51 protein-coding genes and 2 pseudogenes are annotated in these 57,671 nt (G+C 67.0%); 27 read left to right on the forward strand and 26 right to left on the reverse strand.

The window, feature by feature from the left end; genetic code table 11:
• The 3 genes and pseudogenes from MKK75_RS08640 to MKK75_RS08650 all read right to left on the reverse strand — a co-directional run.
• Positions 1-331 (reverse strand): annotated as a pseudogene (locus MKK75_RS08640) (oxidase); the annotation flags it as partial.
• A gap of 65 nt (positions 332-396) precedes the next feature.
• Positions 397-1,755 carry an MFS transporter gene (locus MKK75_RS08645; protein WP_244042180.1) on the reverse strand — a complete coding sequence of 453 codons (1,359 nt, stop codon included), beginning with the start codon at positions 1,753-1,755 and terminating at the stop codon, positions 397-399.
• A gap of 103 nt (positions 1,756-1,858) precedes the next feature.
• On the reverse strand, positions 1,859-3,553 hold the full coding sequence (locus MKK75_RS08650; RefSeq protein ID WP_244042181.1) for a GMC family oxidoreductase: 1,695 nt from the start codon (positions 3,551-3,553) through the stop codon (positions 1,859-1,861).
• Positions 3,554-3,694: 141 nt separating this feature from the next.
• Here MKK75_RS08650 and MKK75_RS08655 point away from each other — a divergent pair, with 141 nt between their 5' ends.
• Positions 3,695-4,711, forward strand: a complete 1,017-nt coding sequence (locus MKK75_RS08655; RefSeq protein ID WP_244042182.1) for a histone deacetylase family protein — start codon at positions 3,695-3,697, stop codon at positions 4,709-4,711.
• An 8-nt stretch (positions 4,712-4,719) separates the two neighbouring features.
• Here MKK75_RS08655 and MKK75_RS08660 read toward each other — a convergent pair whose 3' ends face one another.
• From MKK75_RS08660 to MKK75_RS08675, 4 genes are all read right to left on the reverse strand, one after another.
• Complete coding sequence (locus MKK75_RS08660; RefSeq protein ID WP_244042183.1) at positions 4,720-5,637, reverse strand: succinate--CoA ligase subunit alpha; 918 nt, start codon at positions 5,635-5,637, stop codon at positions 4,720-4,722.
• A complete protein-coding gene (locus tag MKK75_RS08665) occupies positions 5,634-6,761 on the reverse strand; it encodes a succinate--CoA ligase subunit beta (RefSeq protein WP_244042184.1) in 1,128 nt (375 codons plus the stop codon). The genes MKK75_RS08660 and MKK75_RS08665 overlap by 4 nt, the downstream gene beginning before the upstream one ends.
• Positions 6,758-8,191, reverse strand: a complete 1,434-nt coding sequence (gene sauS, locus MKK75_RS08670) for an acylating sulfoacetaldehyde dehydrogenase (protein WP_313901843.1) — start codon at positions 8,189-8,191, stop codon at positions 6,758-6,760. The genes MKK75_RS08665 and sauS overlap by 4 nt, the downstream gene beginning before the upstream one ends.
• An 84-nt stretch (positions 8,192-8,275) precedes the next feature.
• Positions 8,276-9,580 (reverse strand): MFS transporter, encoded by a 1,305-nt coding sequence (locus MKK75_RS08675; protein WP_244042186.1) that lies wholly within the window; start codon positions 9,578-9,580, stop codon positions 8,276-8,278.
• A gap of 274 nt (positions 9,581-9,854) precedes the next feature.
• Between MKK75_RS08675 and MKK75_RS08680 the strand changes: the two genes are divergently transcribed.
• Both MKK75_RS08680 and MKK75_RS08685 read left to right on the forward strand, forming a co-directional pair.
• Entirely contained in the window at positions 9,855-10,679 is an 825-nt protein-coding gene (locus MKK75_RS08680) for a LysR substrate-binding domain-containing protein (RefSeq protein ID WP_244042187.1), read from the forward strand.
• Between the two features lie 76 nt (positions 10,680-10,755).
• Positions 10,756-11,010 (forward strand): hypothetical protein, encoded by a 255-nt coding sequence (locus tag MKK75_RS08685; protein ID WP_244042188.1) that lies wholly within the window; start codon positions 10,756-10,758, stop codon positions 11,008-11,010.
• Between the two features lie 63 nt (positions 11,011-11,073).
• Here MKK75_RS08685 and xsc read toward each other — a convergent pair whose 3' ends face one another.
• Positions 11,074-12,852 (reverse strand): sulfoacetaldehyde acetyltransferase, encoded by a 1,779-nt coding sequence (gene xsc / locus MKK75_RS08690; protein ID WP_244042189.1) that lies wholly within the window; start codon positions 12,850-12,852, stop codon positions 11,074-11,076.
• A gap of 211 nt (positions 12,853-13,063) precedes the next feature.
• On the opposite strand from xsc, the gene MKK75_RS08695 reads away from it, so the two are divergent.
• From MKK75_RS08695 to MKK75_RS08715, 5 genes are all read left to right on the forward strand, one after another.
• Complete coding sequence (locus tag MKK75_RS08695) at positions 13,064-13,825, forward strand: IclR family transcriptional regulator (RefSeq protein ID WP_244042190.1); 762 nt, start codon at positions 13,064-13,066, stop codon at positions 13,823-13,825.
• A 53-nt stretch (positions 13,826-13,878) separates the two neighbouring features.
• Entirely contained in the window at positions 13,879-14,778 is a 900-nt protein-coding gene (locus MKK75_RS08700; RefSeq protein ID WP_244042191.1) for a bifunctional enoyl-CoA hydratase/phosphate acetyltransferase, read from the forward strand.
• 109 nt (positions 14,779-14,887) lie between these two features.
• Positions 14,888-16,375, forward strand: coding sequence for a PLP-dependent aminotransferase family protein (locus MKK75_RS08705; protein WP_244042192.1), 1,488 nt, complete (start codon positions 14,888-14,890; stop codon positions 16,373-16,375).
• Positions 16,376-16,497: 122 nt separating this feature from the next.
• On the forward strand, positions 16,498-16,896 hold the full coding sequence (locus MKK75_RS08710; protein ID WP_244042193.1) for a nuclear transport factor 2 family protein: 399 nt from the start codon (positions 16,498-16,500) through the stop codon (positions 16,894-16,896).
• 22 nt (positions 16,897-16,918) lie between these two features.
• Positions 16,919-18,298 carry an NAD(P)/FAD-dependent oxidoreductase gene (locus MKK75_RS08715; RefSeq protein WP_409567546.1) on the forward strand — a complete coding sequence of 460 codons (1,380 nt, stop codon included), beginning with the start codon at positions 16,919-16,921 and terminating at the stop codon, positions 18,296-18,298.
• 10 nt (positions 18,299-18,308) lie between these two features.
• Here the strand turns inward: MKK75_RS08715 and MKK75_RS08720 are convergent, their stop codons facing one another.
• Complete coding sequence (locus MKK75_RS08720; RefSeq protein WP_409567543.1) at positions 18,309-18,956, reverse strand: oligopeptide/dipeptide ABC transporter ATP-binding protein; 648 nt, start codon at positions 18,954-18,956, stop codon at positions 18,309-18,311.
• A gap of 1,693 nt (positions 18,957-20,649) precedes the next feature.
• Between MKK75_RS08720 and MKK75_RS08725 the strand changes: the two genes are divergently transcribed.
• Positions 20,650-20,874 (forward strand): hypothetical protein, encoded by a 225-nt coding sequence (locus tag MKK75_RS08725; protein WP_244042195.1) that lies wholly within the window; start codon positions 20,650-20,652, stop codon positions 20,872-20,874.
• On the opposite strand, the gene MKK75_RS08730 is transcribed toward MKK75_RS08725, so the two are convergent.
• Both MKK75_RS08730 and MKK75_RS08735 read right to left on the reverse strand, forming a co-directional pair.
• Positions 20,858-21,514 (reverse strand): carboxymuconolactone decarboxylase family protein, encoded by a 657-nt coding sequence (locus MKK75_RS08730; protein WP_244042196.1) that lies wholly within the window; start codon positions 21,512-21,514, stop codon positions 20,858-20,860. The genes MKK75_RS08725 and MKK75_RS08730 overlap by 17 nt on opposite strands.
• A 179-nt stretch (positions 21,515-21,693) precedes the next feature.
• Entirely contained in the window at positions 21,694-22,080 is a 387-nt protein-coding gene (locus MKK75_RS08735) for a flavodoxin domain-containing protein (RefSeq protein ID WP_244042197.1), read from the reverse strand.
• Positions 22,081-22,538: 458 nt separating this feature from the next.
• Here MKK75_RS08735 and MKK75_RS08740 point away from each other — a divergent pair, with 458 nt between their 5' ends.
• On the forward strand, positions 22,539-23,756 hold the full coding sequence (locus MKK75_RS08740) for a tyrosine-type recombinase/integrase (protein ID WP_244042198.1): 1,218 nt from the start codon (positions 22,539-22,541) through the stop codon (positions 23,754-23,756).
• A gap of 288 nt (positions 23,757-24,044) precedes the next feature.
• The gene (locus MKK75_RS08745; protein ID WP_313901841.1) at positions 24,045-24,248 is read left to right on the forward strand and encodes a helix-turn-helix transcriptional regulator; all 204 of its coding nucleotides are present in this window, start codon (positions 24,045-24,047) and stop codon (positions 24,246-24,248) included.
• Positions 24,249-24,603: 355 nt separating this feature from the next.
• Here MKK75_RS08745 and MKK75_RS08750 read toward each other — a convergent pair whose 3' ends face one another.
• The 3 genes from MKK75_RS08750 to MKK75_RS08760 form a co-directional block, all read right to left on the reverse strand.
• Entirely contained in the window at positions 24,604-26,148 is a 1,545-nt protein-coding gene (locus MKK75_RS08750) for an amidase (protein WP_244042200.1), read from the reverse strand.
• Between the two features lie 18 nt (positions 26,149-26,166).
• Entirely contained in the window at positions 26,167-27,015 is an 849-nt protein-coding gene (locus MKK75_RS08755) for a DMT family transporter (RefSeq protein ID WP_244042283.1), read from the reverse strand.
• A gap of 189 nt (positions 27,016-27,204) precedes the next feature.
• Complete coding sequence (locus tag MKK75_RS08760; RefSeq protein WP_244042201.1) at positions 27,205-27,444, reverse strand: hypothetical protein; 240 nt, start codon at positions 27,442-27,444, stop codon at positions 27,205-27,207.
• A gap of 91 nt (positions 27,445-27,535) precedes the next feature.
• On the opposite strand from MKK75_RS08760, the gene MKK75_RS08765 reads away from it, so the two are divergent.
• Complete coding sequence (locus MKK75_RS08765; protein ID WP_244042202.1) at positions 27,536-28,546, forward strand: DNA cytosine methyltransferase; 1,011 nt, start codon at positions 27,536-27,538, stop codon at positions 28,544-28,546.
• Between the two features lie 9 nt (positions 28,547-28,555).
• Here MKK75_RS08765 and MKK75_RS08770 read toward each other — a convergent pair whose 3' ends face one another.
• Together MKK75_RS08770 and MKK75_RS08775 are read right to left on the reverse strand one after the other, a co-directional pair.
• On the reverse strand, positions 28,556-29,227 hold the full coding sequence (locus tag MKK75_RS08770; RefSeq protein WP_244042203.1) for an MAE_28990/MAE_18760 family HEPN-like nuclease: 672 nt from the start codon (positions 29,225-29,227) through the stop codon (positions 28,556-28,558).
• Positions 29,224-30,327, reverse strand: coding sequence for a DUF262 domain-containing protein (locus tag MKK75_RS08775; RefSeq protein WP_244042204.1), 1,104 nt, complete (start codon positions 30,325-30,327; stop codon positions 29,224-29,226). The genes MKK75_RS08770 and MKK75_RS08775 overlap by 4 nt, the downstream gene beginning before the upstream one ends.
• Positions 30,328-30,373: 46 nt before the next feature.
• Between MKK75_RS08775 and MKK75_RS08780 the strand changes: the two genes are divergently transcribed.
• A complete protein-coding gene (locus tag MKK75_RS08780) occupies positions 30,374-30,802 on the forward strand; it encodes a very short patch repair endonuclease (RefSeq protein WP_244042205.1) in 429 nt (142 codons plus the stop codon).
• A gap of 300 nt (positions 30,803-31,102) precedes the next feature.
• Here MKK75_RS08780 and MKK75_RS08785 read toward each other — a convergent pair.
• The 5 genes and pseudogenes from MKK75_RS08785 to MKK75_RS08805 form a co-directional block, all read right to left on the reverse strand.
• Positions 31,103-31,291 (reverse strand): annotated as a pseudogene (locus MKK75_RS08785) (serine O-acetyltransferase); the annotation flags it as partial.
• A gap of 124 nt (positions 31,292-31,415) precedes the next feature.
• Positions 31,416-32,396 carry an aliphatic sulfonate ABC transporter substrate-binding protein gene (locus MKK75_RS08790; RefSeq protein WP_244042206.1) on the reverse strand — a complete coding sequence of 327 codons (981 nt, stop codon included), beginning with the start codon at positions 32,394-32,396 and terminating at the stop codon, positions 31,416-31,418.
• A gap of 69 nt (positions 32,397-32,465) precedes the next feature.
• A complete protein-coding gene (locus MKK75_RS08795; RefSeq protein ID WP_244042207.1) occupies positions 32,466-33,266 on the reverse strand; it encodes an ABC transporter ATP-binding protein in 801 nt (266 codons plus the stop codon).
• Positions 33,260-34,258 carry an ABC transporter permease gene (locus MKK75_RS08800; RefSeq protein WP_244042208.1) on the reverse strand — a complete coding sequence of 333 codons (999 nt, stop codon included), beginning with the start codon at positions 34,256-34,258 and terminating at the stop codon, positions 33,260-33,262. Before MKK75_RS08800 ends, MKK75_RS08795 begins: the two co-directional genes overlap by 7 nt.
• Before the next feature lie 24 nt (positions 34,259-34,282).
• Positions 34,283-35,383: an ABC transporter substrate-binding protein gene (locus tag MKK75_RS08805; RefSeq protein ID WP_244042209.1), complete on the reverse strand. Its 1,101-nt coding sequence runs from the start codon at positions 35,381-35,383 to the stop codon at positions 34,283-34,285.
• A gap of 485 nt (positions 35,384-35,868) precedes the next feature.
• Between MKK75_RS08805 and MKK75_RS08810 the strand changes: the two genes are divergently transcribed.
• The 10 genes from MKK75_RS08810 to MKK75_RS08855 all read left to right on the forward strand — a co-directional run bounded on the left by MKK75_RS08810 (position 35,869) and on the right by MKK75_RS08855 (position 47,268).
• The gene (locus MKK75_RS08810; protein WP_244042210.1) at positions 35,869-37,014 is read left to right on the forward strand and encodes an acyl-CoA dehydrogenase family protein; all 1,146 of its coding nucleotides are present in this window, start codon (positions 35,869-35,871) and stop codon (positions 37,012-37,014) included.
• A 27-nt stretch (positions 37,015-37,041) separates the two neighbouring features.
• Complete coding sequence (locus MKK75_RS08815; protein ID WP_244042211.1) at positions 37,042-38,139, forward strand: LLM class flavin-dependent oxidoreductase; 1,098 nt, start codon at positions 37,042-37,044, stop codon at positions 38,137-38,139.
• Positions 38,139-39,077: an ABC transporter substrate-binding protein gene (locus tag MKK75_RS08820; RefSeq protein ID WP_244042212.1), complete on the forward strand. Its 939-nt coding sequence runs from the start codon at positions 38,139-38,141 to the stop codon at positions 39,075-39,077. Before MKK75_RS08815 ends, MKK75_RS08820 begins: the two co-directional genes overlap by 1 nt.
• 19 nt (positions 39,078-39,096) lie before the next feature.
• Positions 39,097-39,657: a cupin domain-containing protein gene (locus MKK75_RS08825; protein WP_244042213.1), complete on the forward strand. Its 561-nt coding sequence runs from the start codon at positions 39,097-39,099 to the stop codon at positions 39,655-39,657.
• Positions 39,658-39,676: 19 nt separating this feature from the next.
• Positions 39,677-41,002, forward strand: coding sequence for an LLM class flavin-dependent oxidoreductase (locus tag MKK75_RS08830; RefSeq protein WP_244042214.1), 1,326 nt, complete (start codon positions 39,677-39,679; stop codon positions 41,000-41,002).
• A gap of 576 nt (positions 41,003-41,578) precedes the next feature.
• Entirely contained in the window at positions 41,579-42,037 is a 459-nt protein-coding gene (locus MKK75_RS08835; protein ID WP_244042215.1) for an OsmC family protein, read from the forward strand.
• Positions 42,034-42,990, forward strand: coding sequence for an aliphatic sulfonate ABC transporter substrate-binding protein (locus MKK75_RS08840; RefSeq protein ID WP_244042216.1), 957 nt, complete (start codon positions 42,034-42,036; stop codon positions 42,988-42,990). The genes MKK75_RS08835 and MKK75_RS08840 overlap by 4 nt, the downstream gene beginning before the upstream one ends.
• Positions 42,991-43,030: 40 nt before the next feature.
• A complete protein-coding gene (locus MKK75_RS08845) occupies positions 43,031-44,059 on the forward strand; it encodes a sulfate ABC transporter substrate-binding protein (protein WP_244042217.1) in 1,029 nt (342 codons plus the stop codon).
• Positions 44,060-44,065: 6 nt separating this feature from the next.
• Positions 44,066-45,865, forward strand: a complete 1,800-nt coding sequence (locus MKK75_RS08850; protein WP_244042218.1) for a SulP family inorganic anion transporter — start codon at positions 44,066-44,068, stop codon at positions 45,863-45,865.
• A 116-nt stretch (positions 45,866-45,981) separates the two neighbouring features.
• Entirely contained in the window at positions 45,982-47,268 is a 1,287-nt protein-coding gene (locus tag MKK75_RS08855) for a nucleobase:cation symporter-2 family protein (RefSeq protein WP_244042219.1), read from the forward strand.
• A gap of 37 nt (positions 47,269-47,305) precedes the next feature.
• On the opposite strand, the gene MKK75_RS08860 is transcribed toward MKK75_RS08855, so the two are convergent.
• A complete protein-coding gene (locus MKK75_RS08860; protein ID WP_244042220.1) occupies positions 47,306-47,953 on the reverse strand; it encodes a 2-hydroxychromene-2-carboxylate isomerase in 648 nt (215 codons plus the stop codon).
• Positions 47,954-48,736: 783 nt separating this feature from the next.
• Here MKK75_RS08860 and MKK75_RS08865 point away from each other — a divergent pair.
• A complete protein-coding gene (locus MKK75_RS08865; RefSeq protein ID WP_244042221.1) occupies positions 48,737-49,261 on the forward strand; it encodes a transcriptional regulator in 525 nt (174 codons plus the stop codon).
• A gap of 608 nt (positions 49,262-49,869) precedes the next feature.
• Here the strand turns inward: MKK75_RS08865 and MKK75_RS08870 are convergent.
• Both MKK75_RS08870 and MKK75_RS08875 read right to left on the reverse strand, forming a co-directional pair.
• Positions 49,870-50,403 carry an inorganic diphosphatase gene (locus MKK75_RS08870; protein WP_244042222.1) on the reverse strand — a complete coding sequence of 178 codons (534 nt, stop codon included), beginning with the start codon at positions 50,401-50,403 and terminating at the stop codon, positions 49,870-49,872.
• A gap of 419 nt (positions 50,404-50,822) precedes the next feature.
• Entirely contained in the window at positions 50,823-52,031 is a 1,209-nt protein-coding gene (locus MKK75_RS08875) for a DUF2252 family protein (RefSeq protein ID WP_244042223.1), read from the reverse strand.
• Between the two features lie 446 nt (positions 52,032-52,477).
• Here MKK75_RS08875 and MKK75_RS08880 point away from each other — a divergent pair, with 446 nt between their 5' ends.
• Positions 52,478-53,386, forward strand: a complete 909-nt coding sequence (locus tag MKK75_RS08880; protein ID WP_244042224.1) for an alpha/beta hydrolase — start codon at positions 52,478-52,480, stop codon at positions 53,384-53,386.
• 69 nt (positions 53,387-53,455) lie between these two features.
• Entirely contained in the window at positions 53,456-54,397 is a 942-nt protein-coding gene (locus tag MKK75_RS08885; protein WP_244042225.1) for a DUF6328 family protein, read from the forward strand.
• 66 nt (positions 54,398-54,463) lie between these two features.
• Here the strand turns inward: MKK75_RS08885 and MKK75_RS08890 are convergent, their stop codons facing one another.
• Entirely contained in the window at positions 54,464-55,453 is a 990-nt protein-coding gene (locus tag MKK75_RS08890; RefSeq protein ID WP_244042226.1) for an inorganic phosphate transporter, read from the reverse strand.
• Positions 55,454-55,470: 17 nt separating this feature from the next.
• Entirely contained in the window at positions 55,471-56,112 is a 642-nt protein-coding gene (locus MKK75_RS08895; protein WP_244042227.1) for a DUF47 domain-containing protein, read from the reverse strand.
• Between the two features lie 296 nt (positions 56,113-56,408).
• Here MKK75_RS08895 and MKK75_RS08900 point away from each other — a divergent pair, with 296 nt between their 5' ends.
• Positions 56,409-57,650 carry an MFS transporter gene (locus MKK75_RS08900; protein ID WP_244042228.1) on the forward strand — a complete coding sequence of 414 codons (1,242 nt, stop codon included), beginning with the start codon at positions 56,409-56,411 and terminating at the stop codon, positions 57,648-57,650.
• The last annotated feature ends 21 nt before the right edge of the window (positions 57,651-57,671 follow it).

A 57,671-nucleotide genomic window follows, 5' to 3' on the forward strand; every position in this document is an offset into this window, starting at 1 on the left:
GCCGCTCGACATGGCCCGTCACCGCGACCCGGAACGTCTGCGGGTCGATCGCGGTGGGGATGTCGGCGAGGTGGTAGCGGACGAAGAACGCGTCGTTGGGCGTGATCGCGCCCTCGTCGAACACCCCAAACGGCGTCTCCAGCTGCGGCGGGCGCGCGGTCATCTGTAGGAGCGGGCGCTTGCCCGGATAGGCCACCAGCCGACGCGCCCCGTTGCCAAACGGCAGCACCACATCCTCGGCGGCCCGGGCCGAACGCAGGCCGAGAGCCGCCGCCGTCAAAGCCAGTCCGCCGCCCGCCAGGATGTCGCGCCGCTTGGGTACAGAAGCCATCATGCTCTCCTCTCGAACGGGGAGCCGGGTCGCCCGGTCGCCCGGTTCAATCCGCGGGTGTCCCGTCACGCGACCTGCGGGTAGCCTGCCGTCCGGCCCAGCGAGTCCTGAAGCAGACGTCGGCGATGGATCCGGCCGATCCAGATCGCGGAGGCGGCGCTGACCAAGCCGGAGAGGGCGCAGTATCCGCAGACGAGCCAGGGATTGTTCGCGCCCGAATATTCCAGCAGCGCCGTCGCGATGATCGGCGTGAGGCCGCTCGCGAAGATACCGGAGAATTGGTAGACGAATGAGATGCCCGTGTACCGCACCCTGGCCGAGAACAATTCCGAGAACAAGGCCGCTTCGGGGCCGTAGACCGCCGCGTAGAGGATCCCGAACGGGATGATGATCGCGAACCAGATCGCGCGGATACTGTCGGGATAGGATACGAATACCCAGAAGGCTGGAAAGGCCGCGAGCCCCGCGATCACCGAACCCCAGGCATAGACCCGTGTGCGGCCGAGGCGGTCGGAGAGCCAGCCGAAGAAGGGGATCGTGGCGCACATCACCACCGCCGCGGCGGTGATCCCCAGCAAGGCCTCGGTGCGCGGCACCTTCAGGGTCTGTGTCAGGTAGCCAATGGCGAAGACGGCGAAGATGTTGAACACCACGCCATCGACCATGCGCGCGCCCATGCCGGCCATGATCTCGGACGGATAGCCCCGGATCATCGACACGAACGGGATGTCTGCCTCGCGGTTGGTCCGCTTGACCTTGGCGAATTCAGGCGTCTCCATCACGTTCAGGCGGATATAGGCGCCGACCGCCACGAGCATGACGCTGAGCAGGAAGGCGATCCTCCAGCCATACGCGAGGAACTGCTCCTCGTTCAGGCTGTAGGACAAGATGGCGACGACGCCCGAGGCAAGGCACAGGCCGAGCGACAGGCCGATCTGCGGGATGCTGGCATAGAAGCCGCGCTTGTCCTCCGGCGCGTACTCGAACGCCATCAGCACCGCGCCGCCCCACTCGCCGCCGAGGCCGATGCCCTGTACCACCCGCAGCAGCAGCAGCAGGATCGGCGCGGCGATGCCGATCTGAGCATAGGTCGGCGCGAGACCGATGAGGAAGGTGGCCACTCCCATCAGCATCAGGGTGATGACGAGCATGCTCTTGCGGCCGACCTTGTCGCCGAAATGCCCGAAGATCACGCCCCCCAGCGGCCGAGCGATGAAGCCCACCGCGAAGGTCGCGTAGGCCAGGAGCGTCGAGATGAGCGGATCGCTGACGGGAAAGAAAAGCTTGTTGAAGACGATGCCGGCCACGACCCCGTACAGGAAGAAATCGTACCACTCGATCGTCGCTCCGATGAGCGAGGCTGCCACGACCCGACCGATCGTTCCCCTGGCCGGCTGTGCCGGCTCCCGCTCTGGATACGACATCTGACCCTCCTCCCGTCGGTTCTGTGTTGCGGGTTGGTGCGGCGATTTCCTCACATCACGGACGCCTCGTTGGGCGTCCGCTGAAGTCTTGGTCCCCATTCACTCAGGCGTGCGCCGGCTCCGGCGCGGGCACCCCCCGCGGGGAGGCGGTGCGCACCTGCACCGCCTCCCGCGCCTCGGCAAGGATCAGATCGGAGGCCTTCTCGGCAATCATCACCACGGGGGCGCTGGTATTGCCGGAGATCAGCGTCGGCATGATCGAGCAATCGACCACGCGCAGACCCTCCATGCCTCGGACCCGCAGGGCGGGATCGACCACCGCCGCGGCGTCCGTGCCCATCTTGCAGGTGCCGGAGGGGTGGAAGATCGTCGCCCCGACGTTCCGGGCGAAATCGAGCAGCCCGGCATCGTCCGTCACCCCGGGCCCCGGTTTCTCCTCGGAGCGGATGAGCGGGCGCAGGGCCTGCGTCCCGGCAAGCCGCCGGGCGAATTTGATGCCCTCGACGGTGCATCGCCGGTCGGTCTCGGTGGCGAGGTAGTTCGCGCGCATGACCGGCGCCGCGAGCGGGTCGGCGCTGCGCAGGGTGAGGGTGCCACGGGATTCCGGCCGCAACTGGCAGACGGAGAAGGTGCAGCCGGACCAGGGATGCGGTTGCCCGCCCGCCATGTCCGCCGAGAGGGTGGCGAAGTGGAACTGGATGTCAGGCGTGCCCGGTCCGGGCATGACGCGGGTGAACAGGCCGCCCTGGTTGATCCCAACGGCGAGGGGGCCGCTGCGGGTCAACAGCCAGCGCAGGCCGATCCGCGTCTTGCCGACGATGTTGCGCAGGTCGTCGTTCGTGGTGATCGGCTTGGTGAGCCGGTAGATCAGGCGGATCTGCAGGTGGTCCTGCAGGTTCTCGCCGACGCCGGGCAGGTCGTGCCGCACCGGGATGCCGTGCGGTTGGAGGGCCGCCGCCGGACCGATGCCGGATAGCAGGAGCAGCTGAGGGCTCTGCAGGGCGCCCGCCGCGAGGATCACCTCCCGCGCGGCCCGGACCTCGATCTCGCGCCCGTGCTGGCGAATCCGCACGCCGACCGCGCGCTTGCCCTCCAGGATCAGGCCGGTCGCGTGGGCGTCGGTCTCGACGCGCAGGTTCGGGCGTTTCTCAGCCGGGCGCAGATAGGCCACCGCCGTGCTGCAGCGCAGGCCGTTGCGGGTGAAGAGCTGATAGTACCCCACGCCCTCCTGATCGCCGCCGTTGAAGTCGCCCGTGCGGCGGACGCCGAGCTCTCCACCGGCCTCGATGATCCGCTCGATCAGCTCGTGCTTGTGGCGGATGTCGGAGCACCAGAGCGGGCCGTCGCCCCCATGGGTCGCGCTGGCGCCCCGGGTGTTGTGCTCGCTGCGGATGAAGTACGGCAGCACGTCGCGCCAAGACCAGCCCGCGTTCCCGAGCTCGGCCCAATGGTCGTAATCCGCAGCCTGCCCGCGAACGAAGATCAACCCATTGATCGAGCTCGAGCCACCGAGGGTGCGGCCGCGTGGCCAGTAGATCGCCCGGCCGTTCATCGACGGCTCCGGCTCGGTCGAGAAGCCCCAGTTCAGGGTCTTGTGGACCATCGTCTTCCCGTAACCGATGGGAAGGTGAATCCAGGGCGACGAGTCGCGCGGGCCGGCTTCCAGCAGCACGACACTGTGGCGCCCGTCCGCCGAGAGGCGATTGGCGAGCACGCAGCCCGCCGTGCCGCCGCCGACCACGACATAGTCGGACTGGACACGCTCCGGCGCGCCTACGGACTGAATGCGTTTCCTCAAGATTCTCTCCGCCCCGAGGGTTTGTCTCGAAAAACGGTACGTTACGTTCGATTTGATGAGAATGTCGGGCATGTGTCAAGGTGTTGGCCGTGATTTCGGCAAGACGGGCTCGGTCGACACAGACGGACAAGGAGCGGAGCGATGCAGATCTTCCACCACGGCGACAGCCGGCGCCACGATCCCGATCGCTACTTCCGGCGGGGCGCGATCGTCGAGCATCCCGAGCGGGCGGAGCGCTATCTCCTCCTGCTGGAGGCGGCACGGGACGGGGGGCACGCCCTGCATGAGGCCGGCGATGCGGGGCTTGATCCGATCCTCGCCGTCCACGACGCGGGCTACGTCACGTTCCTGCGCGACGTCTGGGAGCGCCGAAGCGCATTGCCCGGCATCGCGGACGAGATTCTCACGGGCCATTTCGCCCGGCCGCAGATGCATCGCCGCCCGGAGGGGCTGCTCGGGTTGATCGGCCTCTACACCGCCGACACGTCAACGCCGGTCCGGGCGGGGACCTGGGCGGCGGTCTACGGCTCGGCCCAGGCGGCGATCGCCGCCGCCGACGCCGCCCTGCGGGGCTCTCCCACCTACGCCCTGTGCCGGCCGCCGGGGCATCATGCCTATGCCGATTCGGCCGGCGGCTTCTGCTACCTCAACAACAGCGCTATCGCCGCCGAACGGCTGCGCGCCGCGACCGGCGGCCGGGTCGCGATCCTCGACATCGACGTCCACCACGGCAACGGCACGCAGGGCCTCTTCTACGCGCGGAGCGACGTGCTCACCGTCTCGATCCATGCAGACCCGGCCGATTACTTCCCCTACTTCGCGGGCTATGCCGACGAGACGGGCGTGGGACCGGGCGAGGGCTTCAACCGCAACCTGCCGCTGGCGCAGGGATCGGGGGATGCGGTGTGGCTCGCGGCGATCCGCGAGGGGCTTTCGGCCATCGCCGCGTCTCGGCCGGCGGCCCTCGTGGTGGCCCTGGGGCTCGACGCATCGGAGGACGACCCGATCGGGGCGCTCAGAGTCACGACGGCGGGTTTCCGTGAGGCCGCTGGGCTGATCGCGGAAGCGGGGCTGCCCACCGCCCTCGTGCAGGAGGGCGGCTACCTGTGCCCCGCCCTCCCGCGCAACCTTGCCGCATTCCTCGACGGGTTCCGATAGACGGGCCTTCACGCCCCCGTGTGGAGCGCGAGTCCTGCCGCCCGCGGCGCCGGTTGCCCCAGGGCGCTGTGGAGCAGGTCCGGGAGTTCGTTCGGCGTGTCAGCGACGGCGATGCCCGCCGCCTCCAGGGCCGCGCGCTTGCCCGCGTAGCTGCCGCGATCCCCGGAGACGATGGCGCCGGCATGACCCATCGTCTTGCCGGGCGGCGAGGCCCGGCCGGCGATGAACGATACGACCGGCTTGCTCATTCCGGCGGCGTATTCGGCCGCCTCCTCCTCCATCGCCCCGCCGATCTCGCCGACGAGGACCACCGCGCGGGTGTGCGCGTCCTGATCGAGGACCATCAGGGCGTCGCGGGTCGTGGTGCCGATCATGGGGTCGCCGCCGATGCCGAGGAAGGCCGACTGGCCGTAGCCCGACCGCGTCAGGTTCAGGCAAACCAGCGTCCCAAGGCTGCCGCTTCGGGAGATCACGCCGATCTCGCCGGGCTGGAAGATATTCGGGTTGTGCCCCGGCATGATCCCGACGAAACCCTCGCCGGGGGTCACCACCCCGGCGGTGTTCGGGCCGACGATCCGCGTGCCGTGGGCCCGCGCCGCATGATGGATGGCGAGCACGTCCCGCATGGGGATGTGCTCGGTCAACACCACGAGGGTCTTCGTCCCCGCTTCGATGGCATCGATGGCCGCCGCCTTGGCCGCCGCGGGCGGGATGAACATCACCGCCCAGTCGAACGGCGTCCCCACCATGGCCTCCCGCGCCGTGGCGTAGACCGGCAGGCCGAGATGCGCCTCGCCCGCCCGCTTCGGGTTGACGCCGGCCACGACCTGCGTCCCGCAGCCGAGCATCTTCTCCGTCCAGAAGCTCCCCTGCTTGCCGGTCAGTCCCTGGACAAGGACGCGTGCATTCTGGCGATAGATCGTCATCGGGCTGCCTCCACCGCGGCCTGCACCGCGTCCTCCATCAAGTCGTAGGGCTCGACCCCAAGGCCCTCGCGCACGAGGCGGACGGCCTCATCCTCGCCGGTGCCGTGGATCGAGAAGAAGACCGGGACATCGGGATCGAGGCGCTTCCAGGCCGTGACGACGCCCTCGGCCATCACGTCGGTGCGGGCGAATGCTCCGCAGAAGTTGACGACAAGGCTTTTCACGCCGGGATTGGCGAGGACGAGCTTCAGCGCGGCCTCGGATTTGGTGTAGGCTTCGCCGCCGATCTCCAGAAAGTTCGCCGGGCGGCCGCCGCAATGGCCGATGACATCCATCGTCGTCATGGTGAGTCCGGCGCCGTTCGCCAGCACGCCGACATTGCCGTCGAGCTGGATGAACTTCAGTCCCTGTGCCGCGCCCTCCCGTTCGAGGTCAGTCATCGGCTCCGGCGAAGCTTCGGCGGCGAGATCCGGGTTCCGGAATGCCGCCGAATCGTCGAGGGTGAGCTTGCAGTCGAGGGCGACGACGCGGCCGTCCTCCAGCAGGGCCAGCGGGTTGATCTCGATCAGTTCCGCATCGACGCTGCCGCCGACCCGGTAGAGGGCCGGCAGGATCGCCTCGATCCGTTCCCGCGCCGGGCCGAGGTCGAGCCCATCCAGAAGCGCGCGGGCTGCCCGCGCGTCGAAGCCCCGGTCGAGATCGACCCGGTGACGGCGGAGCGCGTCGGGCCTTGTGGCCGCGACCTCCTCGACGTCCATGCCGCCCTCGGTCGAGAACAGCACGAGGGGCGTCCGGCTCACCGGGTCGGTGAGGATCGCCGCGTAGAACTCCCGGGCGATGGAAGCGCGCTCCTCCAGAAGCACCGACTCGACGCGATGCCCATCGATCACCATCCCGAGAATGGCGCCCGCCACCTCGCGCGCCTCGTCGGGCGTCCTGGCGGCGCGGATGCCGCCCGCTTTGCCGCGCTTGCCGGTCGGCACCTGCGCCTTGACCATGCAGGGGCCGAGTTCGGCGGCGGCGACCGCCGCGTCCTCCGCGCTCACGCAATGGATCGCTCGCGGCACCGGGATGCCGGCTGGCGCGAGGACGCGGGCCTTGGCGACGTGTTCGAGGAAGTTCATCGCGCGTCCTCCCGGTATCCGATCCGATCCCAGTGCGGCCCGAACAGGTCTGCCTCGCTCGGCTTGTCCTCGGGGATCGGGGTGACGAGGTGGGTGATGTTGAGGAAGTGTCGGTAGCTCAGGTTCTCGGAGATGCTGTTCTTCTGCCAGGAACCGCAGCCCATGCTCAGGGTGAAACCGAGGCCGGAATTGAATCCGCCGCCATTGCCGAAGGTGTGGGCGAAATTTACCAGCACCCGGACCACGTCGAGATCTTCGGCCAGCTCACGGGCGCGGGCCATGTCGGTGGTGTGGATGCCGCAGGAATGGCCCTTGCCCTGGTGGTCGAGGATCGCGGCGATCTTCGTCTTCGCCTCGGCGAAGTCTTTCGCCCGGTACACCGTGAGGACAAGGGCGAGCTTCTCGCCGGAGAACGGCGCCCCGCGCCCGATCCCTTCTTCCTCCACGAGGAAGTACTGCGCGCCGCCCGCCTTCTCCGGGAGCTCGAAGGCTCGGGCGAGCACGTCGGCGTCGCGGGCGATGAGATCGCGGTTGAGCTTGCCGCGCAGCCAAAGCCGATCGGCGATGCGCTGCTTCTCGTTTGCCGTGCAGAGGTAGGCCCCAGCCCGCTCGAGGGCGGCGATGGCTCGGTCATACACCGCGTCGACGATCACCACCGCGTTCTCCGAGGAGCAGGAGGTGGAATTGTCGAAGATCTTCGAGTCGCGAATCCGCGCGGCGGCGGCGTCGAGGTCGGCGGTCTCGTCGATCATCACCGGAACGTTGCCGGCGCCGACGCCGATGGCCGGCGTGCCGCTGGAATAGGCCCGGCGGACATTGTCCTGAGAACCCGTGACCGCAACGAGGTCGCAGGCGCGCATCAATGCCTCCGTCGAGTCCTTCGTGACCGGCGCGGGCAGGATCTGCACGAGGTCGGCGGGCAGGCCGATGGTCTCAAGCTCGGCGCGCATCAGATCCACCACGCGGGCGGTGGTGCGGTAGCCCAGCGGCGAGGGCGCGATGACGATGGCGTTGCGGCCCTTGATCGCCATCATCGCCTTGTTGACCGGCGTGGCGCCGGGATTGGTCGAGGGCGTCACCGCCCCAATCACCCCCATGGGCTTTGCGTATTTCACGAGGCCCCGGGCGACGTCGTGCTCGATGACGCCGACCGACCTGCCGCGGAGCAGGTCGCGCAGGGTGCCGAACGTCTTGCGTTGCTTCTTGACGACCTTGTCCGCGACGTTGCCCAGGCCGGTATCGGCCACGGCCAGTTCGGCGATCTCCCGGGCGTGTTCGGGCTTGTACAGGGCCCAGGCGAGGGCCCGCACCGCGGCGTCGGCGCGATCTTGGTCCACCCCGGCGAAGCGGCGCTGGGCGGCGCGCGCCCGCTCCATCACGGCGGCGACGGGTCCGTGGGTGGCCGGATCGTCCGGCTGGGCGAGGGGCATGACGGCGGCAGGCGACATGGCGCGCTCCTTCGAGTTGGCGAGGGCATTGCGGGTGGCGGGGGGACGGCCAGGGGCCGGATCCGGTCAGGCAGTCGGCCTGACCGGGACGGGACGGCTGAGGACGCGATCGTCCCGGTGCGTGTCCACGAAGGGCTCGTTGGGCCGCATCCGCAGGGCGAGGCCGGCGCCGACGAGCAGCAGTCCGAGGGAGGCCACGAACGGGAGGTCCCATCGACCGGTCATGTCGATGATCAGCCCGAACACCACCGGGGAGATCATCCCCGCGAGGCCGAAGCCGAAGTTCATGAAGCCCGAGGCCGTGCCCGAATACTGGGGCGCGATATCCATCGGCACCGCCCAGATCGGCGCGACGATCAGCTCGGCGAAAAAAAACGCTCCGGAGAGGCACAGGGTGATGGTCAGGAGGTCGGTCGTGAACAGCACCGGCAGCATGAACGCGAAGGCCCCGAGGAAGCCGACCACGATGACGCTGACGCGGGCTCGCGCCACGTCTCCCGTGCGCCGCAGGATCCGGTCGCTGACGATGCCGCCCACCGTGTCCCCGACGACGCCCGCGAAGAACACGCCCGAGGCGAAAATCGCGGATTTCTTGATGTCGAGATGGTGCTGGTGGAGGAAGTACGAGGGGATCCAGTTCAGGAACAGCCAGAGCGTCCAGCCGTAGCAGAAGTCGGTGAGCGTCACCGGCAGCATCCGACGGAGCAGCCGGCCCCACGGCACCGCCCTGCGCTCGCCCGCGATCTTCACCGGCGGCAGGACGGCGATCTCCTCTTCCGTGACGCCCTTATGCTCGCGGGGATCGTCGCGGAAGTAGAACCACCACAGGCCGACCCAGGCGAAGCTGACAAGGCCGACGATGATGAAGCTGTCGCGCCAGGAGAGCGCCACGATCATGAGCGCGATGAGCGGCGGCGTCAGCGCGTTGCCGAGCCGGGCGGCGGCATGGGTGATGCCTTGCGCGAAGCCGCGCCGGTCGGCGGCCATCCAGTTCGCGAGCGCGCGGGTCGCCGTCGGGAAGGCGGAGCCCTCGCCGATGCCGAGCAGGAAGCGGGCCGCGACGAGGGACATCGCCCCCTCCACGAAGCCGATCATCACCGTGGCGAGGGACCAGATCGTCCCGCAGATCAGGAGCGTCTTGCGCGGCCCCAGCCGGTCGCCGAGCCAGCCGCCGGCGATCTGGAAGAAGGCGTATGGATAGGCGAAGGCAGAGAAGGCGAGACCGAGTTCGACATTGGTCAGGCCCAGGTCTTTCTGCATGGCCGGGGCGGCTGTGCCGATATTCACCCGATCGATGTAGGTGATCAGGTACATCAGGCAGATGACGAACAGGACCCTGTCCGTCGCCTTGAAGCGTACGAGCCGTAGCATTCCGCCCTCCTGAAAAGGGGGCGCCTGGGCGTCCTCGACTCGTCCGCATGCGACGGCGTGCGGGTCACGAGAACCCGGCGTCCTTCCTACGTTTCCACCGTGACCGGCGCGAGGGGTGTCGGGTCTGAAGCCCGATTTTTCGGTCCCTCACGGTCCGATGACGGCACGCTAGCCATTGCGTGATGTCAGGAGAAATCTATTCTCTTCATCCCGATCATTCAAAAAATTGATCGATATGATTCCGGATTTTGAGATACCCCTGCTGAGAACCTTCGTGGCGGTTCACGATACCGGGAGCATTACGCTGGCCGGGAAGCAGGTCGGACGGACCCAGCCGGCGATCACGCACCAGATGCACCGGCTCGAGCGGGCCGTCGGGCGCCCTCTCTTCGACGGCGAGCGGCGCCACGGGGCGCTGACCCGCGACGGCGAGGTTCTTCTCGCCTATGCCCGCAAGCTTCTGAGTCTCAACGACGAGATCCGCGATCGCTTCGGCGGCCCTGACGTCTCCGGCCGGGTGCGGCTCGGCGTGCCGGATCTCTACGCGGCCTTCCTGCTGCCCTCAGTGCTCGCCGGCTTCGCGCGGGTCTATCCCCAGGTCGAGATCGAGTTGCGCTGCTTGCGCAGTATCCAGCTCCGCGCCGCCCTCGTTCGTGAGGAGATCGATCTTGCCCTGATGACCAAGCAGCCGGACCAAGAGGGCGGCGTCATCGTGCGGGAGGAGCCCCTGGTCTGGGTCGCGGCGCGCGACTTCGATCTCGATCTGCGGGCGCCCCTGCCGCTGGCGCTCCTGCCGTCCGGCAGCCTCTACCGCCAATGCGCCCTCGACGCCCTGGAACAGGTCGGGCGAAGCTGGACGATCACGGCGGTGAGCGACAGCATCGCCGGGCTGCAGGCGGCGGTCCATGCGGGGCTCGCCGTCTCGGTCTTTCCCCTGTGCGCTGTGGACGGGGCGATCTGCCGCCTCACCACCGCGAGCGGATTGCCGGACCTTCCGGCACTCCGGATCGTGTTGCAGCGCAAATCGAGTGACGTCTCATCGGCCGCTGAACATCTGGCGGAGTATATCCTGTCGGAACTCGGTACTATGGGGGGATGATCGCCCCCGCCTGCTCCGGAAGCAACCCGGCAATGCGGCGGCGCGACGCAATTGTTTTTGCGGTGCAGCAGACAAGATGGTAGGTCGTTTCGGCGACTTAACCACTTCTGCTGCTGTCATGAACCATCTCGAACGCGCGCGCGACATCCTCCCGATCCTCGCCGCGCTCTACGCCATGGTGATGATCGCCAACATCCATGCCGCGGCGCGCCCGGTGCTTCCCGTCAGCACGGGTATCGCCGCAACACGGGTGGTCTCAGGCCTCAAGTGGCATATGCTCGAGATCGCTCGGAACGAGCGCAACGAGGCGATTCTGTTTCCCGGGAACTGAGCGGCCGGCGAAGAGAAAGCCGCACGGAAGCGATCCCCCGCGCGGCCGATAGTCCCGACGGGATCAGGCCGGCGGCCGCTGAGGGCGCATGTCCGACTTCTCGATGCCCGCAATCGGGACAGGCTTCTTCATCGCATCCCGGCGGAAGGGCTCGCCGAGTTCCTGGTTCAGGATCACTTCGATGAAGGTGGTGACCCCGCGCGACTGATCCTCGCCCGCCTGCTGGATGGCCTGGGTCAGGTCGCGGGTGTTGTCCACCCGGACGCCCTTGAAGCCGCAGCCCTCGGCGATTTTCGCGTAGCTGAGCTTCGGGTCGAGTTCGGTGCCGACGAAGTTGTTGTCGTACCAGAGCACCGTGTTCCGCTTCTCCGCCCCCCACTGGTAATTGCGGAAGATCACCATGGTGATCGGCGGCCACTCGTCGCGGCCGATGGAGGTCATCTCGTTCATCGAGATGCCGAAGGCACCGTCCCCCGCGAAGCCGAAGACGGGCGTGTCGGGCTGGCCGATCTTCGCGCCGACGATGGAGGGAAAGGCGTAGCCGCAGGGGCCGAACATGCCGGGCGCGAGATACTTGCGGCTTCGCTCGAAGCTCGGATAGGCGTTGCCGATGGCGCAGTTGTTGCCGATGTCGGTGGACATGATCGCGCCCCGGGGCATCCCGGCCTGGATTGCCCGCCATGCCTGACGGGGCGACATCCGGTCCCTGTCTCGCTCTTGGGCCTCCCGGTTCCAGGTCGTGCCCGGATCGTCGTCCTCGTGATCCAGGGAGGTCAGGGCCTGCGCCCAGGCGGACTTCGTCTGGTGGATCAGCGCCTTGCGCTCCTGGCGGCCGGCATTGCCCGCCTCGGACGAGAGCTGTTCGAGGAGTTGTCGGGCGACCTGCCTCGCATCACCGCAGATACCGACCGTAATCGGCTTCGTCAGGCCGATCCGGTCCGGGTTGATGTCGACCTGGATGACCTTGGCCTGTTTCGGCCAGTAATCGATGCCGTAGCCCGGCAGGGTCGAGAACGGGTTGAGGCGGGTGCCGAGCGCCAGCACCACGTCGGCCTTGGCGATCAGTTCCATGGCGGCCTTCGAGCCGTTGTAGCCGAGTGGTCCTACGGCGAGGGGATGGCTGCCGGGAAAGGAATCGTTGTGCTGATAGCCGGAGCACACCGGCGCATCGAGGCGTTCGGCAATCGCCGCCGTCTCCTGCACGGCGTCGCCGATCACCACGCCGGCGCCCGCGAGGATCACCGGGAACGTCGCCGCCGAAAGGATCTCGGCCGCGTCCGCGATGGCCTGCCGGCCGCCGGCCGGGCGCTCCAGGCGCACGATCTGCGGAAGCTCCACGTCGATGACCTGGGTCCAGAAATCACGCGGGACGTTGATCTGCGCCGGGGCGCAGCCGCGCCATGCCTTCTCGATCACGCGGTTCAGGACCTCGGCGACGCGGGAGGCATCGCGCACCTCCTCCTGGTAGCAGACCATGTCCTTGAACAGGTTCAGCTGTTCCACTTCCTGGAAACCGCCCTGGCCGATGGTCTTGTTGGCCGCCTGCGGCGAGACCAGAAGCATCGGCGTGTGATTCCAGTAGGCGGTCTTCATCGCGGTGACGAAGCCGGTGACGCCCGGGCCGTTCTGGGCGATGGCCATGGCCATCTTGCCCGTCGCGCGGGTGTATCCGTCGCAGATGAGGCCCGCATTCGTCTCGTGGGCGCAGTCCCAGAAGGTGATGCCGGCCTTCGGGAAGAGGTCCGAGACCGGCATCATGGCCGATCCGATGATGCCGAAGGCGTGCTCGATGCCGTGCATCTGCAGCACCTTCACAAAGGCTTCTTCCGTGGACATCCTCATGGCGCACCCTCTTGGTGTTTCCCCGCATCGGCCCCGCCGGGCCACGCGACCGCCCGCTCCGGATGTTCCTCAAGCGGGTTGTGACGCTTGAACCATCTCGATCCGGGAGGCGCTCGCAGGTCATTCATGGACCCGCGGGCGTCTGCTCGCAACAGAAATCTCGTTTTTTTGCTTTTGTCGTTCAACTTTTTGGAATAAGGGTTGTTTCTTGATGGAAGACACGGTCGAATCCTCTCCGGCCCTCAAAGCTTTCGGTCTCTTGGAGGCGATCGCCGCCATGGATCACGCCCCGACGCTCGCGGAACTGACAGAAGTCGCCAACCTTCCGAAGCCGACGCTGCACCGCTGGCTGACGATGCTGGAGGGCGCCGAGCTGCTGCGGCGGCTGCCGGACGGGCGGCGCTACGAATTGGCCGCGCGGTCCACGGCGCTGGCCTTCGCCATCCTGTCGAACAATCCCGGTTCGATCCGCCGGCACCAGATCCTGCAGGGGGTCGTCCGCGAACTCGGGGAGTCGTGCAATCTCACGCTGCTGCAAGGGGGTGAAGTCATGTATCTCGACCGCGTGGAGGCGTCCCTGCCCCTGCGGGTGGCGTTTCAGAAGGGCTCCCGCGTGCCGGTCCATTGCTCGGCGAGCGGCAAGCTCTTCCTCGCGCTCATGCCCCGGGGCCGGCGGGAGCGCCTGCTCGTGAGCCTGCCGCTCGACAAGCACACCGCCAACACGCTGACGGATCCCGCAGCCCTCGACGCTGAGCTGCAGCAGATCAAGCGGCAGGGCTATGCCCTCGACGATGAAGAATTTCTGACCGGCCTGTTCTGCATCGCCGTGCCGATCTTCGACCGGGCGGGCAGAGACTGCATGGCGGCTCTGGCGCTCCAGGCTCCCGTCGTCCGCCTGTGGCGGGAGAACGCGCCCGATCGCTTGCCCGTGCTCCGCAACGCCGCATCGGCGCTGGCCGCGACGCTCATCTGACACCCTGGGAGATCTCCATGGACATGCCGCGAGTGGCGCCTTCGTATCCTAGGATGGACGACCTCGCGCATCGGGCCAAGACTTCCGGGGCCGTTCGCGTTGCTGTCGTCTACCCCTGCGAGACGGGGGCGCTGGCGGCGGCCCTGGAAGCGGCCGACCTCGGCTACATCGATCCGGTCCTGATCGGCCCCACCGCCGTGATCCGCCGGATCGCCGCGGAGGCCGGGCTCGATCTGTCAGACCGGGAGATCGTGGAGGCGGGGGATCCGCTGGCAGCCGCCCGGCGGGGCGTCGCCCTGGCGGGAGAGGGAGCGGTCGGCGCGCTCATGAAGGGATCCCTTCACACCGACGAGCTGCTCGGCGCCGTCGTCGCGCGGGAGAGCCCCCTGCGGATGGGCCGGCGCACCAGCCACGTGTTCTGGTTCGATTGCCCCGCCTACCACAAGCCCCTGATGCTGACCGACGCGGTCGTCAACATCGCCCCCGGTCTGATGGAGAAGGCCGATATCATCCGCAACGCGATCGATCTCGCCCACGACCTCGGCAACGCCAACCCCAAGGTCGCCATCCTGGCCGCGGTCGAGACCGTGAATCCGGCGCTGCCTTCAACCATCGACGCGGCGGCCCTGTGCAAGATGGCCGACCGGGGGCAGATTTCAGGGGCGATCCTTGACGGTCCGCTCGGGTTCGACAACGCCGTGTCCCTTACCTCGGCCCACACGAAGGGCATCGTCTCGCGCGTGGCCGGCGAGCCCGACATCTTGGTCGTTCCCAACCTCGATGCGGGCAACACCCTGTACAAGTCGCTGGTCTATCTCGGCGGCGCTGCCTGCGCGGGGCTGGTGCTCGGCGCCAGGGTGCCGATCATCCTCACGAGCCGCGCCGACTCCGTCAAGGCGCGCATCGCCTCCTGCGCCCTCGCCACCCTCGCCGCCGCGCCCCGGCCGAACTGACACCATGGTTTCGTCGTATCCCGCTCCGGGTGCACAGGGGTCCGGCGTCAGGTCGACGGCATTGTCCGTGCATCGCCTCGGCGCGGAGGGTCGCTGGGATCGGCATCGCATGGCTGCCACGGATCACGCCGTCGCCTGGACGCAATTGTTCGGCGCGCTCGATCGCGCCGGCTTGGCGCTTCACCTACAGATCCGTCGGGCGATCGTCGTCGCCATCGAGCGGCGGGTCCTCACACCGGAGGCGCGGCTCCCCTCCTCCCGCCAGTTGGCGAGCTTGCTCGGCGTGGCGCGCAACACCGTCGTGGCCGCCTATCAGCGATTGATCGACGAGGGGTTCCTCGTCTCGCATGAGCGCAGCGGTATCTTCCTCGCGCCCGGAACGAAGGCCCGCGAGGAGAGCCCACCGCGTCCGAAGCCCTCCCTCGACTGGTCGGGCCGCCTCGCCATCCGGCCATCGCAGCTCCCGCAGATTACGAAGCCCCGCGATTGGTTAAGCTACCCCTATCCGTTCGTCTTCGGCCAGTTCGACCCATCGTTGTTCCCGGCCAACGACTGGCGCGAGAGCGTGCGGGCGGCGTCCAGCGTCGCTGAGATCAACGGCTGGGCCGGAGACCTCATCGACGAGGACGATGCCGACCTCGTGGAGCAGCTGCGCCTTCAGGTTCTGCCGCGCCGGGGCGTCTTCGCGGGGGCCGACGAGGTGATGATCACCATCGGCTCCCAGCAGGCCCTGTCCCTCCTGACGCAGCTCCTGGTCGGGCACGCGACCCCCGCCGGGATCGAGGATCCCTGCTACCCCGACACCCGCAACATGCTCGGGCTCGCGACCTCCGACCTTGTCCCGCTCACCATCGACCGGCACGGGGTGGTGCCGGATGCGGTCTTCGCCGGGCGCGCCATCGCCTTCGTGACGGTGGGGCACCATTGCCCGACCACGGCCGTGATGCCGCTGGAGCGGCGCCGCGCGCTGCTCGACGCGGCCCGGCGCCACGACGTCCTGATCGTCGAGGACGACTACGAAGCCGACCTCGCGGTGGAGGGCGAGATCCCTTCGCTCAAGAGCCTCGATGCGGACGGGCGGGTGATCTATGTCGGCAGCTTCTCGAAGGTGCTCGCGCCCGGCCTGCGCGTCGGCTACGTCGTCGCGCCCCGCGCGGTCATCGCGGAATTGCGCGTGCTCCGGCGGCTGATGCTGCGCCACCCGCCCTCGAACAATCAGCGCGCCACTGCGATGTTCATCGCCCTGGGGCATTACCGCGCGCACCTGCACCGCACCGCCGCCGCCCTGGAGGAACGCGCCGCCTGCATCGGCAGCCTCCTGCCGCGTCTGCTGCCCGGCTTCCGCTGGCGCCGCGACCCTGGCGCAACGAGCTTCTGGATCGAGGGACCGCGGGGGCTCGACGCGCGAGGTCTCACCGAGCGGGCACGGGCACGCGGCGTACTCATCGAGCCGGGCGATATTTTCTTCGCCGATCCGCAGGCCGGGCGTGCCTGTTTCCGGCTGGGCTTCACATCGATCCGTACCGACCGGATCGAGGCGGGCCTCACCATCCTGGCGGAACTCGTGGTGCCTGCCGGACGCACCCCGGCCGCGTGACGTGTCCGCGCGCGTCTGAACAGGAACTGGACGCCTCGATCGCGAGCCTCTGGATCTCCCGGAACGCCCGGCCACCGGCCTAGACCCGTCGGGCCGATGCCCGCGGGCGAGGGACCTGACCGATGACCGAAGCCACCACCGAAGCGGGCCGCCGCACCCTGCTTGAGCACTTGTTCGCAGCCTTCAACCGCCACGACGTGGACGGTGTCATGGCCTGCTTCACCCCCGGCGTGGTGTTCGACACCGCCAGCGGGCCCGAAGCGCACGGGCGCCGGCTCACCGGCCAGGACGCCGTCCGTGCGGCCTTCGTCGGCGTCTGGACCGAGATGCCCGACGTCGCGTGGGCGGTCGCGGACCACACGATCGCGGGGGATCGCGCCACGTCGGAATGGCTGTTCACGGGCACGAGGCCGGATGGCAGGCGGATCGAGGTCGACGGCGTCGACCTATTCACCTTCGAGGGCGACCTGATCGCTCGCAAGAGCGCGTTCCGGAAGGACCGCCCGGTCCCGGCAGCTTGAGAGGAGAGCGGCCGTGACGCTGATCGCCGATCCGCAGTTGCGCCCGACCGGCGCGCCCTACGATCCGACCTACGACCCCCTGACTCACGCCACGCCCGGCACGAACCGGAACTATGCTCCGACCTATTGGGTCGCGACGGCCGGTCCTCCGCCCGCCGATGACGGCCCGATCACCGGCGATACCGATGCCGACGTGGTGATCGTCGGCTCAGGCTTCACCGGCCTGTCCTGCGCCCTGAGCCTCGCCCGCGATCACGGGATCAAGGCCACGGTGCTGGAGGCCAACCGGGTGGCGTGGGGATGCAGCACCCGCAACGGCGGCCAGGGCCAGACCGCCTCCGGGCGCCTCAGCCGCTCGCAATGGATCGCCCGCTACGGGCGCGAGACCGCCCTGAAGCTCCATGCCGAGATCATGGAGGGGTTCGACTACTTCACGGACCTCGTGCGCGAGTTCGACCCCGACCCGCAGGCCGGCGGCCACATCTACGTGGCGCACCGCCCCCGCACCTACGAGAAGCTCGCCTCGGAATCGGCGCTCGCCAACGCGGTGTTCGGCTACCGGACGCGGATGATGGGGGTCGACGAGCTGAAGCGCGACTGGCTCGACGAGGTCGGAGCGGTGGGCGCCCTGCACGAGCCCCTGGGCATCGGCATCCACCCGGCGAAATTCGCCTTCGGTTATCTCCGGGCCGCCCGCGCGGCGGGGGCGAAAGTCCATCCGTCGAGCCCCGTGCTCGGGATCGACCGCGACGGCGCGGGGTTCCGGGTGCGCACGCCCCACGGCACGGTGCGGACGCGGGCGATAGCCATCGCCACCGGCGGTTACACCAGCCAGGGTCTTCACCCGCACCTGCGCAGCCGGGTCATGCCGATCCTGTCCAACGCCCTCGTCACCCGCCCGCTCACGCCGGAAGAAGCGACGGCCACGATCCGCACGACCACCTTCGTCACCGATACCCGCACCCTGCGCTTCTACTATCGCCGCCTGCCGGACAACCGTGTTCAGATCGGCAGCCGCAGCGCGATTACCGGGGCGGACGCCACGCATCCCCGGCACCTGCAATTGCTGGTCGACGGGTTGCACGCGAAGTTTCCGGTGCTGGAGGGGATCCGCGTCGATTACTCGTGGTGGGGCTGGGTCGATGTCAGCCACGACATGATGCCTCGGATCGTCCAGCCGGAATCCGCTGTGCCCCTGTTCTACAGCCTCGGCTACGGTGGCAACGGCGTCTCCTTCTCGGCCCAGGCCGGGCGGCGCCTCGCAGGGCTGGTGGCCGGACGCAAGCCCGCCGGCCTGCCGATCTTCGAAGGCCCACTCCCGGGCCATCCCTTCGCCCCCTTCCGCCGGATCGGCCAGCGGATGCTCTACCGCTGGTACCACCATCGCGACGAGGCGGCGTGACGGGCGCCCCTCACGCCGCCTGCGCCGCGTCGAGGTTCGGGGGCCTGATCTCTCCGACCCTGTGGCAGGCCACGGCATGGCCCGGGCCGACGGGGAGCAGGGGCGGATCCTCGGCGCGGCAGCGATCCACCGCAAACGGGCAGCGTCCGGCGAAGCGGCAGCCTGCGGGGAGATCGATCGGGCTCGGCGGCTCGCCGCGGACGAGGTAGCGGCTCTTCAGGGCGTCGCGGGCCGGGCCGGCCGGTACGGCCGCCGCGATCAGCGACCAGCTATAGGGGTGGCGCGGGGCGGAGAAGTACGCCGCCGTCGGCGCCTGCTCGACGATCCGGCCGAGATACATCACAGCCACCGCGTCGCAGAGGTGCTGCACGACCCCGAGGTCGTGCGAGATGAAGACGTAGGCGAGGCCCCGCTCCGCCTGGAGCCGGACGAGCAGGTTGAGGATCTGCGCCTGGATCGCGACGTCCAGCGCCGAGACCGCCTCGTCGCAGACGATGATGTCGGGTCTCGTCGTCAGCGCCCGCGCGATGCAGAGGCGCTGGCGCTGGCCGCCGGAAAACTGGTGGGGGAACAGGCTCTTGGCGTCCGGCGGAAGGCCGACGCTGGCGAACAGATCATCGAGGCGCGCGGCCGCCTCTCGCCGGGAGAGGCTTTCCAATATCCGGCACGCGACGGCCCACACGATGGTCGGAATCGTCGTCAAAGCGCGCTTGGCGCAGGCTGACACCGACGAAGACGATGGGCCGGATCATCTCCTGATCGTGGGGCCGGTCCGCGACATCCTTGCGCTGGGAGATCCGCGATGAGCCTGCCGCCAAAGCTCTCGCCCGGCGCGATCCGGGATGAAAAGCGCCGCGTGATCAGCGGGAGCGCTCGGCCTGCTGCTACACACGTGGCGGCTCCGCCGGGTGCGCTGGGCTTTCGCCACGCTCAACCGGCGTCTGGTCGCGTACGAGGATTGGCGCGCCGCCGGCCTGACCATCAAGGCCGACTGAACGAGAGATCCCCGGCCGCCTCAGCGGTCCGGGGTTGCCCCAAACACATATTTTTATCAATATCTCATCGAGGGCGTGATAATAATTTTAATAAAACCTATAAAAAGCCGCTATAAATATACACACAGCGACGTAAATGAATATTAAAAGCGCTATTCCACCATTTTATGTAAGTTTAACATAGCTCACGACTGCTAATTCGAAAATTAATCCAAATAAATCTAAAATACCAAGTTATTTCTCCATTCAAGCACCTGCTTATCCTTGGGCTGAATAAGCTGCAACAGCTTTGGGCCCCATTTGTCGGCCCAAAATCTTGCGGCGATCCGCACTTTTCCACATTCCATCCGTTAACCCACAAGTCTGGGTTTTCCTTAATGTCGGTCTTCCATTAATTAAATAGTTGCTCAGCCTAATAGTCGTTGACAACGTCAGACATGTCCGAAAGTAATACTAAAGCGTCAGGCGCACCCAGCTATTTTCTTGGAGACCAAGCTAGGAGGAATGGACCCTGACCTGTGAGATCAGAGCCCACAGACGTTGCTGCATCAATCGCCTTTTGCGATAAAGCTAATCCATAATGAGCTATAGCATCTTCGCAAACTTTCTCTCGACTTCTGGCATTTAGCGATAAAGACAGCTTATCATTTTCGACAGGCCAAACCGTCACCATTTGTGCACTTAAAGGGGCTTTCACGTCACTGATGTGTAAAATGACGCTTGCATATGTTCGGCAGAACATATCAAAACGATTTTTATTTTCAGAAGTAGAACGACTTTTAAACGCTAGGATACCATAGGCTTTGAATTGCTCTGGGGGATACTGGCTGGGGCCGGCAAAGATTCGTGATGGGAAGACTTCGGATGGTGGCTTTACACTAGCTTGTTCAATAACATGGGAATTGTCAGCGATACTCCACCTCGCATAATTAACAATTACGTCAGAATTAGTTGAAATAATACCTATGGCTGCAGAAATCTGGAAAAAGTTAAGCGTAAAAAATGATATGACCCATTTTCTGCTGCTTGGATCCTAACAACTTCAATAACAGAAGATATCAATACAATAACAGCAAACAAATCAATTATTATAGTAATCGCACCTATTTATAGACCTCAAAGAAATTCTTGAATGTGAAGCTACCGCTATCGAGCCGCACGGCAACCGTAGCAGTCACCTCATACTCGAAGAAACAATCCGAAGCTGGCTATGTCAAAGGCTCTAAGCAACGAACTGGATCTCGGTAGGCGGTGATTCGGTCCCGTAGCCTATCTGGGATGAGCAGTCGTCACCATGCCAGACCGCCTGATCACGCTTGGGTAGGCCGCCTCCGCGTTGCGGATCTGGCGGGCCTCGTGGATCGCTTTGCGGGTCAGGCCGAGGTCGGCAACCGTGGCGAGGGTGTTCCCCTGTGGAACACCCTCTTGGTGTTGGTTCGACCCGAGCTTTGCTACATCGCCCCGCTCCTGCGCGGCGTCGTATTCATCCGCGAGCCGGCGCTTGGCCTGCGCCTCGATCTCGAGGGCGTCGGCCTGCGCCCTGTGAGCGGCCGTGATCAGCTCATCAATCTCCCGGTTTGAACGGCGGCTCCTTGCCCGGCGGCACGCTCTCCTCAGCCATGCTCAGCAGCATGGCGACCGTCACATAGGTACCGGTGAGCGTAGTCAGATCGACGACGCCCTGGTCTCCGAGCACTGCCTTGGCGCGTGCGAAGGTCTCGTCCGAAACCGCCTGCTTCGTGGAGAGCTCCATGCAGAAGTCGTACACGGCGGCCTCGTCCGGCTTCATACCCTCCGGTCGTTTGTTGGCCTTCAGATCGGCCGCGACCTGCTCGGAGAGCCCGGCTTTGATCGCCAGCGGGTAGTGAGCGTACCACTCGACCTGCGAGCGCCAGAGGCGCCCCTGAATCAGGATAGCGAATTCGTTCAGCCGGGTCGGGACCGACGTGTGCCAGCGCAGGTAGTCGAGAAGATCGTACATCCGCTGCGCCATTTCGGGGCTGCGGATCATCGGGTTGTACGGGCCGCCGATGCCAACGCTCGACACCTTCATGATCTTCTCGCCGACCGGACGCTGGGCCGGCGTGAGCTGTTCCATCGTCAGCTGAGGGAAGCGCGGTTCGCGACCGACAGCGCTCGTGGATGTCTGGGCCACGGACCATCCTCCGGCGGCCGCCACTACGGCGACAGCAGCGAAGCTTTTGGCTCTGAGCAGGCTCACGGATCCCTCCCTGGCACGGGCGCGCTCAGGCGCGCCTCTGTGTAAGGGGATAGTCTGTCATGCCTCCTCAGAGATCCAGTGTCCCCAACCGAGCTATGTCTTGCGCCCTGTTGGCCGCCGCTCTCACGTTCTCCGGCTACGTCGTGCTGCTCGGATGGCGGTGAGGGGAGGGTACTCAGTCAGAGGGAATTCCCGCCGCACACTCGCTCGACGGCATCACCGCTGTCCTCGGGCCGCGTATTGAAAGCGATCGGCACCGTCGGCACGGTCTCCCGGGCCGTGTTGATCAAGGCCTCGAACACCGGCAGATGCCGCGGCCAGGATCGTACACCGGCGCCGATCACAAGGCAGTCATACGAGCCGGAAGTGAGCATCTGCTTCAGGATGGGTCCAGCCTGATCGTCCGGGCGGATGAAGCACTGCTCGGCCATCCAGCCGCGGTCGCGCATATCCTCCAGCGCGATCTTGATCCCGTGGTGGATCTTCTCGGCGTTCAGCCCCGGCGGGAGAGCAGGGTCCGAGAAGTCGACCGCTTCTGGTTCGTAGCCAACCATCAGAACGCGCATCGGACCCTCCGGCGTCGGGCGGCAGATCGAGGCAGCCGTTCACGCGAGCTAGGGTCGAGGGGCGCGGCCTCAAGCCGCGATCCCATCTCCGCACAGGCGAAAACCGGTGCAGCGCTTTTTGGGTCAAAGTTGGGGTTATTGGGCCGTTGCGCCAGCAAAACCGAGCTAAACTATTGATTTTGTTGGCGCGCCCTACGGGAATCGAACCCGTGTTTTCGCCGTGAAAGAGTGGTAACGAGGCATTTTGCGGCGGTCGGCGAACGTCGACGAACTCCTAATCTGCTCTGTAGACAGAGTCTTTCGTCCTTGCAGGTTCGCTAGCGTCCGCCTACGCCTTTTCCGTACGATTTCCGTACGGAAGCGGAGAGGGCGCCATGGCTCGCACGGTACGCAACGCCAAGCTCGACACGCGTTCTGGGCGCGCCAAGCTCGCCCCTCGGCGCGAGCCATACTGGACGGTGATCTCGACCGGCTGTGCCGTGGGCTACCGGCGCGGCGCCAATGGCGGTACGTGGGTCGCGCGGATGCGTGACGGAGCCAAGCAGCATTACGACGCGCTCGGCGCCGCCGACGATAGCCGGGATGCCGACGGCCTGATCGTGTTCTCGTTCGCTCAGGCTCAAGAGCGGGCGCGTGTCTACTTTGCTCGGAAGGCGCGCGAGCTCGCCGGCTTCGATGAGGAGGCGGTTGAAGTCCCCTGGACGGTCGCGATGGCGCTGACCGACTACCTCGCCGCGCGGGAGCGACGCGGGTCGAAGGGCGTGCGGGCAGACCGCTACGCAGCTGAGGCACGCATCCTGCCGGTGCTCGGCGCGCTCGAATTGACGGCGCTGACGACGAAGCGCATCCGCGACTGGCACCATGATCTGGCCGAGGCGCCGAAGCTGCGCCGGACCGCGTCTGGGGAAGAAACGCAGCGTTTGGCCATTGTCGATTCGACGGACCCGGAGGCCGTGCGGGCGCGGCGCGCGACGGCCAACCGAGTGCTGACGGTCCTGAAGGCCGCGCTCAATCATGCGTTCCAAGAGGGCAAGGCCAGCTCGGACGAGGCTTGGCGCCGGGTGAAGCCCTACCGGGAGGCTGATGCCGCTAAAATCCGTTATCTGACCGCGGCCGAGTGCCGGCGCCTGCTCGACGCCTGCGCCGGGCCATTCCGAGATCTCGTGCGCGGCGCACTAGCAACAGGGTGCCGCTACGGCGAGCTCGGGCGGATCCGGGCGTCCGACTTCGACGCGCAGGCGCGCACCGTGATGATCGCCAAGTCGAAGCAAGCCAAGCCGCGCCATATCGCACTGAGCGATGAAGGGGCCACCTTCTTCGCCGCGCTCACCGCCGAGCGGCCGAGGACCGCGCTGGTCTTCTCCCGGACGGATGGAGGAGCCTGGGGAGCCTCACACCAACAGCGGCCGCTGATCGAAGCCTCGGCGCGGGCGGGACTTGAGCCGCCGTGCACCTTTCACATCCTACGGCACACCTACGCCAGCATGCTGGCAATGAGCGGGGTGCCGATGCGCGTCATCGCCGACCAGCTAGGGCACGCCGACACGCGCGTCACCGAGAAACACTACGCCCATCTCACGCCGACCTACGTGGCCGAGGCGGTGCGCCGATCGCTGCCAAAGCTCGGCCTAATTGACGCGCCATCCGCCCCCGAACATTTTAGAAGCGCAGAATGACTACAGAAACTCACAATACCGAATTGGATTGACTTTGATTATGTTTCTTGACAGCAAATATGTTAGCCGCAAACTGCAGGTTTACGCAACTTTCTCGTAGCCGGCCGGAAGCGGATACGAAACTCCAATACGGCGAAAGCCAGCCAGAGAGATTAATGAGAACCGCGTCGCTGGGATTTCCGGCCTCATGGCGGAGATGGAGGGAATGTCCCGTCGGCCCGCGGACCCAATATTTTTACAATAACTTAGCCTGGATGAAGCCTGCGCCGGGTGCGGGTGGCCTAGGGCGTGAGCCAGGAGCGATTGGCAGCGGACGCCGGCGTGGACTGGGCCTACCTGGGCGGGCTGGAGCGGCAGGCGGAGATCCCGACGGTGGACCTGCTCGACCGGGTGGCCGGTGCGCTCAGCGTGCCGCTGGGTGAGCTGTTCTCAGCGCCGGGACCGGACGAGGCGCCGCCGGCCTCGCTGCGAGGCGGACAGCGTAAGGGTTAGAAACCGGAAGAACAGTAGGCCAGAACCGGAAAACTCACACTGGAGTGTTCTAGATTGTTGAGGTTCAGTTGCTGGTTAGGTCAACACGCTTGGGGTTCAGCGTTCTGGCCGACACACTCGTTCAGAGATAGAAGTATCATGAAGCTGAAGATGCGAACGATCAGGTGTGGTGATCGTCTCTTCATTGGTGAGCTTGATCGCGACAGGCACGCCCTCCAGAGCGTAGCGTCGCAGTGGTCCCGTGAAGGCGACCGGCGCGATCTCAGTCAGCGTCAAAGGTTTCTACCGCGGACGCTTGGTGCTGAGCCCGCCGACAAACTTCCGCTGGGTGCTGCATCTAGGGCGCCGTAAGTGATCAGCCTGATTTTGGCCTGTCGAGGAAGGGCCAGGGGTGTGCCTGCTCGTACGCGCGTGCAGCCCGGAGCACGAGGTCTTCCCGGAGATAGGGGCCGACGATCTGCAGGCCGACGGGCCGGCCATCACTGGTGAACCCACAGGGTACCGATGCCGCGGGGTGCAGACTGAGGTTGAACGGGTAGGTGTAAGGTGCCCAGTTCAGCCAATCGTCGCCGTACGCCCCGCCCGGCGGCGTATTGTGCCCGGCCGCGAAGGCTGGGACGGCGACGGTCGGGGTAAGCAGCAGGTCATACCGCTCGTTGAATCGGGCCATGGCGGCGTGCAGGGATGCCCGCGCACCGAAGGCTGTCGCGTAATCGGCCCCGGAGACACCTTGCCCCTTTCTGGCCAGAGCAAGCAGGCCGGGATCGAGTTCGCTCCACTGTGCCTGAGGAATCGGTCGGACTGCGGACCACGCGATCGTCAGCCAGATCGGTTCGAGGATCGGCATCGGGTTGGGGAACCCCGGATCCGCATGCTCCACACTGGCACCAAGCTGCGCAAACGCTTCAGCGGCCCGCCCGACGATGGCCTCGACCTCCGGGTCGAGCCGTTCGACGTAACCGAGCCTTGGACTCCACGCGATGCGCAGACCCTTGACGCCCTTGTCGAGCGACCCGACCAGATCCGGCATCGGTGCGTGCGACGAGGTTATATCGCGGGGGTCAGGGCCGCTGAGAGCCTGCAGCGCGACAGCAGCATCGCGAACCGTGCGGCTCACCGGCCCGAGGTGCAGCGTCGGGGCGGCCGGGACAGCCGCGATCCGGCCGAGGCTCGGCTTGATGCCGAAGACGCCGCAGAACGAGCTCGGGATCCGGATGGAGCCGGCGCCATCGGTCCCGAAATGAACGACGCCGAGGTTGAGCGCCGCAGCAGCGGATCCCCCGGCTGTCGACCCTCCCGTGGTCAGCAGCGTGTTCCACGGATTGCGCGTCAGCCCCGTCAGCGGGCTGTCGCCGACCCTCTTCCAGCCGAATTCCGGCATGCAGGTCTTGCCGATGACGACCGCGCCGGCGCGCAACAGGCGCTCCGCCAGAGGCGAGTTCTGGAGGGTCCCCGCATCCGAACCGGTTCGGCTACCCTTGCGCGTGGGGTGACCGGCCCAGGGGATGTTGTCCTTGAGCGTCACGGGGACGCCGTCCAGCGGACCCAGCGGCTTGCCGTCTCGCCAGCGGGCCGCCGATGCCTCAGCGGCGCTGAGGGATCCGTCCCGATCCAGAACGATGAAAGCGTTGACAACTGGGTTCAGCGCATCGGCACGTTTGAGGACCGAGGTCACGACCTCCGTCGGTGAGCAGGACCGATCGCGGTATGCCGCCTGAAGCTTTGCGCCGTCGAGGAGGGAGGGATCACGCCCTCTTTCCTCCGCTGAGGCGCGGCGGTGAAAGGGGGCGAGCGCGAGGGCCCCCGTGACCGCTCGCCGGGTCCAACCTCCGGAGGTGGCTCCCCCGTCAGGGTCTGAGAGGTCCGCCTCGTTGTGCTCACTGTCCGTACGGCCGGTCATCCTTGTGCTCCCCGTGGGTCAGCGTGCCAGGCCCGCGCTCGACGACGCGCAGGCCATCGGTGACGTTGGCGCCACCTTCCTCTGCAGGGCCAGGCCGACGCCGCTCAGCGTCAGGACAAAGGCGAGCATCTGTCGGGATCCGATCGTCTCATGGAGTGCGAGCGCAGCGGCGACCGTTCCGATGATCGGCACCAACAGCATGCCCGTGGTCGCCATGCCTGTCGGCAGCCGGCGCAGGGCGGCCTGCCAGCTGAGGTAGCAGAGCGCGAGCGGACCGATCGCCATGTAGCTGATGCCGGCCAGGCTCGGCAGGCTCAAGCCCCTGATCTCGGAGGCCTCGGTGAACAGGCTGATCAGCGTCATCGCCAGGCAGCCGAGCCCGACCTGCCACGCGGTGAGGGGGATCGGTGGCAAGTCGATCGGCCTTCGCTCGAGGACCGTTCCCAGCGCGAACAGGATAGCCGCGGCCAGGGCGAGGGCGATACCAGGCGCCTTCCGGAGGATCTGGCCGGTGCCGGTGCCGTCGACGAGGACGCAGATCCCGAGGATGCCGAGAGCGAGGGCCGCGAACCCGCGCAGGTCCGGACGCTCGCCGCGCAGAACCCAGGCGAGAAGCACGGCCCAGATCGGCATCGAGTACGCCAGCAGCGCGCCCTCCGGTACGGTGAGCCATCTCAGGGACAGACCGGTGAAACCCATCCAGGCGAAGACGTTGATCGCGGCGGCGAGACCGAGCCGTCCGAAAAGTGCGCGCGGCACCGTCAGGCGCTCACCGCGCCCGTAGGCGAGAAGGCCCAGTCCGGAGGCCGCAATGAGACCGGCGACGCCCCGCGCGAACATCCGTGCCGCGGAGCACGGGCAGACGATGAGGCTGCTGACGGCGGTGGTGGCCGACCTCGACGCGCTTGCGGCGACGGACCGCCGGCACGTCCAGGCGAGCTATGCGGCGATCAGCCGAGCATGACGGCGCCCTGGACCTTCAGCACCACCCCTACCCGGGGGGAGGGTCTGAACGATCGCGAAGGGGAGCACGGACCGCATGGGATCCCGAACGCGTCACACACGAGATTTTTTCCTCTGTCGCGTGAACGAAAAATCGGTGCCGGTTCGCCGGACAATCGAGCCGGTTGCGAGAACGCCGGGATGCTGCGCGAGAGGCGCGCCGGTGCCACCACCTCGGATCAATCCGGCCGGCTCGGCGTTCGGAGTTCGGCGGAAGTGGTCGCCCGATCGCGGCTGCCGCTGATGATGAGGCGTTAAGGGATCAACAGCGATGCTGTCGCCATCGGCCGCCATGGAGCGGGTGTCCGCGCTCGGACGCGCAGTAGGTTCGGCGGCAATGACGAGGAAGATGCCAGGAGTTTCGTCGCCCCCGGGTGGAGCCGTCGTGGTGGACGTGTTCTGCGGCGCGGGCGGCCTCTCGCTCGGACTGCGCGAGGCCGGGCTTGCGATCGCTGCCGGGATTGATCTGGATCCAGCCTGCCGATACCCCTACGAGCACAACATCGGCGCCAGCTTCCACGGTCGCGACATCATGGGAGTGTCCGCGGCCGAGGTGGCGACGATGTTCGGGGATGCTCCCGTCCGGGTGCTCGCCGGATGCGCCCCCTGCCAGCCCTTCTCAGGCTACACGACGAAGCGGCGTGAGAGCGATGGGCGGTGGAGGTTGCTGCTGGAGTTTCTGCGCGTCGTCGAGCAGATGCGTCCCGAGATCGTCACGCTAGAGAACGTGCCGCGGCTCACGCTGCTGCCGCTATGGGGCGAGTTCGTCCGCGCCCTCGAAGCCTTGGGCTACCACGTCGTCTGGAAGGTCGTGGACGCGGCCGACTTCGGCGTACCGCAGAACCGCCGCCGCGTCGTGCTCCTGGCGTCCCGCCTCGGCGCGATTACGATGCCCAAGGCGACGGAGCATGTGCATCGGACCGTACGAGACGAAGTCTTCGACCGCCCCGCCATCACGGCGGGAGAGTGCGATCGCCACGACCGGTTGCACCAGGCTCGCGGCCTGACCGCGATCAACTTGGAGCGCATCCGGATCGCCGAGCCGGAAGGGACTTGGAAGCGCTGGCCCGAGCACATGCGCGTCAAGTGCCATACCGAACCGACCGGCCGGACGTACCCCTCGGTCTACGGCCGCATGGCTTGGGACAAGCCGTCGCCGACGATCACCACGCAGTTCTACGGGTTCGGGAACGGCCGCTTCGGCCATCCGGAACAGGATCGCGCGCTGACCTTGAGGGAAGGCGCCATGCTGCAGTCGTTTCCGGCGGAATTCGAGTTCGTGCCACCTGGCAAGCCGATCGTCGCCCGCACCATCGGTCGATTGATTGGCAACGCCGTCCCGCCGGCCCTGGGTAGGGCGATCGGTCGAACCATCATCGAGCACATCGGCGTATAGTAGGCCGGATCAGGGCGGAGGCACCTGACCGACCGCAAGATAGCCGGATGCCTCCAGATAATCATCGACGTTCTCAAGTATGGCCTCGATGTAAGCCAGCGATCGGACGCTGATTTCTAGAAGCGCTCGCGCCGAATAGTCGCGTCCAATATCGTCATATGTTTTGAGGCCGTGCGAGAGGTCGTTCCTGACATCCTTGATGGTCAGAAGATCTGCCCCGTCCCTCGTTCGAGTTGCATCCGTGAAGTGACTGAAGCCGTATGTGCCGGCGATCTTACGGACAAGTCTGGCGTCTACGTTGCCCGAGAACTGATGATCCACATCGAGGGACATGGCGACGAAGTCTATCGGCATGTCCGCCAGGAGCACGTGATCGTCCGGGTTCTTCTTGCGCCGGAAGCCTTTCACGACCTCGCGGCGCAGCGAAGGCGACAGGCTGCCGAAGGCTACCCGCTGGCCGATCATCGTGTCGTGCACGCCGTCAAGGGCGCCGCGAGCCGATGCCTCGATCAGGTTGTAGAGGATCAGGAACGTCCCCGCACGCAGGACGTGCAGCCGTGCGAGATCGACTGGGCGTCCGCCGCCCGCTTGAGTCTCGCGGTCGGCCTTCGACACCACGGAGAGGTAGCGGCGCACCTGCGAGCGGCGGCGCCGGAAGTCCTCGACGAAGGCGCGACTCATCGGCCGAGAAGCCGATCGCGGACGTACTCGATCCGGCCAGTCACCCGGTTGCGGTTGTTGGCTGCGTCGGATGTGGTGAGCTCACGGAATTTCGGTTTGCTGAGATGCCCCACGAGGTCCCATGCGCCCGGCAGGGAGGAATCCTCTCGCATAGCCAGCGCGATCCCGACGGCGATCGCCTCGAACCGCACTCGCGGCGTCGACTTGGCGCTCGGGCTCTTCCGGAAGCCGTTCGGCAGAATTTCGGACACGAGGCGAAGCATGTCGTCCCAAGCGGCCCGCAAACGCGTCTCGGTCGGACCGCCGGGGCCCTCCTGTTCCATCGCGGCGTTCATGCGCTTCGCATAGTCGTCGACGAAGAGCGATACGACTTTGCCGGATTCGGTCTGGCCGTACGTGGTGTAGTCGTCCATGTAGGCGAAGAACCGTGCTGCTAGTTCCTCACGCTCGAAACGCTTTTCGGCCGCTTTGGATAGTGGTGCGAGGGTCTTAAAAGCTTCTTGACGAGCAACTTCGCGGACAAGATCTACGAATGGCCCGGGCATGCGGCCGCGTCGACTTTCCATGTCATTCAGGCGGACCGGGCCCGTGTTGATTCTGTCGAACATGTCGCGGCGGGTCTCCTCGTCCGCCTTTTCGGTCAGTTCGATGAGGCGCAGCGTGATCCTGCCGAAGCGGCGCTGGCGCGATGCGAGCATGTCGCCGAACCGGAAGCCATTGAGGCCCGGAAGCTTCTCCATGCCTTCGAGGACGAGTTCGCCGGTCAGGAACCGTGCCAGGGTGCGGATGCGCTGCGTGCCGTCCACGATCTCCAGTCGGCCTTCGAGGTCGGGATCCTCGTTGCCGACGTCGGCGACGAACAGGTACGGCACCGGCAGGCCGATCAGCAGCGACTCGATGAACTTCGACTGCCGCTTGTCCTCCCAGATAAGATCCCGCTGATAGTCAGGGACGAAGATCTCGTTCTCGCCCTCCAGCTTTCCGGTAAGGTGCTTCTCGACCAGCACCTCGACGGGGTATTCCCGCACGGTGTAGTCGACGACCTGCTGAACGGTGCGGATCTGCCGCTCGGCCTCGTCGATCTCGTCTTTGCTTTTCACCGTCCCGTCTCCGCTGCCACGAAGCTACCTATTGAGGCCGTCGCGCATGGACCGCCTGTCTCCGACCGACCGATCGCGGCTGATGGGGAAGGTGCGCGGCAAGGACACTACCCCCGAGATCAAGACCCGCAAGGTCGCGCACGCGTTTGGCTACCGATTCCGCCTGCATCGACGAGACCTGCCCGGATCGCCGGACCTTGTCTTCCCTGCGCGTCAAAAGGTGATCTTCGTCCACGGCTGCTTCTGGCACCGACACCCCGGCTGCCGGAAGGCCTCGACGCCGACGACCCGTCGCACGTTCTGGCAGGAGAAGTTCGATCGGAACGTTGAGAGGGATGTGCGCAAGGAGATCCAGCTTATCGCCGCCGGATGGGATGTGCTTGTGATCTGGGAGTGCGAAACGCGAGACGTAGAGCGGTTGACGAAGACGCTGCAGGAGTTCCTCGGCGCACCAGGTACATCGACCAAGCCTTAACCCAGCGGTCGTAGCAGCGCGGAGATGTCAGACCGCACCATACCCGTCGACCCTCCGCCCGCCATCGCCTCCTGGCGCGACCAACTCGAACGCCTGTCCGAGCACGCTTCCCCGTGCCGCTACATGGCTCCGACGCGGTGGGCCACGATCCGGGCCAGCGCGATAGCGTTCTGCGACTAGCACGGCGCCGAGTCCCACCGGCTCGGATGGACGGCGCCCGAGCTGTTCGCTGTCCGTCCCTAGCACGGCACGCTCCGGATCGACCTCTGCAGCGTGATGATGATTACCGGCAACCGGGCGCAGGCGGTAGGCCAGGGCCTGCGCGAGGCCGCGCTGGTCGAGGATCGTCGCCTGGATGATGCTCGCGTAGAGCGGCTCCTCGATGAGGGTGGCCTCCGCCTCGGCGCTCAGGGCCGCCCAAACCTCAGATTCCGCGGTGCCGCGGCTCGTGGCGCGCAGGGGCGACTGGGCTGAAGCCAGGGCGGTCATGGCATGTCGGTCTTGAATGGTGGACATGGAAGCGCAATGCCCCGGTCGGCTTCGATCATGGCACAGGCCGGAACAGGTCGGGCTACGATCCGCTGACCGACGAGATGGCCCTCGATGTCGTGGGTCAGCGCGTGGCGACAGGATTGAAGCCGGGATCGAGAAGGCCGTCGACCGCCGCGGCCACATCGGTGCCGGCCGGGATCACGCCGGCCTGCTGCAGGGCGATGCCGGCGGCCTTGATCGAGTCGGCCTGCGCCGGCCCGATCGCCGGCTGCGACAGGTCGGTGCGTTCCAGTTGGCGGGCGATCACCGGTTCGGGCAGCTTGGTTGCCGCCACCAGCGCCGCCGAGAGCGCCCGCGGGTCGGTCAGCGCGTAGGCGCGCGCCCGCTCGTAGGCCGCGATCACCGTCCGGACGAGGTCCGGATGCGCCTTGGCGAAGTCCTCGCGGACGTCGAGCAGGCCCCAGGTGTTGGCGGCCGCGTCGCGGTAGAACAGGACGTCGCCATTCTCGATCTCGGCGGACGCCATCATCGGATCGAGCCCCGCCCAGGCATCGACGTCGCCGCGATCCAGCGCCGTGCGCCCGTCCGGATGCTGAAGCCGGACGAGCTTGGCGTCCTTCTCGGTCAGGCCCGCCCCCTGGAGCGCGCGGATTAGGAAGATGTGCGGATCCGTTCCCCGGGTGACGGCGACGCGCTTGCCCTTCAGGTCGGCGGGTTTGGTGATGCCCGCGTCCTTGCGGGTGACCAAAGCCGTCCATTCGGGGCGCGAGAACGCGTAGACGGCCTTGATCGGGTTGCCGTTGATCCGCGCCACCAGGGCCGCGGCCCCAGCGGCCGAACCGAAATCGATCGCGCCCGCGTTGAGGAATTCGAGCGCCTTGTTCGAGCCGAGCGACTGGACCCAGCGCACCCGGATCCCCGTCGGCCTGAGCGCCTCCTCGAGGAAACCCTTGTCCTTCAGCAGGAGGCCCACCGGGTTGTAGGTCGCCCAGTCGAGCCGGATCTCCTTCGGATCCTCAGCGAGAGCCCCCTGCCCGAACGGTCCGGCTAAAGCCGTCAGCGCAATGCCGGCGGCCAAGACAACTCTGCGGATCGCGGACATAGGTGAAACCTTGCGTGCGCCGACGTACGGGGACGGCGAATCGGGGAAGTTTGGGATCGAAGCGTTCGGTCAAGTCGGCTGGCCGAGGATCCCCAGGATCTCCCGGCGAAGACGTACGATCTCGGCGTCGTCGCGGTGGCGCGGGTAGGGGAGCCTGACAGGCAGCTCAGCTCGGATCGCGGCTGGGCGGTCGCCGAGCACGATCACGCGCTGCGCCAGGACCAGCGCCTCTTCCACGTCGTGGGTCACCAACAGGGCGGTGAACTGCTTCTCCTGCCACAGCCGCAGGATCTCGGCCTGCATGGCCAGCCGGGTGAGCGCGTCGAGCTTGCCCAGTGGCTCGTCGAGGAGCAACAGGCGCGGCTCGTTCACCAGGGCGCGGGCGAGCGCGACGCGCTGCGCCATGCCGCCGGAGAGCTGGTGCGGATACGCGTCGGCGAAACCGTCGAGCCCGACGAGCCTAAGGGCAGCGTCGGCGCGCATCGCCCGCTCGCGGCCGATACCCTGGGCTTCTAGTCCGAGCGACACATTCCCACGTACGGTACGCCAGGGATAAAGTGTCGGGTCTTGGAACACGAGGAGCCGCGAGGGGGCAGGCCCCTGCACGCGCTCGCCGGCGATCGCGATCCTGCCGGCATCGGGTGCCTCCAGGCCCGCCACCAGGCGCAGGAGGGTGGACTTGCCGCAGCCAGAGGGGCCGAGCAGCGCGACGAACCCACCGGGCTCGACCTCCAGGCTCACGCGGTCGAGTACCGGCAGAGCCGCCCCGCGGATCGTGAAAGCGTGGCTCACGGCTTCGACCGCCAGCCGACTGCCCCCTGTTTCGGGATCTCGCCGCGAAGCGGCTTGTTCGAGAAGCGCGGCTACCATTGCACCAGACCCTTCTGCCACGACAGCACCCGGTCTCGCACGCGAAACAGCAGCGTGATCAGTGAAGAGCACATCAGCGCCATCACGATCAGCGCGGCGTACATATTGGCGTAGGCGGCCCACCCTTGGGCCCATTGCAGATACCAGCCAAGGCCGGACTTCACGCCGAGCATCTCCGCGACGACCAGCACTGCGAACGAGCCGCCGAGTCCCATGAACAGGCCCACGAAGACGTGCGGCAGGGCCGCGGGGATCGCCACCCGCGTCACGAGGAACAGCGGCGAGGCGCCGAGAGTGCGGGCAACGTCGAAATAGGCCTTGTTGACGCCTGCCACCCCCGACCAAGTCAGGACCGTGACCGGGAAGCCTGTGGCGAGCGCGACCAGGAAGGTGCTCGCGGACCAGGATGAGGGGAACACGAAGAAGGCGAGCGGCAGCCAAGCCGTCGCCGGCAGCGGCCCGACGAAGCGCAGCACCGGATGGACCCAGTAGCCGACCGCCCTCGACCAGCCGACCGCGACGCCAAGCGTGAAGCCCGCGGCCGCGCCGATCAGGTAGCCGCCGGCGAGCAGCTTGAGCGAGGCCAGGACGCTGCCGCCGAGCTTTGGCCAGTCCTCTAGGAAAACCTCCAGGATGGCCTGCGGCGGCGGGAAGAACGGCATGGGCAGGAGTTCGAGCTTCGCGGTGGCCAGTTCCCAGGCTAGAAAGGCCAGGGCCAGGACAGCCAGCCAGGGCGTCCAGTGGGCGAGCGAGAGGCCGATCCGTCCGAGCTTGCCGGAGACGACCGCGGCAACCGGCAGGATCAACCCGAGGGCGAGGGAAGCAGCCGCGAGCGCCCCGGTGTAGGGGAAGTCACCCGCCTCGGGGAGAGCATAGGTCGCGCCGGAGAGCGCAAGCCATGCCGCTCCGGCTGCGATGCCGCGCCACGGCGGGGCCGGCAGTTGCCGGCCTTGCTGCAGGACCACACCGCCCGCGCCGGTCAAGCTCGTCATGACGAGATCCTCATCTGACGGTTCTCAACTCAGCACGTCGGCGCAGACGCGCTCGGCGAACTTCGCCGTATCGGTCGTGCGCTTGAGGACGTTCACTTGCTTCAGCTCGTCGCCGTACAGGACGATCTGCTGCTTGAGCTCGGCCCCGACCGGGCTGTGCCCGTGGTGCTGGCTGCGCAGCATCGCGGCGAGATCCTCGATGGAGCCCTTGCCGCCGTACCCGGAGAAGATCCGGGCGGCGTCCTCCGGGCTCTCGTGCAGGCGATGGCCGCCCTCGAGGATGGCGCGCGTGAGCGCCGTCGCAACGGCACGGTCGTTCCGGATCAGGCTTCCGCGCACGGCCACGACGCAGCAGGTGCGGTCGGCGTATTCGCCTGACAGGTTCGTCGCGACCTCGATGAGGCGCGGGTCCTTCAGCCAGATCCAGGTGCGCGGATCGGCATCGGCGAACGCCTGCGCCTCACCCTTCTCGATGGCAAGGTTCAGGAGATCCGCCGGGTACTGCCGCCATTCGACCCCGGCCTCCGGATCAATCCCGGCTTTGGCGAGGAGCAGGCCGAAGAAGTTCTTGGCGGGGCTAGCCTGATCGCTGATCGCGATGGTCTTGCCCTTGAGGTCTGCGATCCCGGCGATGCCAGCGGACTTGGCCGCCAGCAGCCGCAGGCATCCGCCGTGCAGGCCGGCGGTGATCTTCACGTCGAAGCCCTGTTCAAGGGGCTTGAGCCAGCGGAGCGCCATGCCGATGCCGGCATCAGCCTTGCCCGTGGCGATGGCCTCCAACAGTGCTTCCGTCGATCCGCCGAAATTGACGAACTCTACGTCGAGACCGTGCTGCGCGAAGATCCCGTGCTCCTTGGCCAACGGCGCCGCGGCGGTACAGATCGCCGTGGCGTTCCAGGCAAGCTTGATCGGCTTGAGCGGTCCGGCCACGCTCTCGGCGGCGGTGGGCCGGCAGAGCGGGCCTGGATCGAACGGTGCGCCTGGACCGGGCGCCCAGGCCCGGCCGGTGCTCACGCCGAAGCCGAACGGCAGGGCTGCGGCCGCGGCGCCGACCTGAAGCAAGCGGCGGCGCGAGAGCGGCTGGCCGGATCGGGGAGTGCCCGTTCGGGAGGGCGCGTCGGTCATCAAAGGTCTCCGGGCCGCGCAACCGCGCGGTGGGAACGACGCACATAACCGCCCCGGCTTGCGGCCGGGCGGATCTGGCGCTCTCGTTTGCGGGAGCCGATCCGTCGAGGGCCCGGCAGAGCAAGTATTCGGTAGCAATCGACGCGAGTCAAAGGAAATATGTTCTCAATTTTTGCGAAATTAGCAAGAAAATTTGTGCTATAGTATCGGAAGGAAGCATTTTTCAATCCTTCCTGCACCGGAAAGTGCAGCGTCCAGCCGTGCCTGCGCGACTTGTCCATGCTCGGGTGGAAATAGAACGTTTGCTCACAATGGCGGGTTGAGAAAACTGGTTCTTCTCCGACGAGGAATAATCCGGCACCTTCCTCCTACGCGCACGGCAATATTCGAAAGTACGTTTCGTTGACCCATCCAGCCGGTGGGGTGAGGATCGCGGCCTTCATGAGGTGCCTCACTCGGCATCCCGCTGGCCATAACGCCCCGTCATGACCGTCGCCGTTCCACCGCCCGACATCGTCGGCAGCCTCGCTGGGCGCATCGCTGAGGGTGCGGCTCGCCACGATCGGGCCGGCACCTTCCCCCACGATTCCATCGCAGCGCTCCGGGAGGCCGGTCTCCTGGCACTCACCGTGCCGCGGCGGCTCGGCGGCGGCGGTGCCGGGCTCGCGCGGGCCGCCGAAATCGTGCGCACCCTTGGGTCTGGCGACCCGGCGACCGCGCTGGTGCTGGCGATGCAGTACACCCAGCACAGCTTGATTCACCGGTCGGACGCCCCGTGGCCACGCGACCTTGCCGATCGGGTTGGATTGGCGGCCGTGGCGCGAGGCGCCTTGATCAATGCCCTCCGGGTCGAGCCGGAACTGGGAACGCCCTCGCGCGGCGGCCTGCCGGCGACCCTCGCCCGGCGTGACGGCGAAGGTTGGCGCGTCACCGGGCGCAAGATCTACGCGACCGGGGCACCGGGGCTCGCCTACGGGCTCGTCTTCGTCCGTACCGACGAGGCGGTCCCGCGCACGGGCAACGTCCTCGTTCCGTTCGATGCGCCGGGCCTGCGCATCGTCGAGACCTGGGACCATCTCGGCCTGCGGGCCTCCGGCAGCCACGACGTGATCCTCGACGACGTGCCGATCCCGGGCGACCACGCCGTCGACCTACGATCCTTGGAGGGCTGGAAGCGGCCGGATCCGTGGCAGCAGGCCTGGAGCTGCGCCCTGATCGCTGCTCTTTACGACGGCGTGGCGCGGGCTGCGCAGGGCTGGTTCATCGATTTCCTGCGGGCGCGCCGTCCCGGCGGTCTCGGGGCGCCGCTCGCGAGCCTACCGCGCTTCCACGATGCGGTCGGCGAGAACGAGCGGCTCCTCCACGTCAACGCCCGCCTCGTCGCCGGGCTCGCGGCCGACGTCGACGGGGGGCGCCCGCCGCCCCCGCGCGAGTCCGGCTTCGTGAAGCTCACTGTCACCGAGAACGCCATCGCGGTGGTACAGGGCGCCGCGGAGCTTTGCGGCAACGCCGCGCTGTCACGCACGAACTCGCTGGAGCGGCACCTGCGCGACGTCCTGTGCGCGCGCATCCACTGGCCCCAGGCCGACGCCGTCCGCGCCGCCGCCGGCAAGATTGCCCTCGGTGCCTGAGCCCGCCCACGACACGGAGATTGCCACATGAGCCTGCTTCCTCCCGAGGCCGTCGAATTCATCGGCTTCGTCGCCCCCCGGCACACCTCCGAAATCCACCCGGCGCACGGACCGGCCATCGACCGCGACTACCTGAAGCTCCTTGCGCAGGCACACGAGTGGGGCGGGTTCGACCGGGTACTCGTAGCCTTCCATTCGACCACGCCGGACGCGTTGCTGCTTGCAACGCAGGTCGCCTCCGTCACGGAACGCCTGGGGCTGATGATCGCCCACCGCACCGGGTTCACGGCGCCGACCGTAGCGGCGCGGCAGTTCGCGACCCTCGATCAGCTCACGGGTGGACGAGTCGCGATCCACGTGATCAGCGGCGGCGACGATAGGGAACTCGCCCAGGACGGCGACCACCTCACCAAGGATCAGCGCTACGCCAGGACGGGGGAGTTCCTCGACGTCGTCCGGCAGAGCTGGACCGCGACGGCGCCGTTCGACTACGCGGGCCGGTATTATCGAGTGGAGCGGGGCTTCTCCGAGGTGAAGCCGGTGGACGCGATATCGGTCTATTTCGGCGGGGCCTCGCAGGCGGCGCTGGCGGTAGCGGGTCGCCATGCCGACACCTACGCCCTCTGGGGCGAGACGCACGCGCAGGTTGCCGAGCTGATCGGCCGGGTGCGGGAGGCGTCCGCCGCCCATGGCAGGGCGCCCCGCTTCAGCCTGTCGGTCCGCCCGATTCTGGCCGAGACCGAGGCGCGGGCCTGGCAGCGCGCCGAGGACATCCTGGCCCAGACCAGGGCCGTGCGGGCCGCGAAGGGGCTCGGCTCGGTCGCGACGCCTCAGAACGAGGGTTCCCGGCGGCTCCTCGCGGCTGCGGCCTCCGGACCGCGCCACGACAAGCGGCTGTTCACCGCCATTGCAGCCGAGACCGGCGCAGCGGGCAATTCCACTGCCCTGGTCGGCACCCCCGAGCAGGTCGCCGACGCGCTGCTGGATTACCATGCGCTCGGCGTGCGAACTTTCCTGATCCGCGGGTTCGATCCGCTGGAGGACGCGATCCAGTACGGGCGGGCGCTGCTGCCCGCCTTCCGGGCCGCACTCGAGCGTCGTGGCGCGACGGCGGAGGCGGCCTGATGCGGCGCGTGATCCTCTGCCTCCTCGCGCTCCTGACGGCCTGGCCCGCGTACGCGCAGGATGTCCTACGGGTCGGGGACCAACGCGGCAACGCCCGCGCGCTGATGGAGGCCGCCGGCGTGCTCGACGGCCTGTCTTACCGGCTCGACTGGAGCGAGTTCCCCGCCGCCGCCCCCCTCCTTGAGGCGCTCAACGCCGGCGCGATCGACGCGGGCGGCGTCGGCGACGCACCCTTCACCTTCGCGGCTGCCGCCGGAGTGCCGGTGAAGGCGATCCTGGCCTTCCGCAACCGGCAGGACGGGCTGGCGATCCTGGTGCTGAAGGACTCGGCGTTGCGCACGGTGTCGGAGCTGAAGGGCACGCGCATCGCGACGAATCGCGGCTCGATCGGCCATCAGGTCGTGCTGGCAGCGCTGGAGGAGGCAGGGCTTCCGGTAGACAGCGTCACCTTCAGCTTCCTGCCGCCGGCCGATGCCAAGATCGCCCTCGCTTCCGGAGCAGTCGATGCCTGGGCGACCTGGGAGCCCTACACCTCCACGGCGGAGTTGGCCGGGCTCGTCCGGGTTATCCGAGACGGCAACGGCATAACTCCGGGGCTCAGCTTCGCGGTGGCGAGCGACGACGCGATCCGGACCAAGCGCGCGCTGCTGGCCGACTTCGGTGCGCGCCTCGCCCGGGCGCGGGCCTGGGCCCTGAAGGATCCGGCACCGTACGCAGCCGTCTGGTCGAAGCTGATCGGCCTGCCGGAATCGGTTCCGCTTCGCTGGTTCGGGCGCGCCGCCTACCGAGTGGTGCCGATCGATGCCGAGGTCATCGCCGGTGAACAGCGCAACATCGACCTGTACGTGCGGTCTGGTTTGATCCCCAAGGCGCGTGCACCGCGGGCCGAGGCGATCCTCGACACGAGTTTCTCGCAAACCGGCGCCGTCGTACAATGATGCCGGCGGAGGATCCAATATGCACGGCAGCAGCGACGATCACAGCCACGCGCACAGCCACGCGCACAGCCACGAGCACAGCCACACCCGTGAGCCCGCGACTCCCAACCACCCCAGCAGCGCAGAGCGGTGGAAGAACGATGGCGTGCGGGTGATCCCGGGCGACCGGCTCGACGCCAACACCGCGCAGACGCCGGGCATGTTCCGGCAGGCGGCGATCAACGCGGCCCGCGTCGGCGCCCAGAAGATCTGGGCCGGCACCGTGGCGATCCAGCCCGACGCCAAGACCGGGGTCCACCACCACGGCGAGTTGGAGAGCGTGATCTACGTGGTCTCGGGCCGCGCCCGGATGCGCTGGGGCGACCGGCTCGAATACGTCGCGGAGGCCGGCCCCGGCGACTTCATCTTCGTGCCGCCCTTCGTGCCCCACCAGGAGATCAACGCCTCGACCGACGAGCCCCTGCACTGCGTGCTGGTGCGCTCGGACAACGAGGCCGTGGTGGTCAACCTGCCCGACGTCGCGGCCGCCGAGGCGCCCGAGACGGTCTACTGGGTCGATCCGATTCACAAACACCCTTAGGACCGCGGAGACCGCATCGATGAGCCGGGATCGCCAGCTCCATCTCGGCGCCTTCATGCGCCCGATCGGGATCCACACCGGGTGGTGGCGCTATCCGGGCGGCTACCCGGACGCGAACTTCAACTTCGAGCACTTGGCGCATTTCGCCCGGCGGCTCGAGGCGGCGAAGTTCGACGCCTTCTTCATGGCGGACCACTTGGCGGTGATGAACATGCCCCCAGTGGCGTTGCGCCGTTCGGCCACCGTCACGTCGTTCGATCCGCTGACCCTGCTGCCGGCGCTCGCCGTGCTCACCGAGCGGATCGGCCTGATCGCCACGGCCTCGACCACCTACAACGAGCCCTACCACGTCGCCCGCAAGTTCGCCTCACTCGACCACATCTCGAAGGGCCGCGCCGGCTGGAACCTCGTGACCTCCGGAAACCCCGACGAGGCCCATAATTTCGGCCGGGACGCCCATGTGGAGCACGCCACCCGCTACGCCCGGGCGCGCGAGTTCTTCGACGTGGTGACCGGCCTGTGGGATTCCTTCGCCGACGACGCCTTCCTGATGGATCCCGAGAGCGGACTGTTCTTCGATCCGGAGAAGATGCACGTGCTCGATCACCGGGGCGCGTTCCTGACGGTGAAGGGCCCGCTCAACATCGCCCGGCCGGTGCAGGGCTGGCCGGTGATCGTGCAGGCCGGCGCCTCCGAGGCCGGCAAGCAGATCGCGGCCGAGACCGCCGAGGTGGTGTTCGGCTCCGGCTCGACGCTTGAGGCCGCGCAGGCCTTCTACGCCGACGTGAAGGGCCGGATGCCGGCCGCCGGGCGCGACCCTGGGCACCTGAAGATCCTGCCGGGCTGCCTCGTGTTCCTGGGCGAGACGGAGGACGAGGCCTGGGCCAAGAAGACCCGCCTCGACGACCTCGTCCACCCGGACAGCGGGCTCGCCAACCTGTCGGTCCGCCTCGGCGTCGATGCGTCCGGCTTCGACCTCGACGCGCCGCTGCCCGAGATCCCCGAGACCAACGCCAGCAAGAGCGGGCGGGCGCAGATCGTCGACTATGCCCGCCGCACCGGCGCGACGGTCCGCGAGCTGGCCCGCAAGGTCGGCGGCTACGGCGGCCTGCAGATGGTCGGCACGCCCGCCCAGGTTGCCGACCGGATGGAGGAATGGCTGGAGACCCGCGCCTGCGATGGCTTCAACGTGATGTTCCCCTTCGTGCCGGAGGGGCTCGACGATGTGGTCGACCGCCTCGTGCCGGAGTTGCAGCGCCGCGAGCTGTTCCGCCGCGACTACTCAGGCGTGACGCTCAGAGAGCATTTTGGCCTGCCGCGGCCGGGAAACCGGTTTTTCCCGTAGAGGGCCGATACGTACCTGCGTCAAGCCTGCGCTTGTTCGGTCGCAAAGACGACTAACTCACTGGCCGGTGAATGACTCGGCCCTGCAGTTGTTGGCAGCCCGGCAGCGCGACTGCGCTATTACTAGGATCACGCCGATCGTGGCAGCCGTCCCGCACGCATCCAGCGGGCCGTGGCTATGAGAGAAGCTCCTCACCGAACCGCAATTTGACGCGTTCGAGCGAAAGATCTTCAAAGTGCTGCGCGCATGACAGGTCATATCAACAGCAGCCATCTGATAGCTGCGTCGCATTGGTCGGCCAAGCCGAGTATCGCTTCGCTGCCAAAAAAATCATTGCTCTCCAGAGCACTCAATAGGATCTAATGCTGAAATTCAGCATAGAAATGACAGCCTATTCCGCGAGTTGGTCGATAAATATCATGGTGGCGACCAGGAATCGGTCGCGTCCGTGATCGATAGGCGACCAATCGGTTGAGCGACATAGATACATATCTCGACGAAAAGCGGCGAGCGCTCGCTGCACGAAACGCACGGATACGGCGCGGAGAGATCTCCGCCGTACCCTTGAGCGCACGGGTGGCAGTGGAGGGCGGCAGCGGCGTGCGCCGGATCGCGATCCGCCGGCACGCCATCGTCTCCGACAGCCTGCCCGATTTTGCCGGATTCGACCTCGGACCCGGATCGCCCGAGCTTCAACTCGGCGTCCTCGGCTCTTGCCTCGCCCACACCGTCTTAATCCAAGCCGCCCTTCAAGAATTGGCGATCGACACCATCGAGGTCGAGGTCATCGCGACTTTCGATTCGCGCGCTGGCGCGGAAGGCTTCGAGGACATCCCCGTGCATCCGCAGGACATAGCCTTCGAGGTCCGTCTCCAATCGCCCGCTGACCCAGCCAGGATTCAGGCGCTTCAGGCGGCAGTCGAGAAGACCTATCCAATCCTCAACCTGCTGCGCCTGCCGCAGTCGGTACGCGCACGCTTCGCGGTCGCCGCACCGCTCGAGCCAGATGTAACCCGGACGGAGAGTTTCGCATGATGCTCACAAGACGCCGACTCTCAGCCTTATTCCTCGGCGTCGGCCTTTCTTTGACGACGGGGGCGATCGCGCAGGAGGCCGCACCAAAGGAGTTCCACATCGGCTACCAGAAGATCGGATTGATCGTGGTCGCGCGCCAGCAGGGAGCGATCGAGAAGCGCTTGGCGGCGCAGAGCACCAAGGTGCAGTGGGTCGAGTTCCAGGCCGGGCCGCCGCTGCTTGAGGCGCTCAACGCGGGCAGCATCGACTTCGGCTATACCGGCGACGCCCCGCCAATCTTCTCGCAGGCGGCGGGCGGAAACCTCGTCTATGTCAGCGCTGCCGCACCATCCGGCGACGGCGAGGCCATCCTGGTCAAAGAAGACTCGGCCATCCACTCCATCGCGGACCTAAAGGGCCGCAAGGTCGCGGTCGGGCGGGGTACAAGTGCGCACAACCTCCTCGTCGCCGCGCTGGAAAAGGCCGGCCTGAACTTCTCTGATGTAACCCCCGCCTATTTGTCACCGGCCGATGCCGGCTCGGCCTTCGCCAACGACAGCGTCGACGCTTGGGCGATCTGGGACCCGTACTTCGCCATAGGGCAGGCTCGTAACAGAACGCGGGTGCTGACGACCTCCGGCCGGACGATCGACGTCTCGGCCTACTTTCTGGCCAACAGGACCTTCGCTGGGAAGTACCCCGGCGTCATCGCAGGCACGCTCACGGCCCTCTCCGAGACGGCATCCTGGGCAGACGCACATCGCGACGAGGTCGCACGGGCCCTCGCCTCCGTCACGGGCATTCCCTACGAGATTCAGAAGGTTGCGGCGGACCGGACGCAATTTGCCGTCCACCCGCTCTCAGACGCGATCCAGTCAAGTCAGCAAGCAACGGCGGACCGTTTTCACCGCCTTGGGCTGATTCCAAGGGCGATCAACGTGAGGGATGCCGTGTGGGCCCCTCCGCCGACCTGATCGCTTTGAATGTATCATGGTCAAGCTGGACAGTTGAACGATGAACCCCCGTCGCCTCAGCGAAGCGGCAGCCCTCGCCGCGGTCGTTCTCGCCGGTGTGCTGATCCTCGCCCACAACGTCAGGGGAATGGCCGATGTCACGCTCCTCAACGTGTCCTATGATCCGACCCGCGAACTCTACGAGCGACTCAATCCGAGCTTCGAGTCGGCCGATGCTCGGGCCGAGGGCCACACAATCCACATTCGTCAGTCGCACGGCGGATCCTCGCGTCAGGCGCGAGCCGTGATCGCCGGAGAGGAAGAGGCCGACGTCGTGACCCTCGGGCTGCCCTCTGATGTCGATGGGCTGGCCAAGCGCGGGCTCGTGGGGCAGGACTGGGCAGCGCAGTTTCCGAACCGGGCCGTACCCTATACCTCCACGATCGTCTTCGTGGTCCGCGCCGGCAACCCGAAGGCTGTGCATGACTGGCCCGACCTCGTCCGCGAAGGGGTCGAGGTGGTGACACCCGACCCGAAAAGCTCCGGAAACGGCAAGCTCAGCGTGCTGGCAGCCTGGGGTTCGGTGGTCACCCGCGGCGGCGACGCCGCCGCCGCTCACGACTACCTACAGGCGCTCTACGCCCACGCCGTCGGTCTCAATCCGGGCGCGCGCGGCGCAGCCGACACCTTCGCGGTCGAGCGGGTCGGCGACGTACATCTGACCTGGGAGAACGAGGCGATCCGCGAGGTCGCAGCCTCGAACGGGGCACTCCAGATCGTCTATCCGCCGGTGAGCATCCTGGCCGAACCCTCGGTCGCGGTGGTCGAGACCAACGCGCACCGGCACGGCTTAACAACTGAGGCCAAGGCTTATCTTGCCTACCTCTTTACCGAGTCCGCCCAGGAGACGATTGCTGACCTCGGCTACAGGCCGACGAACCTTAAGGTCCGCGACCGTCACACTGACAGACTGCCGCCACTGACCCTGTTCCCGGTTACAGCAATCGCGCGGGACTGGGCGGACGCGCAGCAGCGCTTTTTCGCCGAGAACGGCGTCCTCGACACCCTTCACCGCCCGAAGACGCAGTAGGTTTGCATGAGCGCCTCATCGCTTCCCGCCACGGGCCCTGCGGACGTGCCGGCGCGTCGTCCAGTCTGGTGGCCGGCGTACGGCGCCGCGGAGGCGCGGCGCGACGTCGTCGCGGGGCTGACGGTTGCAGCCATCTCGCTGCCGCAGGGCATGGCCTACGCGCTGCTCGCCGGGATTGATCCGCGCTACGGGCTCTACTCGGCGATCGTGATCACGCTCGTGGCCTCGATCCTCGGCTCGTCCTCGCACCTCATCAATGGACCAACCAGCGCGATCTCGTTGCTCGTCTTCTCCGCTCTCAGCCACTTCGATCCTGACGCTCGCGGGCAGACCGCGGAGGCGATGTTCCTGCTCGGCGCGCTGGTCGGGGCGATTCAGATCTTGATCGCCGTCTTCCGCCTCGGGGACCTGACCCGCTACATCTCGGAATCGGTGATCCTCGGCTTCATGGCGGGTGCCGCCGCGCTCCTCGCCCTCAGCCAGATCAGCAACGCGCTCGGCCTGAGGAGTCGCGGGCACGGCGACCAGAACGTGCTTGTCCGGCTCTGGCTCACGGTCACCGAGGGCGGCCCGGTAAGCGGCAAGGCGTTGACGCTCAGCCTCGGCGCTGTCGCGCTCGCACTCCTAATGCGGCGGGTCGTGCACCGATATCGCCTGCCGCAGATCGACATGCTGGCGGCGCTGGTCGCGACGGCGACCTTCGCCTACCTCGCCGGGTGGACGGCCGTCGGCCCAGATGGAAGGTCTGCGGTCGGCGTCGCGGGCGTGGTGCCGGCGAGCCTGCCGAGCTTCCACATCGCCCAGGTACGGGCCGCATGGCTCCCGGACCTCGCTGGCAGCGCGCTGGCTATCGCCTTCATGGGCCTGCTCGAGGCGCTGGCTATCGCCAAGTCGATCGCGCACGAGACCCGCCAGCCCCTCGACTACAATCGGCAATGCTTGGCAGAAGGTGCAGCGAACCTCGTCGGCGGCTTCTTCCAGTGCCTGCCGGGCTCGGGTTCCCTATCGCGCTCGGCGATCAACTACCAGGCTGGAGCGCGCACGCGCTTCTCCGGCGTGGTAGTCTCGCTCGCGGTCGCCGCCGCGCTCCTCACCCTCGCGCCGCTGACGCAGTTCTTCCCGAAGGCCGCGCTGGCGGGTTTGCTGTTCGTGACGGCTGCACGCCTGATCGACATGAAGCGGCTCGCCTATGCGTTCCGCGCCTCGAACTACGATGCCGGTCTCGTGATGGCCACAGCCCTGTCCGCTCTTACGATCGGGGTCGAGTTCTCGATCCTGGTCGGCGTGGCGCTCTCGATCTTGCTGTTCGTCCCGCGAGCAGCGAAGCTGAAGGATTCCGAACTTATCGTCACGACCGAAGGTGTGATCCGCGAGCGAGTAGCGGGCGACCCACCGGCCCGCGACCTAATCGTCATCGACCTTGAGGGTGAACTCTTCTTCGGCGCGGCACCGGATTTGGAGCAGGCGCTCGGCCGGGCCTTGAGCCGGGCCCGCGCGGAGAACATCACGCAGATCGTGGTGCGCCTCAAGCGCGTGCGCCATCCCGACGTGGTCTGCCTTGAGGTGATCGAGCAGTTCCTGCGCGACGCCGGGAAGGCGTCCGTGACGGTGCGGCTCGCTGGCGCGCAGCCGGACTTTCTGGCGCTCGTGGCGCGGCTGCGCTTCGCGGCTTGGTTCCCGGCGGAACGCATCCTCCCGGAGGTGGACGACCGGGATTCTGCGACGATCAAGGCCGTGCGCCAGACTTACGCCGCGCTCGAAGCCGGGCGTGGGACCGGGGATAGCAAGCTGTATTACCTCGTCTGATGTCGGTGAAGATTATGGGCGGATCAGCCTCAACGCACGCGGTTCCCCCAGCAGCGCTCCAGCACGCGGCGCGCTCCGTCGAGAATCAGCCCTCGCAGAATGGCGTCGACGCTGTCTTGCCCGCAGCCCGGCTCCTAGTGCTCGGGCTCCAGCACGTGTTGGTGATGTACGCCAACGCGATCGCGGTGCCCCTGATCATCGGAGGCGCCCTGAAGATGCCGAAGGATCAAATCGCACTCCTAATCAACGCCGATCTATTCGCCTGCGGGATCGCCACGCTGATCCAGACGATCGGTCTGGGCCCGTTCGGCATCCGCCTCCCGGTGATCATGGGCGTCACGGCGGTCGCGATCCAGCCGATGCTCGCCATGGCGGCGATGCCGGGCGTCGGACTCGACGGCATCTACGGCGCCGTCATCGCGGGCGGCGTCTATGGGCTGCTGGTGGTCCCCCTCGTCGGACGGCTGATGCGCTTCTTCCCGCCCGTCGTCACCGGCACGATCCTGACGATGATCGGTATCGCTCTCACACGCGTCGCCGTCGGCTGGGCCGGCGGCGGCGCGGGCACCGCCGATTTCGGAGCGCCGGGCACCATCGTTGTCGCTGCCGGCGTGCTCACCGCGGTCCTGCTCTTGGCCCGCTTCGGCCCCGGATTCCTGGCGAACATCGCGGTGCTTCTCGGGATCGGCCTCGGCTACGGCGCGACCCTCGCGCTGGGATGGACGACCTTCGACGGCATCGGCGCGGAGCCATGGCTTCGGGTCGTGCTGCCGCTGCAATTTGGCACCCCGAGCTTCCACCTCGTGCCCTGCCTGATCATGTGTCTCGTGATGACCATCGTCTTCATCGAGGCGACCGGGATGTTCCTGGCCCTCTCCGTTATGACTGGGCGTCCGGTCAGCACCGAGGATATCCGGCGCGGTCTGAGAGCCGACGCGCTCGGCACGCTGATCGGTGGGCTGTTCAACACGTTTCCCTACCTGTCCTACTCGCAGAACGTCGGCCTCGTCGGTCTTACCGGCGTGCACAGCCGCTGGGTCTGCGCGACCGCGGGCGGGATCATGCTGCTGCTCGGCCTCGTCCCGAAGATCGCCTTCGTAGCCGCCTCGATCCCGCAGCCGGTCCTCGGCGGGGCGTCCCTAGTGATGTTCGGCATGGTCGCGGCGACCGGCATCCGCATCCTGGCGCAGGTCGACTACACGCGACCGGGCGGCCGCGACGCGCTGATCATTGCCGTGTCCCTCGGCCTTGGCCTGATCCCGATCGTGCAGCCGGCCTTCTTCCGAGCCGTGCCCGACACCCTACAGCCGATCGTGAAGGATCCGATCCTGCTCACCGCGATCGCGGCGATCGCCCTCAACGCACTGCTCGGCTCAACCGGGACCGCGGCGAGATCGGACTGAACTCGGAACCGCGGCCCGTGTCAGGGTCGGGCTGGCATCAGGCCGGCGCGGACAGGTCCGGCAGCGTGATCGGCGCCGCAGACCCGTTGATAGCGGCCTCCAGCAGGTCAAGCCGATCCTGACCCCAGAACGGCTCGTCGCGGTAGAAGTAGAACGGGGCGCCGAATACCTGCCGCCCGATGGCCTCGCGGGTCAGGCCGGCCTCCCGCTCGCGCAGATCCTCCTCCTCGACGCGATGCAGGAGGCGACCGCCGTCGAGCCCATTCTCTTCCGCCAGGCGCCGGACGGTATCGGGATCGCCAACGTCGCGCTCGTCGGCCCAGACCGCCTTCAGGCCGGCATGAACGTAGGCCGCGACGTCGCTTCCTTGGTCGAGCGCCGCCAGCAACACGCGATGGGCCAGCGAGGGGTCGGCAGGGTAGTACTTCGGATGCAGGACCAGCGGGATGCCGCGGATCTGACGCCAGCGCTGCATCTCCACGAGCCGATAGGCCTGCCGCTGCAGGGGGCGCTCCTTGACGGGTTTGCCGCCGCCCGCCGCGAAGACGGCGAACAAGTCGACGGGTTTGTACAGGACGCGCGCGTCGGTTCGGTCCACAAGGTCGCGGAATGCAAGGCTTCCGACGTAGGACCACAGCGATAGGAAGCTGAAGTAGTACTCGATTTTGCGCTCAGCGAGAGCCATGAGGGACCGTCCGGGAGAAGAGGCTCGTCGGATGGAGCCGCTGGCTTCATTTGTACCGGTAATGGCGCCACGGTTCTATCGACTGCGGCCGACCGGAAGCTGCGATCATCGCCGGCCAACCGCGACGGCGAGCTTGCTGGTAGCGCGCGAGTCGCGCTTCAAGATAGCCGTAGATTTCTCGGTCATCCGCCTACCTCCGACCACGCCGGCCAGCGCGGCTTACAGCGGTTCGTCACGGACCGATCGCTCAAACGGGTCCGAACATCGGCGCGATACCGGACGATAGCCCGGTGAATCTCGATCCGCTCCCGTCAGGGTCTCACATCCGACCTGGGGTCCTGCTCTCGGCTGTCGGGCTCGCTGTCGAGGTAGCGCTGCGCCCAATCCTCGAACTCGGGCGGTGACAGCCGGTCTCGGGATCAGCGATCCTGTGGTGCTCCTCGCGCGGGTCTATCGGTTCGGCCGGCGTGGTCAGCATGGCGTCACTTCCTGCTGGATTAGCGAGGAGTTTGAGATGGAAGGCGCCCGATGTCAGCGTTGAACGCTTCGGCCATGACCGAAGCGTTCCGTCGTGATCGGCGAACGCCGAGGGCCTATGGTTGTGCGATGACCAACGCTGCCAGCCTATCCGTGACTGCGGCCCTGATCGGAGATCCCGCTCGGGTCAACATCCTCACGGCCCTGCTCGACGGTCGGGCTCTGACGGCAACGGAGCTCGCCTAAACGGCGGGCATCACGGCGGAGACCGCGAGCGGCCACCTCGGGAAGCTTGTCGAGGGGCGCTTGCTGGGCGTCGTCGTGCAGGATCGTCGCCGTTATTTCCGGCTCGCCTCACCCGAGGTCGCATGGATGCTAGAGACCATCCTGGTGGTGGCGGCAGCGGGACCGGAGGCGACTAGGCTACGCGCGACGCCCCGGGTCAGACCGGAGCTGCGTGAGTCCCGAACCTGCTACGACCATCTTGCCGGACAGCTCGGTGTCGCCATCGCCGACGCTCTCTTAACGCGCGGCCTGATCGAGTTGGGTGACGAGGCCGGCGAGGCGACAGAGGCCGGTCGCGCGTGGCTCGCACGGTTCGGCGTGTCGGTCGAGCCCGTCGGCAAATCCATGCGGATGTTCTGTCGCCCCTGTCTGGACTGGAGCGAACGGCGACCGCACCTCGCCGGCCGTCTTGGGGCTGCGCCGTGCAACCGATGCGAGGAGCTGGGCTGGATTGATCGAGCCCGGGAAGGGCGGATCGTGACCGTCACCGAATCCAGCCGGAGCGGGTTCGCGGACGCGTTCGCGTATCGCATGTCAGGAGGGTGAGGGTCTAGCTATCAGCTGGTGTCCGCTTTCAACGTCAAACGGAGTGCGCATTGAATGACCGGAAAGGGCGCAACGCCGAACGTCCGGTTCCGGTCGTTAAGCCAACTTCCGCTTGCCACCGAGGCTGTGTGAAAACGCAGAGGCCCTCCGAAATCGTAGAACAATATTTTATGAGGTAGCCATCCAGGCATCCTGGATGGTGGTGTCGATGCCATTTGGACGCCTGGTCCGGCGCTGCCCAGAGCATTCGAGGGGAGATTCCTCTACCGGCTCCGCGTTTTCACACACCCTCCACCCATTGCGAAAGGTCGGAGAGTCCGCTTCTAGGCAGTCTGGTGTGCCAGGTTCGGCAGCCTCTGGCCAAAAAACGACCGGTTGGTTTCGGTCTGTTAGGCCTCTGAACCGGACATCGCAGGACGTCGGCTGCCCGCATTATTCGAAATCCATTGCACAGACAAACGACACAACTTTCCGACAGTCGGAATAGCTCACGGCGTGCATCCCACCCGCGTCGGGAAAGGGATCGGACCCTGTGACAGTTCTGGCGTTAGGCGCCCCGGCACATCCCTGGGCATCCCTTCCGCGACCTGAGCAGGCTAGCGCTTCTCCTATGCACCGTCGCCGCGGCGGACGAGCGCCAACGCGGCCTCAGCATCACCACGCCGGAGCACCTTGAAGTCCTTGTCGGCAAGCTGGTTGTACTGCGCGAAGAACGCCTCGACCTCATCGAGCATGCCCGGGCGCAGGTCAGATAGCGCGTGGACGTGGGCATGTGTTCGCGCCTTTACCGCCACGCCGATGAGGCGGTCGTTGCGCTCCCACGTTCCGTCACGCTCCCGCTGCTCCGCCTCGATCACGCCGAGTAGGCGCGCTTCCAGTAGGCAGCCGGGGAAGACTGAGGCATCAAGCAAGATAAGGATGTCGAGCGGATCGCCATCAGCGCCCCTCGTGGAGGGGATCATGCCGAAATCATACGGGAAGCTCATGCCCTCCGGCAGCACCATCTTGAACTGAAAGGTGCCGAACGCCTCCGAGTAGGCGTACTTGTTCGGGCTACCTTTGGGCGTCTCGATGATGACGTGGACGGCACCCTCGTTGCCGAAGGTGGGCAGGCGGCTCAGGAGCGCGGCAGGCTGAGACAAGGAGGAACTCCGACGCGGCCACGCGCCGCAATTGGAAGAACCCGAGAGGAACCGGAGGGGTCCCTAATCAGCGGCGGTGGTAACCGAACCTGGCGTGCCATCCTGTCTGATCACCCCACCCCTGAGATCCCAGCGCAGGAGTGACATCCATTAAACGGCGCTTGTCCCGGACGCGAAAGCCAGGGCCGCCGCGGCGCTCTTGTCGAGAGGCTGTCAGGCTCGCCGTTGCACCCATAGCAGGGCAGTCAGGCCCGTTCCGCAATAACCTCGCGAGGTCGAAGAGCCGGCGGCGTCCGCCAGGGCTGCAAGGGCGGCGATAGGCAGGGTTCCGCTGGGACCTGACCGACCTGAGCCTAGGGCCCCGTCTGACGAGGAGCGGCAAACGCTGCGGGCGCTCATCCTGTGAGCGCAACCCAGCATCAAGCAGCTTCGCTGTCCGCGTGGCGGAGGCAGTGCTGCAGGTAGCCGACCTCGTGGCGGCCGGCGAGCTCGACCACGCTCGACCACAACCACGACGGCGCGCCCTCCGCCGCCTGGTTGCTGCCCTTCGTTACCTCGCTGCGCCAGCCCGAGCGGGTCGACTCGTCCATCTGCCGGCCATGCGCCCTTCCAACCACGTAGGCGAGGTAGTGCGCCGCCCGCACCGCCTCCCTGCGGCTGAACTGGTCGACGTCGAGCTTAAGATCCTGCGGCGCCAGCTCGCGCATCACTACGGCCTTGCCGAGGAGGCGCAGCGGCAGCATGCGCTCGCCCAGGTTCGGCGACAGCGCCCGCGCGCCGGCGACCACCCGCTCTGCCGGGTCCTCAGGCATCTCGGCCCCGGGTGCCGGCGGCGCTGCGGCTTCGACGGATTCCTTCAGGTCGACGAGCGCCAAGCTCCGCTTACCCCGAGGTTCCTCGATCCGCACAAGCGCCGCGTAGCGCAGGAAGCCAAGCGAGGAGCAGCCCTTCATCCAGTAAGCCGCGTCGACCAAGCGCACGTCGGCGTCCACGCCGCGCCCGTCATGCGCGCGCACTAGGTCACGCACCTCCTCCCGCCGGAACACCTCGTCCAACGCGGCGCGCTCGTCGCCGTCGAGCGCCCAGAACTTGCGCCCGAGCGGGATGGCAGGCTCGACGTCCTTCAGGCGCTCGCGGGCGAGGTGCTTCCAGTGCCGACCCAGCGCTCGGTGGCGGACCGTGCTTACCACGTCGGGCTCGGGCGGGGGCTCATTGGCGGACGGCCCGGCGAGCCCTTGCGCGTAGCCCCGGATCATCTCCTCCAGCATGCGCGCGGTGACCACCCCCGGCAGGTCCGAGCCGCGCGCGGCGCTGGCGAGCGACAGGCCGAGGCGGACGAGGTCGTGCGTGGGGTTGCCGACCACCGTCTGGTCGAGGTCACGGATCTGGATGTCGACGTGGCCGTCGGCGTCGGCGAGCGGGCCGAGGTTACCGAGGTGGCAGTCGCCACAGATCCAGACCGCCGGGCCTTCGGGCAGCGTGCCGCGTGCGAGACCATCCAGCCAGTCGTAGAATTGCAGGGTGTTGCCCCGGACGTAAGCGTGAGCGGACTTAGCCATCTTGAGGGTGCGTTGACGTTCGAGAGCCTCTGCACGTTTCTCGGGACCATACGCTCCGTTGCCGCGCATCGACGCACCTTCAGCATGAGATCACGCACCGGGCGAACCGCTCCCCGGCCGCCCCGACAACCCGCAAGGGCACGTACGCGCAGCGCGGCCGATTGCCTCCGCTGTGGATTACCGAGCGAGCTATCGCGCGCGGTGAGCCCTGATGCGGGGACGCAGGGGAGACGAGGATTGGAGGACAACGACCCTGGTGAGCGCGGGCAACTCGCCTTTCGAAGGATGATCTCGGCCATCCTGGCGCACCTTGTCCCGCATCAGGGACATGGTCGGGACGTAAGCCTAGTCCTATCCGGGCTTGGAGGGCCGTGGGCCAACCACGGTGGCGGAACACGCGGCCGCGACAGGATATTTCGCATCCAGAACCGTGTCCTCCGTGTTACCGCTCGCGGCTGAGCTGACTTGGCACGATGCGGGAGGCCGAGCCGCCCCGAGAGGACCGCCCCGAAGTCATGGAGCGCGACCGCGTCATCATCGGCATCCACGGTCTGGCGAACAAGCCGCCGGCCGACGAGAAGACACGGTGGTGGAAGGCGGCCATCGCGGAAGGGCTGACCCGCAACGAGGGGCTCAGCGACCCGGATTTCCTGTTCGAGTTCGTCTACTGGGCGGACCTTAGGTACGACACGCCGCTTCCGGTGGACGACAACCGCGAGCCGTACCGCCCCTACGACGGTGACGGGCCGTTGCCCGGAGGGGACGAGGCACCTGCCACCACCGTGAAGGACGTGCTGGCGCCGGTGTACGCGGGCATCGACCGCATCGAGGAGGCGACCGGGGTCACGCTCGTCGACGACCTCATCCTGGAGCACCGCTTCGACGACCTGTGGCACTACCACGCGGAGCAGGGGTTCGCCCGCGACGTCCAGGCCCGGCTGATCCGACGCCTGCGGACATACAGGCATCATCGCATCCTGCTCGTCGCCCACTCGATGGGCTCGGTCGTCGCCTATGACGCGTTGCGGCTGCTGGAGCGCGAGGATCCGTCCCTACGGGTCGAGCACCTCGTCACAGCCGCCTCGCCCCTGGGCCTCGCGAAGGTGAAGCTCAAGTTCGAGGCCGAGCACGGGGCCCTGCGGGTGCCCGACAACGTCTCGGCCTGGACGAACCTCGCCGACGGCGACGACGTGGTCGCCATCATGGGAGCGCTGGACGCGGATTACGGGCCGAACGACCAAAGCGTGCGCATCAACGACCAGCGGGTCGTGAACCGATATCAGCGACCTGACGGCGAGCCGAACCACCACAAGTCCTACGGCTATGTGCGGACGCCGGAGTTCTCGCGCGTCGCCCGAGCCTATGCCGAGCCCGTGCGCCACGCGGTTCGTTCGAGGCCGAACCGTCTCCTGGCCGGAACTTAGCCGGCTGACGAGCCGTTTTTCGGTTCCCAACCGTTCGGGACCGTGTGGCGTATGTCCCTGTCGAAGAAGGTGAAGGTCGGCCTCGACGAGACCCGCATCCTGATCCTGGGCTCGCAGATCCTGCTCGGCTTCCAACTCCAGGGCGCTTTCCGCCCCACCTTCGAGCACCTGCCGTTCTACGCCCGCGTGGTCTGGGTCGCGGCACTGGGCCTGATCACCCTCACCATCGCCCTCCTGATCACACCCTCGGTCCAGCACCGGATGGTGGAGCAGGGACGAGACACCAAGCGCCTGCTCGGCGTGATCGGCCGTTATGCCGGTCTTTCTCTGGCCCCCTTTGCACTCGCGCTCGGTGCCGACCTGTTCCTAGCCGTCGAACCGGTGCTGGGCCTCGGTGGCGCCGCGGCAGCAGGGGCCGTCATCTGCGCCTTGGCGCTGCTGTTCTGGTACGGGCTGGAGGCACTCAGGGCACGCACCACAGGAGACAGGGAGCGCACCATGACGCGCCAGGAGCCGGAGCACGAGCACACCTCGCTGGAGACCAAGATCGAGCAGATGCTGACCGAGGCGCGCGTGGTGCTGCCCGGCGCCCAGGCCCTGCTCGGCTTCCAGCTCGTCATCACCTTTTCGGAGGCGTTCGAGAAGCTGTCCTTCGCCTCGAAGCTCGTGCACCTGGGCGCGTTGGGCCTGCTGGCGCTCACGGTCATCTGGCTGATGGCGCCGGCCGCCTTCCACCGCATCGTCTACGCCGGCGAAGACGCGCCGGACTTCCACGTCCTGGGCAGCCGCTTCCTGCTCGCCGCGAGCGTGACGCTGGCGTTCGGCATCGCGGCCGATCTCGGGGTCGTGGTGGCGAAGGTCATCGAGTCCCAAACGGCCGGCATCATCGCCGCAGGTATCTCCCTCATCGTCCTGGTCGGGCTCTGGCACGTGTACCCAGCGCTCTTACGACGGAGACGGGCGCTTCCCGCCAGGCACGGAATGCCAGACGAAATCATCGGGCTGCGCTGACTGTCACTCGTGCTCAGGGTTGGCACATATCATACCGGACCTTACGGGAGACGACTTGAAGCCACCTTACGGCAGCGCTAGGCCGGCCAAGCCGTAGACCAGCGCCGCCACGAGGGCGGCCGCCGGCATCGTAATCACCCAGGCTACCACAATGCCCTGGGCCACGTTCCAGCGGACCGCCGAGACGCGCCTTGCCGCGCCGACGCCCACGATCGCCCCGGTGATCGTGTGGGTGGTCGAGACCGGGATCCCGAAGGCAGTCGCGGCGAACAGAGTCAGTGCACCGCCGGACTCGGCGCAGAAGCCTTGCATGGGTGTCAACCGCGTGATCTTCGATCCCATCGTGTGCACGATGCGCCAGCCGCCGAGCAGTGTGCCGAGCGCCATGGCGCTCTGACAGGACAGCACGACCCAGAGCGGCACGTGGAACGCGACGCTTTCCTCTCCATGGGCGTAGAGGAGCACGGCGATGATGCCCATGGTCTTCTGGGCGTCGTTGCCGCCGTGGCCCAAGGAGTAGAGCGAGGCCGAGACGAACTGCAGCTTGCGGAACAGACCGTCCACAGCAACTGGCGTGGAGCGCACGAAGATCCACGATACGCCGAGCACGAGCAGCAGCGCGAGTAGGAAGCCCAGCGCCGGCGAGAGCACGATCGCGGCGCTCGTGGTGATGACGCCCGGCCAGACGATTGCACCCAGGCCGGCTTTGGCGACGCCGGCCCCGAGAAGGCCGCCGATGAGAGCGTGCGAGCTGGATGACGGAATGCCCGCATACCAAGTCAGCAGGTTCCAGGTGATCGCCCCGCCGAGCGCGCCCAGGATCACGCGGTCATTCACGACTGCGACGTCGATGATGCCGGACCCTACCGTACCTGCGACGTGCAGGCCGAAGACCAGGAACGCCACGAAGTTGAAGAACGCCGCCCAGAACACGGCGTAACGCGGCGCCAGCACTCGGGTCGATACGATGGTGGCGATCGAGTTGGCGGCATCGTGCAAACCGTTCAGGAAGTCGAAGAACAGGGCGACGGCGATGAGGGCGATCAGGAGTGTCACGCGTGCGGTCCGTCGTCTCAAACGTGCTCGACGACGATGCTGCTGATCTGGTTCGCCACGTCCTCGAACCGATCCATCACCTTCTCCAAGTGGTCGTAGAGTTCGGACCCGACCAGGAAAGCCATGGGATCCTGCCGGGACGCCCTGAACAGCGCCTTCAGACCGGCATTGTGCAGATCGTCGGCGCGGCCCTCCAGCTGGATGACACGCTCGGTCAGGCTGTTCAGCGCGGCGGCGTTCTCGCCCAGTGCCCGCAGCTTCGGGAGAGCCTGCGCGATCACGGCTGCGGCTTCCTGGATCACTTCGCCCATCTCGCGCATCGCCGGCTCGAAGGCAGTCACCTCGAAGAGCTGGACCGCTTTGGCGGTCTTGAGCATCTGGTCGATGGCATCATCGAGCGAGGTGACCAGCGCCTGGATGTCGCCGCGGTCGAAGGGCGTGATGAAGGTCCGGCGGACCGCAAGCAAAGCGTCCCGGGTGATGGCGTCAGCCCTGTCCTCGTGCTCGGCGATCGCGCGGCAGGCCAGCGGCACGTCCTGCGTTCCATCGAGCAGCGCCCGAAGCGCGGCCGCACCGTCCACGAGCGTGGCGGCATGGCGCTCGAACAGATCGAAGAAGCGGTCCTCCTTCGGCATGAGCGCGCGAAACCAAGCCAGCATGCGAAGTCCCGGTGTTGAGGGTTAATCGTCCCGCGGCCGCGGTCGTGCTTGGCGACATACCATGGCCGTTGAAGATGCGAGTGCATCAATCTCGCGAGCCGTCGAGAACTGCTGTTTGGATGGCGGAAGGCGACTTTGAGGGCTGTGATGCAGCCGCTCACAGCTTTCCGAGCGCCTCACCGCTCGATGAGCTGCACGCCACGTGTGTCAGTTTTTGTCACGTGAGCGTCAGCATTAGTCGTTTGCCGGCTTCACCGAGGGGCGGCATCCTGTGCGTGAACGATGCAGGAAGCAGGATGACGCTCGCACCACAGCTTACCTCCTCTCGGGCTGTTGCTCCGTCACGGGACGCGTCACGCACGCTGGTAGCGACCGGCGTCAACCACGCCCTGCACGACGGCTACACGGACTTGATCTACGTGCTCCTGCCGGTCCTGCAGGCGGAGTTCGGTCTAGGTTACGTCGCCCTCGGGCTGTTGCGTACCCTCTACAGCGGGACGATGGCGGCGCTGCAGATCCCAGCCGGCCATCTCGGGCAGGTCCTCGGTGCCCGCAATGTATTGGTGCTCGGCACCTTACTCAGTGCGGTCGGCTATACAGTCGCGGGCGCGTCGGGCGGCTTGCTCGGTCTGTGCGTCGGCCTCGCACTGGGAGGGGCGGGCAGCAGCACACAGCATCCCTTGGCTTCCGCGGTGATCGCCCGAACCTACGGCCGGAGCGCACGGGGGCCACTCGGCACCTACAACTTCACCGGCGATCTCGGGAAAGCGTCGCTGCCGCCCCTGGTCGGCCTCCTGCTGACGCTGTTGAGCTGGCGCATGGCTCTCTGGGTCGTCGCCGGAATGGGCGTGGTGGTCGCGCTCGGTGTGGGTCTCCTGCTCCCGCGTGATTCTACCTCACCAGCAGAGTTGCCGGGCAAAGCCACGACAGCAATGGAGCCACAACGTACCGGGACCGTACGGACCGGCTTCTGGCTGCTCGTCGCCATTGGCATGCTCGACAACGCTGCCCGGCCGGCCTTCCTGCTCTACCTGCCGTTCCTGCTGCAGGAGAAGGGCGCCGCGCTGACCACGGTGGGTCTCGCGCTCTCGTTGGTCTTCGTCGGCGGCGCGCTGGGCAAGGCCGTCTGCGGCCGGCTCGGGGAGCGCCTCGGCGTGACGACAACTGTGATCGCCACCGAAGCCGGCACCGCCCTGGCGATTCTGGCGGTGATCGCCCTTCCGCTCGCCCCCGTCCTGCTGCTGCTGCCGGTGCTCGGCCTGATGCTGAACGGCACCTCCTCGGTCCTCTACGGCACCGTGCCGGACCTGGCTCCGGGCGGACGCGTCGAGCGGGCGTTTGCGGTGTTCTACACCTGCACGCTCGGCGGCAGCGCGCTCGCGATCCCTCTACTCTACGGCCGCCTGGGTGACGCGGTCGGACCGAGCTGGGCGGCAGCCGCAGGTGCTGTGACCGCGCTGGTCGTAGTCCCGATCATGCTCGTCCTATCAACCCATCTCGCGAAGAGAGCGACCGTTCAGCAGCCTCTACCTCGCTGATCAGGCCCATCCAGCGCCACA

The sequence above is a fragment of the Methylobacterium sp. J-030 genome (genome assembly GCF_022829545.1).
Lineage (GTDB): Bacteria > Pseudomonadota > Alphaproteobacteria > Rhizobiales > Beijerinckiaceae > Methylobacterium.

Coding starts and splice junctions, on each gene's coding strand:
- MKK75_RS08695 (WP_244042190.1), top strand. CDS start 13,064: ATGGAAGACACGGTCGAATCCTCTCCGGCCCTCAAAGCTTTCGGTCTC.
- MKK75_RS08805 (WP_244042209.1), bottom strand. CDS start 35,383: ATGACCGACGCGCCCTCCCGAACGGGCACTCCCCGATCCGGCCAGCCG.
- MKK75_RS08795 (WP_244042207.1), bottom strand. CDS start 33,266: ATGGTAGCCGCGCTTCTCGAACAAGCCGCTTCGCGGCGAGATCCCGAA.
- MKK75_RS08660 (WP_244042183.1), bottom strand. CDS start 5,637: ATGACGATCTATCGCCAGAATGCACGCGTCCTTGTCCAGGGACTGACC.
- MKK75_RS08810 (WP_244042210.1), top strand. CDS start 35,869: ATGACCGTCGCCGTTCCACCGCCCGACATCGTCGGCAGCCTCGCTGGG.
- MKK75_RS08840 (WP_244042216.1), top strand. CDS start 42,034: ATGATGCTCACAAGACGCCGACTCTCAGCCTTATTCCTCGGCGTCGGC.
- MKK75_RS08780 (WP_244042205.1), top strand. CDS start 30,374: ATGGACCGCCTGTCTCCGACCGACCGATCGCGGCTGATGGGGAAGGTG.
- MKK75_RS08705 (WP_244042192.1), top strand. CDS start 14,888: ATGGCTGCCACGGATCACGCCGTCGCCTGGACGCAATTGTTCGGCGCG.
- MKK75_RS08770 (WP_244042203.1), bottom strand. CDS start 29,227: ATGAGTCGCGCCTTCGTCGAGGACTTCCGGCGCCGCCGCTCGCAGGTG.
- MKK75_RS08735 (WP_244042197.1), bottom strand. CDS start 22,080: ATGCGCGTTCTGATGGTTGGCTACGAACCAGAAGCGGTCGACTTCTCG.
- MKK75_RS08860 (WP_244042220.1), bottom strand. CDS start 47,953: ATGGCTCTCGCTGAGCGCAAAATCGAGTACTACTTCAGCTTCCTATCG.
- MKK75_RS08815 (WP_244042211.1), top strand. CDS start 37,042: ATGAGCCTGCTTCCTCCCGAGGCCGTCGAATTCATCGGCTTCGTCGCC.
- xsc (WP_244042189.1), bottom strand. CDS start 12,852: ATGAGGATGTCCACGGAAGAAGCCTTTGTGAAGGTGCTGCAGATGCAC.
- MKK75_RS08800 (WP_244042208.1), bottom strand. CDS start 34,258: ATGACGAGCTTGACCGGCGCGGGCGGTGTGGTCCTGCAGCAAGGCCGG.
- MKK75_RS08850 (WP_244042218.1), top strand. CDS start 44,066: ATGAGCGCCTCATCGCTTCCCGCCACGGGCCCTGCGGACGTGCCGGCG.
- MKK75_RS08880 (WP_244042224.1), top strand. CDS start 52,478: ATGGAGCGCGACCGCGTCATCATCGGCATCCACGGTCTGGCGAACAAG.
- MKK75_RS08900 (WP_244042228.1), top strand. CDS start 56,409: ATGACGCTCGCACCACAGCTTACCTCCTCTCGGGCTGTTGCTCCGTCA.
- MKK75_RS08760 (WP_244042201.1), bottom strand. CDS start 27,444: ATGGCGGCCGATGGCGACAGCATCGCTGTTGATCCCTTAACGCCTCAT.
- MKK75_RS08665 (WP_244042184.1), bottom strand. CDS start 6,761: ATGAACTTCCTCGAACACGTCGCCAAGGCCCGCGTCCTCGCGCCAGCC.
- MKK75_RS08895 (WP_244042227.1), bottom strand. CDS start 56,112: ATGCTGGCTTGGTTTCGCGCGCTCATGCCGAAGGAGGACCGCTTCTTC.
- MKK75_RS08820 (WP_244042212.1), top strand. CDS start 38,139: ATGCGGCGCGTGATCCTCTGCCTCCTCGCGCTCCTGACGGCCTGGCCC.
- MKK75_RS08830 (WP_244042214.1), top strand. CDS start 39,677: ATGAGCCGGGATCGCCAGCTCCATCTCGGCGCCTTCATGCGCCCGATC.
- sauS (WP_313901843.1), bottom strand. CDS start 8,191: ATGCCCCTCGCCCAGCCGGACGATCCGGCCACCCACGGACCCGTCGCC.
- MKK75_RS08845 (WP_244042217.1), top strand. CDS start 43,031: ATGAACCCCCGTCGCCTCAGCGAAGCGGCAGCCCTCGCCGCGGTCGTT.
- MKK75_RS08750 (WP_244042200.1), bottom strand. CDS start 26,148: ATGACCGGCCGTACGGACAGTGAGCACAACGAGGCGGACCTCTCAGAC.
- MKK75_RS08675 (WP_244042186.1), bottom strand. CDS start 9,580: ATGCTACGGCTCGTACGCTTCAAGGCGACGGACAGGGTCCTGTTCGTC.
- MKK75_RS08790 (WP_244042206.1), bottom strand. CDS start 32,396: ATGTCCGCGATCCGCAGAGTTGTCTTGGCCGCCGGCATTGCGCTGACG.
- MKK75_RS08645 (WP_244042180.1), bottom strand. CDS start 1,755: ATGTCGTATCCAGAGCGGGAGCCGGCACAGCCGGCCAGGGGAACGATC.
- MKK75_RS08710 (WP_244042193.1), top strand. CDS start 16,498: ATGACCGAAGCCACCACCGAAGCGGGCCGCCGCACCCTGCTTGAGCAC.
- MKK75_RS08875 (WP_244042223.1), bottom strand. CDS start 52,031: ATGCGCGGCAACGGAGCGTATGGTCCCGAGAAACGTGCAGAGGCTCTC.
- MKK75_RS08685 (WP_244042188.1), top strand. CDS start 10,756: ATGGTAGGTCGTTTCGGCGACTTAACCACTTCTGCTGCTGTCATGAAC.
- MKK75_RS08700 (WP_244042191.1), top strand. CDS start 13,879: ATGGACGACCTCGCGCATCGGGCCAAGACTTCCGGGGCCGTTCGCGTT.
- MKK75_RS08825 (WP_244042213.1), top strand. CDS start 39,097: ATGCACGGCAGCAGCGACGATCACAGCCACGCGCACAGCCACGCGCAC.
- MKK75_RS08655 (WP_244042182.1), top strand. CDS start 3,695: ATGCAGATCTTCCACCACGGCGACAGCCGGCGCCACGATCCCGATCGC.